Here is a 56,271-nt window from a genome sequence, read left to right as displayed (position 1 = left end):
GTGACGCCCGGATTTGTCCGGCGGGCGCACCGGCACGGGCTGCAGGTGCACGTCTGGACCGTCAACGAACCGGCGGAAATGCACCGTTTGCTCGATCTTGGCGTCGACGGGATCGTCACGGACCGCGCCGACCTGCTCAAGACGGTCCTCACGGAGCGCGGGACCTGGGCCTAAACACCGCGTCCTGTCAGCGTGCCGGGCCCTCCGGACTGGCAGGATAGTGCCATGCGTATCCTCATCGCCCCGGACAAGTTCAAGGGCTCTCTGACCGCCGCCGAAGCCGCTTCCGCCATCGCTGAAGGCGCCCTGCGCGTCTATCCCGACGCCGAAGCCATCCAGTTTCCGGTGGCCGACGGCGGCGAAGGGACCCTGGAGGCGGCCGTCGCGGCAGGCTACGAGGAAAGGCTCAACGCCGTCGTGGGCCCGATCCTGGCTCCGATCGGTGCCGCGTGGGCTATCCGCAAGGACGCCTTCGGCGGGGCCACTGCGGTGATTGAAACGGCGCAGGCATCCGGCCTGGCGCACATGGAACCGACGCCGGCCAACGCCCTGCGGGCCCACAGCTACGGCTGCGGCCAGCTAATCGCCGCCGCCCTGGACGCAGGGGCCACGGAAATCGTGCTGGGCGTGGGCGGTTCGGCCATGAGCGACGGCGGCAGCGGCGCACTCCGGGCGCTCGGCCTCAAGCCGCTGGACGCCGCCGGCAACGTGGTACCCCTCGGCGGCGGGTCGCTTGCCGACGTCGTGACGGTGGATGTCAGCGGGCTGGATCCGCGGCTGTCCGCCGTGAAGTTCAGGATCGCCGTCGACGTGCGGAACCCGCTGTTCGGCAGCGACGGTGCCGCGCACGTGTTCGGCCCGCAAAAGGGCGCCGACGCGGATGCGGTGGAGCTGCTCGACGCTGGCCTGCGCAACTGGGCCTCGGTCCTGCGCGAGTCCACCGGCCGGGACGTCAACGTCCCCGGAGCCGGTGCGGCCGGCGGCTTCCCGGCGTCGTTCCTGGCCTTCAGCAACGCCGCCCTGGAGGGCGGATTCGAGCTCGTGGCCGGCCTCACCGGGCTGGCCGGAAAACTCGCGGTGGCCGATCTGGTCATCACCGGGGAAGGCTCCATGGACAGCCAGTCGCTGACCGGCAAAGCGCCCATCGCGCTGGCCGATGCCGCCCAAGCCCGCGGCATACCGGTGATCGTGGTGGCCGGCCGGATTCTCGTCACCCCGGAGGACCTTGCCCGGCACGGCGTGGTGGCCGCGGCCCAGCTTCTGGATGTCGCCGCGAGCCCCGACGACGCTGTCGCCAACGCCGCAAAATACCTTGCCTGGGCCACCAGCCAGGTCCTCGAAGGGGCCTGACGGCGGCTCCGACAGCAGGGGCGCCGAAAGCAGCAGCGGAGAAAGCGCCGAACGCCGGGTCCGCAACCCGCTGACCGATGGCCGCGGGGGTCAGGCGCCCGTCTCGTAGTGGGGTTCGGCCACCGGCTTGGACTCGGGGGATCCCTTCTCCCGCAGATAGACCGACGCGCCCACCAGTACGGCGACCGCCAGGAATTCGCTCTGCCAGTTCTGGAACGACTCAAACCAGAATCGGCTCGTGGCGAGGTAGCCCAGCACCGTGACCGTCGGCTGGCCGTGGGCTTGCTGATCGTCGTTGTAATCGGCGCTGCCGCCGACTGCGTGCAGAACAAACGACATCAGGAAGAGCAGCAGGAACATGATCGACAGGGAGTGTTCGTAAAGTTTCAGGACCCACCCGCCGCGCCGGACGGGCCAGGGCGTGGACGGCCTGAACTTGGCCGGCCGGGGATCCTCGTCCTGCGGGGCGGCGCGGCCCATGGGCTTGGACTCCGAGGACCCTTTCTGGAACAGGAAGACTGTCAGCAGGACATACATGCCCATTTGCAGGAATTCCGACTCCCAGTTCTCAAACGTCGCCTCTACGAAGGCCCCCGTGCCCAGGTACTGCAGGACGCTCACCGCCGGCTGGCCGTGGGCCAGTTGGTCCTCGCTGTAACTGGCTGCCCCGCTGAGGACCATGCCGCCGAAGAAGGCGATGAATAGCGCAGCGTTGGCCAGCAGCAGCCCGCGTTCCTTGACCCACTTGCCCATGGTTCCTCCCGTGCCTGCGGCGCGCCGCGCCTGTGAAACGTCTGTCATTGTGGCTTCTCTTCCAGGCCCCTCCGGCGGAGTGCGGCAGGGACAAAGACCATCAGCAGCAGTAGGACAGCCAGCAGGCCGACGCCGGCCATGACGCCGGCCGCCCGGCCCAACGTGAGATCGAAAATGAGGGACGTGGTTCCCACGCTCAGCAGCATGACGCCGCCCAATGACACCTTCGCGATGGTGTCGGCGCTGGCCACGAGGGTAGCCTTCAGCCCTTGCCGGAAGAGCCGGCGGTGCAGGCTCACCGGTAACAGGATCGAGGCCGTGGTGAGAGCGGCCACGATGACGTTGGCGAGGTACAGCCCGGTTTGGTATCCATCCAGCGTCTCGAAACGAGCCTGGAACGGCAGCGTCAGGAGGAAGCCGGCGAGAATCTGGACCCCGGTCTGGAGTACCCGCAGTTCCTGCAGCAGTTCCACCCAATTGCGGTCCATCCGCTCAGCCGGAGATTCGTCCCTGCCGTCATCCTGCGGCGCCGCCGGGCCTGTCATGACTGTTCCTCCGCGCAAACTGAAATCCCTGGACTCCCCAGGAACGCTGAAATCCTTGTCAACGGGGCGCGGCGTGCGCCCCACCCTCAACCTAGGCTTGAGAGTTGCCAAAAACAAGTTGGTAGTAAGTTTGCTGACTACTTTGCGGTTAGGGTAGAAACTGCGTACTTCGCCGGGATAGTTTCCAAGCGGCCGGTCAGCGCCGGTCCGAGGAGCTTCCCTGGAAAACCGACACGTTGGGTAGGTGGACTATGAGTGACTCAAGCAGCGCCGCACAGAAACAGCAGGACCAGCCGAAGGACCCCCGCACCGGCTACTACTCCGGGTCCTTCCCGGAGCAGGTGCAAGAACAGCCAGGCCTCACGGCGCCCATGGAGCCGAAGCCGGACCACGGCGAGGAAAGCTACCGCGGCAGCGACGCGCTCAGTGGCAAGGCTGCCCTGATCACGGGCGGCGACTCCGGGATCGGCAAGGCAGTTGCGATCGCCTTCGCCCGGGAGGGCGCCGACGTCGCCATCTCGTACCTGCCGGAAGAGGAAGAAGACGCGCAGGACACCGCCGCGTGGATACGGAAGGCCGGCCGGAAGGCCGTGCTGCTGCCAGGCGACGGCCGCAGCGAGGACTTCGCGGCGAAGATCGTGAACGACACGCTGACCGAATTCGGCCGGCTGGACGTGCTGGTGCTGAACGCGGCCTACCAGAAGAACCGGGACAGCTTCGAGTCGCTGCCCACAGAGGAGTTCGACCGCGTGTTCAAGACCAATCTGTACTCGCTGATCTGGACGGCCCGCGCCGCCGTCCCGCACCTCAACGCCGGCGCCTCGATCATCACGACGGCCTCCATCCAGGCATTCAAGCCTTCGCCGGAACTCATCGACTACGCCATGACCAAGGCCGCTCAGGTGGCCTTCACCAAGGCGCTGGCGCAGGAACTCGGGCCGAGGGGGATCAGGGTCAACGCCGTGGCCCCGGGGCCTATCTGGACGCCGCTCATCCCTGCGACCGCATGGCCGGACAAGCTCTCGTCGTTCGGCCAGGACACACCCCTGCAGCGCGCAGGCCAGCCCGCGGAACTCGCGCCTGCCTATGTGCTGCTCGCCTCGGACCACGGCTCCTACATTTCCGGCGCCGTCCTGCCCGTCACCGGTGGCAAGGGCCTCTGAGCTGTACCCCGACGGCGGGACGCATCAGGCCGGAGCGCCGGGCCTGAGCCAGTTCGGCGCAGAAGACCAAGACAAGTGCAAGACAAGTGCAAGAGAGTCCGGAGCAGGACGCTCCGGCGGAGCGGAGGAACACGTGAGTTCAGAAAACACCACTGCCGAGCCCGGATCCGGTGCCAGGAGCGGCGACGCCGCGGTCCCCTCGGCTGACGCCGAAATGGATGCCTCCAACACCGAAAAGCCCGACGCCGGGCGGCCCTTCTCCTCGGAGTCCGGCCAGGATGCGGCCGGGCTGCCCGATGGTTCCGGCACGGACCTGCCGAAGGAGAAGTCGCCGGAGAAGGGCAGCGACGACGAGGAACCGTTCGACGCCGGCTAAACCGGCCGCCGCCACAACCAGCCGGGCCGGGCCCGGGCCACCACACGGTGGCCCGGCCCCGGCCTGTTGGCTTTGGCGGGGCGGGCGGTAACGGGGGATGCCGCTAGCGGCGCTTCTTCGGTGCGCGCTTCGCAGCGGCCTTCACCGCCGCCGTCGCAACGGACGCCGGATCCTCCGTTTCCGGCTCCGCCACCGTGCCGCGTGCCTTCGCGATCGCCTTCATGCCGTGGTAGATCACCAGCGCGGCGGCCGAGCCGAGCGCGATGCCGTTGAACGTCAGGTCGCCGACGGTCCACGTGTAGTTCGCGATGCCGATGATCAGCGCCACGGCGGCCGTGGTCAGGTTGATCGAGTTGGAGAAGTTCACCTTGTTCTGGACCCAGATCTTGACGCCCAGCACGCCGATCATGCCGTACAGCATTGTGGCTGCGCCGCCCAGGACGCCGGCGGGGACAGTGGCGATGAGTTCGCCAAACTTCGGTGAGAAGCTCAGCACCACGGCGAAGATGCCCGCCACCCAGTACGCCGCGGTGGAGTACACCTTGGTGGCAGCCATGACGCCGATGTTCTCGGCGTAGGTGGTGGTGCCGGACCCGCCGCCAAACCCGGCCAGCATGGTGGCGGCGCCGTCGGCCAGCAGTGCCCGGCCGGACACGCCGTCGAGGTTCTGGCCCGTCATGGCGGACACGGACTTCACATGACCGATGTTCTCCGCCACCAGCACCAGCACGACGGGCACGAAGAGGCCCACGACGCCGAAGTGGAATTCCGGGGTCTGGAAGTGCGGCAGGCCAACCCACGTGGCGCCGTCCACCTTGGCGAAGTCGACTTCGCCCCGGATCATCGCGACGAGGTAGCCCACCACGACGCCCACCAGGATGCTCAGCCGGCCCAGGATGCCGCGGAACAGCACGCTGACCACAATGATGACGGCCAGCGTGATGAAGGCGGTGACGGGGGCTTTGTCGAAGTTGCTCTTCGCGGCTGGCGCCAGGTTCAGGCCGATCAGGGCGACGATCGCGCCGGTCACGATCGGCGGCATGAGCCGGTTGATCCAGCCGGCGCCGAACTTCTGCACCACGGCACCGACGACGGCGAGGGCCGCACCGGCCAGCACGACGCCGCCCAGCGCCCCGGGGATGCCGAACTGCTGCTGCGAGGCCAGGATTGGTGCGATGAACGCGAAGCTTGACCCGAGGTAGCTCGGAACGCGTCCCTGGGTGATGACCAGGAACAGCAGGGTGCCGATGCCGGAGAAGAACAAGGTGGTGGCCGGCGGCATGCCCGTGAGGATCGGGACCAGGAAGGTGGCGCCGAACATGGCCACTACGTGCTGCATGCCGATCCCGATGGTCAGCGGCCAGGTGAGCCGCTCATCCGGCCTGACGACCTCACCGGGGCGGACGGACTTGCCGGTGCCGTGGAGCTTCCATTTGGTGCCGAGCATGCTCATTGCCGGGAGCCTTTCAGAGAATTTGGGGCCGGAGCGGAAGGAATCTTCCAGGCAACTTTACCGCGCAGGCCGGGCGCGTCCGGCGCCGCGACAGGTCCGGGCGCGGATATGGGGAGCGGCCGTCGGCGACCGTTGCGTTTTCCGGGAAGTCCGGCCATACTCCGGGGAAGACCGGGGAAGACCGGAGTCGGCGAGCTTTACCGGCAGGTTCCCGCGCAGCACGCGACATCCGTCAGCATTGGCCACGTCCAGGACGTCGGCCGGTTCAACATCATCGGGCAGACTGTCACCCTGTTCGGAACCATACGCTGCACTGTCGACGCCGACATGGGTGTAGTCCAGCAGGGGATGCGCCGGCTGGCCAGGCACCAAGCGGAGGCCTTCGGCTGCACGGCCGATGTTGAGTTCCTGCAATCTGTTCCGGGAGTCATCAACCAGAGGGAGTGGATTGATGCAATCCTGCCCGCCCTTGGCAGGATTGTCGGCCGGGAGAGGATCGTCGAGGTGCCCGTGACGCTTGGCTATGACGATGTGTCGGAGTTCGTCAACGCCTACGGCGGCGCGTACCTCAGCTACGGGGTCCAGGACATACGGATCGATGGCGACCAGCTAAGGCCGGTGGAGGGTGGCCGCGGGCTGTTCCGAACCACAGCCCCGGGTTTTATGCGGACGACGATTGCCTGGTTGATGCAGTCCGGGTGCACGCGGGCCTCGCTGTCGGCCATCTCGCCGGAGAGATCACCGCTCGTTAAAGAGGGCGTGTCAGGCTCCTGTCTGCCTTGATAGGCCTTGCAACGGGGCTGCGCACCCTGCATTGCTGTGCCGGACATCACAGGGCGCAGCGGGAAGCAAGCGCTGCTAGTTGAAGTTGCAACTATGGACAGCAGGAGACGCCAGCAGCCTGACGGTGCGCCGGCCCAGCGAAAGGGACGCGAATGACGATCGCCCATGAAGAAGCAGTAATCGACGCCGCAGCGGTGGACGCCATCTTTGCCGAGGCCCGCACGGCGAACGCCTTCACCGGCGACGTTACCGACGATCAGGCCCGTGCCATCTACGAACTGACGAAGTTCGGCCCCACCGCCTTCAATTCACAGCCGCTGCGCGTCACGTACGTGCGCTCGGATGATGCCCGGGCCACGCTTGTGGACGCACTTTCCGCCGGAAACCGCGCCAAGACGGCATCGGCGCCCCTCGTCGCAGTCCTGAGCTACGACACCGCCTGGCAGGACCAGTGGGACAACTTCCTCCCCGGCTACAACGCCCCCAAAGCCATGTACGACGCCGCGCCTGACCTTGCCGCAGCCACCGGCAACAACAACGCCCACCTGCAGGCCGGCTACTTCATCCTCGCGGTCCGCTCCATGGGCCTCGCCGCCGGTCCCATGACGGGCGCGGATTTCGCCGCCATCGACGCCGCATTCTTCCCCGACGGCAGCCAGAAGAGTTTCCTGGTGGTCAACATCGGCCAGCCCGGTGCGGACGCCTGGGGTGCGGCCAAGCCGAAGTTCGCCTACGAGGACGTCGTCCGCACCGTCTAAGGACTGTCTAAGCACCACCGGCACTGTCCCGCGGAGGTGCCTCCGGCACTGTTTTCCCGCGGAGGTGCCTCCGGCACTGTTTTCCCGCGGAGGTGCCTCCGGCACTGTTCTTCCGCGGAGGTGCCTCCGGCACCATGGGGGACAGGCCGGAGGCACACGGGACGCATTTCTGCGGTTCAGCGCATGGCCTGCATCCGGGGCCACTTCCTATTTTAGTCCGCACCGCAGCCTCCGGCACGGGGCGTTCGCGACGTCGCCGACCCCGGTCAGGACCCGGGCGCCGCTCCGACCGCCGGGCGTGGCACACTTTTCCCATGCGGAACCTGATCGCGGTGGCTTTTGTGGAACCGGTTGTCGAGGGACTCGAGTTTCCCCGTAACGACTGGCCGCTGCACATCACCCTGGTGAAGTTCGACGTCGTCGAACTCCAGGCAGCGGCCGGCGCACAAATCGAGACGCCACCCGGCTCCGGCGATCCGCTCGCCGCGAAGATCTCCGCGCTCATGGCGGACCCCGTGGCCGCGGCCCTGGGCTGCCGGGTGAGGGTAGGCGGGGAAGCGCGGTTCGGGCGGGCAGGGTCCATCCCGGTCAACCTGATCGAACCCAACGAGCACCTGCAGGCCCTGCACAATGCCCTGGTCGGGATCGTGGAGCAGCTGCCCGGCAGGATCCCTACGCCCGCCTATACCCTGGCAGGGTACCGCCCGCATGTCTCCCACCACGGCGACAAACGGCTTCGCGAGGGCGACGCCGTCGCGCTGGACCGGATAGCACTCGTGGACATGGCGCCCGGCGGCGGGCACTCCACCCGGCGGATCCTCACGCTGTGGACCGACGGCCCGGCATAAGCCCCGGGACGGCGGCAACAAGAATCCGCACGTCATATCGTGGCCACCACGAGGCTTTCCCGACGACGGGTGCCATACTTGGGTCAACTTCGGCGGTTATTCGACGGTGAAGTGACGCATTGCGGGCAAATTACAGCGGACCGGGGGGCCACTAGATGATGCTTGACACCGCCACACTGCGGGTTGCCTTGGCGCTAGTCGACCTCACGCTGCTCATGCTCTTCTACTTCATTACCTTCCGGCGCACCCGCTCCGCCTACAGCGGCTGGTGGTGCATGGCCCTCCTGCTGTTCCTGGTCGGCAACGCCGCGTACCTGCTGGACGGGACGGTGTACCAGGCCTGGTCCAACCCCGCCGGCAACGTCCTGCTGGTCGCCGGCGCGGCCAGCATCTGGGCTGGCGCCCGCTCGCTGCGGGCACCCTCACCCCGGCCCTGGCAGCTCGCGGCCGGTCCCGGCGTCGTCGGCGTCGTGTCGGTGTTCGACCACCCGGCCACAAACATCTGGGCGGGAGGCCCGATGTACCTGGCCTTGATGGCCGTGCTGATCGGCATGGGATCCCGGGAGCTGTTCCTGCTTGAGCGCGACTACTCGCGCGTGCACCGGCCCCTCGCCGTGGGCGCCGGCATCCTGGCCGTCTTCTACCTGGGCCGCCTCATCGCCTTTTTGACGGACGGGCCGGGCGGGGCGGTCTTCACATCGTTCTTCGGTTCCGCGCCCATGACCGTGTTCTCGACGGTCACGCTGGTGGTGGCCTCGTTCACGATGGCCGAGCTGAGCTATGAACAACAGACCCGCGACCTCCGGGCACGCGCCACCGTGGACGGCCTCACCGGCCTGCTGAACCGCTCAGCGTTCCTCGACCTCGCGGGCAACGAACTGCGCCGGTTGCGGCGCACCGGAACCACGGCCTCGCTGATCCTCGCGGACCTGGATCACTTCAAGACGATCAACGACCAGTTCGGCCACTCGGCCGGGGACTCCGCCCTGCAGGCGTTCGCCGGAGCCTGCGCCGGCACCGTCCGCTCCACCGATCTCGTGGGCCGCTACGGCGGCGAGGAATTCATCCTCCTGCTCCCAGGCGTCACGCCGGAACAGGCCCGGGAAATCACCTCCGACATCAGCCTCCGGCTTCAGGAATCCGGCTCGGAAGTCATTCCCCGGCTGCCGACAGTGAGCTACGGCATTGCATCCACCGATGCCGGACCGGGCGGCCTCGACGCTGTAGTGGCCTCGGCCGACGCGGCCCTCTACCAGGCAAAGACGCTTGGCAGGGACCGCGCCGTGGTGGCCGCGGTCGGCGGAACTACGAAATAACCCCGTCCACCAGGGCCTTCGCCTCGGCCTGGACCTGCTTGAGGTGCTCGGCGCCCTTGAAGGATTCGGCGTAAATCTTGTACACGTCCTCCGTACCGGAGGGCCGCGCCGCGAACCAGGCGTTTTCGGTGACCACCTTCAGGCCGCCGATCGCCGCGCCGTTGCCCGGCGCCTCGGTCAGTTTGGCGGTGATCGTTTCGCCGGCGAGTTCGGTGGCGGTGACGTCCGACGACGACAGCTTGCCCAGTGCGGCCTTCTGTTCGCGCGTGGCGGCGGCATCGATCCGGGCATAGACGGGGTCGCCGAACTGGTCCGTGAGGCCCTTGTAGAGCTGCGACGGCGACTTGCCGGTGACGGCCGTGATCTCCGAGGCCAGCAGGGCCAGCAGGATTCCGTCCTTGTCGGTGGTCCAAACACTGCCGTCCATCTTATTGAAGGACGCGCCCGCGGATTCCTCGCCGCCGAAGGCCCCTTCGCCGGACAGCAGGCCCGGGACGAACCACTTGAAGCCCACGGGAACCTCCACGAGCTTGCGGCCCAGGCTCGCGGCCACGCGGTCGATCATCGAGGAGGACACCAGGGTCTTGCCGATCACGGACTGCGGGTTCCAGCCGGTGCGGTGCCGGTACAGGTAGTCGATGGCGACGGCGAGGTAGTGGTTCGGATTCATCAGCCCGCCCTGACCGTCAACAAAAGGTGTGACGATGCCATGGCGGTCGGCGTCGGCGTCGTTGCCGGTGGCGACGTCGAACTTCGCCCCGTCGGACATCCGGCCGATCAGCGACGCCATCGCGAACGGCGAGGAGCAGTCCATCCGGATCTTCTCGTCCCAGTCCAGGGTCATGAAGGCCCACTGCGGGTCAACGGTCGGGTTCACCACCGTGAGGTTCAGGTGGTGGCGTTCGGCGATCTCGCCCCAGTAGTCCACCGACGCCCCGCCCATGGGGTCCGCGCCGATCCGGACGCCGGCCTCACGGATGGCGTTGAGGTCCAGGACGGAGGGGAGGTCATCCACGTAGCTGCTGAGGAAGTCGAACTTTCCGGTGGTCCCGGCGGCAAGGGCGTCGGCTACGGGGATCCGCTTGACGCCGCGCAGGCCGTTTTCCAGGAGCTCGTTGGCGCGGTTGGCGATCCAGCCGGTGGCGTCGGTGTCCGCAGGGCCGCCGTGCGGGGGGTTGTACTTGAATCCCCCGTCGCCGGGAGGGTTGTGGCTGGGGGTCACCACAATCCCGTCGGCCTGCGGTGCGCCCGGGCCGGCCTTGCGGTTGTGCGTGAGGATGGCGTGGCTCAGTGCAGGGGTGGGTGTGTAGCCGTGGCGGGCGTCGATGAGGACGTGCACGCCGTTGGCGGCCAGCACCTCGAGGGCGGAGTTTTGGGCCGGTTCGCTCAGGCCGTGGGTGTCCTTCGCCATGTAGAGGGGCCCGGTAATTCCCTGGCCCGCACGGTATTCCACGATCGCCTGCGTGATGGCGAGGATATGGGGTTCGTTGAAGGACGCCTTCAAGCTCGAACCACGGTGCCCGGAGGTGCCGAAGGCCACCCGCTGGCCCGGGTCCGTGAGATCCGGCGAAATGTCGTAGTACGCATCCAAAAGCGCAGTGAGGTCAACAAGGTCTTGGGGTTGGGCAACTGTGCCCGCGCGGCTAGCCATGGCACCAGCATGCCAGACGACGGCGGGGTGCAACACGCTTTCGCGCCAAACCCGCTCCTGTGACGCAAGAAAGCCGCAGACCGGGCCGGCCCCAACGCAATCCTCCGGCGGTAGTCTGGATCCAGGGACTTCTTGAGGGGACGCGCCATGACTGAACAGCCACAACAGGGTAAAGACGAGAGCAAAGACGGGCAAGGCAAAGACGGGATGCCCGAGGGCTACCAGCCCACGCTGCGTCTTCCGGAGCACCAGCCGGACGTTCCGCCGCAGCAGGCAGCCCCCGTCAGCCAGGACTCCGGCCAGGCGGCCGGCCAGGAGGCCGGCCAACCGGCGACGCACCAGTTCGCGCAGCCCGAGCCGCCGCAACAGCCGGACTACCCGCAAGAGCCCTCCGCAGGCCGGCAGCCGGGGCAGGAGCACTACGGCCAGCCGGCACAGGATCAAGGCCAGTTCTCCAGCCCGTACCCCCCGATCTACGGCCAGTCCTACACGACGCCGTCTGCGCCCGGCCAGGGGGCTTACGGTCAGCCGGCCCAGCAGTACGGCCAGCAGTCGCCGTACGCCCAGCCGGGCAGCGCGAACGCCTACGGCCAGCCCGCCTACTACAGCGTGCCGGCAGCGCCGAAAGGCCTGAGCATTGCCAGCATGTGCTGCGGCATCGCCGCACTGGTGGGATTCGGGTTCTTCCTGCTCCCGCAGCTGGCTGCGGTCATCCTGGGACACCTGGCCCTGCGGCGCGAACCGGCCGGCCGGGGCATGGCGATCGCCGGTCTCGTGATGGGGTATGTGGCGATCGCCGTCACGGTGCTGGTGATGGTCATCTTCGGACTGGTCATCGGCAGTGCGCGCAGTCGCGGCTACGGAGTCTAAGGACGGCGTCCCGCGCCGGTTGCGCCGTACCCGGGCCGACGGCCGCGGCTGCCGCCGGAGGCTCAGAGTGTCAGCGCGGCCACCAGCGGGCGGGCATTGGCCTCAAGCCAGCCCCGCCGTCGATTGATGAGCCCGCCCACGCCGTCCTGCCACATCCGGGCCCAGCCGCCGCCCAGCGTCGCGGCGTTGTGCCGCATCCGTTCGTAGCTCAGCTCCGCGGCGTCGATCCCGGCACCTGGCACCCGGCGTCGTTCCTCCTCGGACCAGCCGTAGGCGTCGGCGAAGAGGCGCAGCCGGCGGAACGGATCCTGGTCCTCCCAGCCCGGCCATGCGTCGGACGGGTCGCGGAGCGGCACCCAGTGCATGGCGGTGTTGAGCGAATCGTGGAAGGCCGTGGACGGTCCGGCGAGGTCGAAATCCACCAAACCGGCGGCCAGGCCGTCCCGGACCACCACGTTCTGCGGCGTTACGTCCAGATGGCAGATGAGCCCGGAAGCCTCAGTGGGGTCCGGCCGGAGCGGACTGCGCGGAAACGGATGGTCCCGCGGCACGTAGCCCGCCGACGCCGTGTGGAGCCGCCGCACCAGGCGGCCCACCGAGGCCAGAAGGTCCGCGGACTGTGCCCAGGCTTCCGGCAGGGCCCCGGCGCATTGTCCGGGCACGAAGGTCAAGACGTCCCGGCCCTGATCATCCTGGCCCAGGAATCGGGGAGAGCCCTCAAAGCCGGCGTCTTCCAGCCAATCGAGGTACCCGGCCACGGCCAGGGACTGCGGCTGGTGCGGGCGGCGGATGGTTCCGCCAACCCGCACCACACCGTCGGTGACATCGCCCGCCGGCATGAGTTCGACGTCAGACGCCTCGCCTGGGGCGGGGACGTAGACGCGCGCTGCAACCGGGACGCGATGCGCGGAGCTCATCGGGTCAGCGTACGCCGCCCATGAGCTTCTTGATGGCCGGCGAGGCGGCTGCCATGCCGACGGCCAGCAGGATGGCGGTCCCGCCCACACCGATGAAGTACGGCAGCTCGTCATTCGGGTTGTACAGGCCGGACAGGATGCCGGCCAGCGTGGTGCCCAGGGACACGGACAGGAAGAACAGCGCCACCATCTGGGTGTGGAAGGCCTTCGGCGCCAGCTTGGTCGTGACGGACAGCCCGATGGGGGACAGGAACAATTCCGCCAGCGTGAACAGCAGCAGGATTCCCGCCAGAGCCAGCAGCGGAGTCTTGCCGTCGCCGGAGAGCGGAATGAAGGCCAGGAAGGCCAGCCCCATCACGAACAGGCCGATGGAGAACTTCAGCGCCGATCCCGGCTGCTTGCGGCCGAGCCGTGTCCACAGGGCCGCCATGACGCCGGCGAAGATGATGATGAACACCGGGTTGATGGACTGGACCCAGGCGGCAGGCATTTCCCAGCCGAAGAAGTTGCGGTCCAGCTTCTCCTCCGAGTACACCGCGATGAAGGTGAACTGCTGCTGGAAGAGGGCCCAGAACGCGGCCGAGGCGATGTACAGCGGGATGAACGCTGCCACCCGTCCGCGTTCGGTGGCGGTGACCTTATTGCTCCGGAAGATCAGGGTGAAGTAGACCACCGACGCGCCGATGGCGGCGTACGCCATGGACGTGGCCAGGTTCTCGGCGTTCACGGTGCCCGAGATGAACAGCGCGGCGATGACCGCGGCGATGCCGACGAAGATCAGTCCGTACTGCTTGCGCTGCGCGGCAGGGAGGGGATGCGCAACCCGCTGGGTCTGCGCGGGGAGCTTGTTGCGTCCCAGCGCGTAGACGGTCAGGCCCACAGCCATACCGACGGCGGCAGCGCCGAAGCCCCAGTGGAAGCCTTGGCTTTCCTGTAGCCAGCCGGTGACGAGGGGGCCGATCAGCGCGCCGGCGTTGATGCCCATGTAGAAGATGGAGAACCCGGCATCGCGGCGTTCGTCCTTCTCGCCGTACAGGCTGCCGACAAGGGCGGTGGCATTGGCCTTGAGCCCGCCAGAACCGACGCCCACCAGCACCAGGCCGGCGATCAGGCCGGGGACGCCGGGCACGAGGGCCAGCGCGATGTGGCCGCCCATGATCATGATGGCCGAGCCGAACAACACCTTCTCGGAGCCGAACAGCCGGTCAGCGAGCCACGCGCCCAGGATCGTGGAGAGGTAGACGCCGCCGCCGTACGCGCCGACGAGGCTGGCGGCCAGGCCCTGCTCAATCCCGAGGCCGCCCTTCTCGACCGAGAAGTACATGTAGTAGAGCAGGATTCCCTGCATGCCGTAGAAGGAGAAGCGCTCCCACATTTCTACGGAGAAGAGGCTGGCCAGCATCTTTGGGTGGCCAAAAAACGAGGTATCGCCCGGCGTTGTAGCGGGGCGAGTTTCTAAATGAGTTGTGCTCATTTACTTAATGCTGACATTATGACGCGCGATTGTCACATTCGCGGCGCCCGGGGGCAAGTAACCCCGACGGTGTTTCGCCCCTATTTTCCCGCTGTTCGGTCGTGTGGACGCCGCCCCACCCCCCTCCGGTCAGGGCTCCGGCTTGGCCCGGAGCCGGCCGTCAGGCGGGACCGCCGGCGTCGAACATGATGATCTGCCGGATGGCGTGCCCGTCTGCCAGCTGGTCCATGGCCCGGTTGATATCGGCCAGAGCGATGCGGTCCGAGATCAGTTCCTCGACCGGCAGCTTCCCGTCCCGCCACAGCTGGGCGTATTTCGGTATGTCCCGTGACGGGACGGCGGAGCCAAGGTAGCTCCCCACGATCGTCCTTGCCTCTGCGGTGATTGTCAGAGGCGGCAGCTGGGCGCGGGCGTCGGGGGAGGGCAGCCCGGCCGTCACGGTGGTGCCGCCGGGGGAGGTGGCGGCGAAGGCGGTTTCGAAGGCGCGCGGATTGCCGGCGCACTCGATCACGAATCTGGCTTTAACCCCGCCGTCGAGGACCTGCTGCGGCGTGTACGTTTCGTGGGCGCCGAGGCGGCGGGCGTGGTCGAGTTTCTGCTCCAGCGTGTCCACGGCGATGATCCGCGAGATTCCTTGGGAGACGGCGGTGATGAGGGCCGCCATGCCCACCCCGCCCAGGCCGACGATCATGATGCTGTCCTCCGGCCGGGGCCGGGCCGCGTTGAGCACGGCGCCGCCGCCGGTCAGCACGGCGCAGCCCAGGACCGCCGCAATGTCTGCCGGGATGTCGTCGTCCACCGGCACGGCCGAAGCGCGGTCCACCACGGCGTATGTAGCGAATCCCGAGACGCCCAGGTGGTGGTGGACGGGCTCCCCGCCTCGGCTCAAGTGCCGGGACCCGTGCAGCAGGGTTCCGTCGTTGTTGCTCTTCGAGCCGGCCGTGCAGGGCAGCCGGCCGTCCTCGGCGCAGTTCGCGCAGCTCTCGCACCGGGGCAGGAAGGACATGACTACGCGCTGACCGGGCTGCAGATCCCCGACGCCGGACCCCACCTCGACGATCCGGCCCGCCGCCTCGTGGCCCAGCAGCATGGGCACCGGCCGGACCCGGTTGCCATCGACAACGCTCAGGTCCGAGTGGCAGATCCCGGCGGCCTCCAGCCGGACGAGGATCTCGGTGGGCCCGGGAGCGGCCAGATCCAGCTCGCAGATGCTGATCGGCCTGGATTCCGTGAAGGGGCGCGGGCGGCCGATTTCCTCAAGTACTGCACCGGTGATCTTCATCGATCCTCTTTCGCGGCCTCGTCGGTTTTGAGTGAACGATAGCCGCCGGCCGGAGCCAGCGTCCATTTGGCGGGGGGGCAAGAAAACCCCAAGGTGGCTCGGCAAGAGTGTGGTCCATGGCTGGTTGGGGCAAGCTTTGTCGTCCCCCGAACGCGGCGCGGCCGCCGGTGCGGACATTACCTTCCTCAACGGCGGCCTCTGGGCTACGGCAGCCCCGGCACCCGGGCGGCAGGCCCCCGACGCGGCCCACGGCCCGGAGCCTCCACCGTGTCCTGATCGGTCTCGCGGTCTTCGCCCTGATGGCGGCGGGCGTCGTGCCGGCGCGGGCTGCAACGGCCATTACTACTCTGCACGTGTTTCTCGCGGTCGGGCAGTCGAACATGTCCGGGCGAGGTCTTCCTATCGATGGCGCGACAGACGTCGAAGACCCGCGCATCTTCCAGTTCGGAGCTAAGACCCGCACCTTCCGGGCCGCCTCGGTCCCGCTGGACATGCACGACGCCCCCAGCGGCCTTTCCCCCGCCACAACGATGGCCAGGGAATACCTGAAGACCCAGCCCGCCGACGTCGGGGTCCTCATCATCCCGGCGGCGCACGGCGACACCGGATTCACCAGCGCGCCGGGGACACTGACCTGGTCCGTCGGTGCGGCTTCGGCCCCGGACTACGATCTGCCGACACTGGCCGTTAAGCAGACGTTGAGCGGCCTCGCGGCGGCGAAGGCGGCCGGCTATGCGGTGGAGCTCAAGGGCATTCTCTGGCATCAGGGCGAGAGCAATTCCTCCACAAGCACTTCGGCCTACAGCGCCAAGCTGGACCAGCTCATTGCGTTCTTCCGGGACCGGCTGTCGGCCCCGAAGCTGCCGTTCGTCCTCGGGCGCATGTCGCCGGAGGGCATCGCGGCCACGCCGGGCAGGGCCAATGTGGACGCGAGTCACTACCAAACGCCGGGCCGCGTCGCCTACACCGGCTTCGCGCCCTCGCTGGCCTGTGCCCTAAATTCGGGGGACACGACCCATTTCTCCCGGGTGGGTATCGAATATCTGGGACGGGCATACCTGGCCGCGTACCGGCAGGCGGCCGCGAACACCCAGGCGTCCGCGGTCGCCACCCCCGCGCTCACTGTGCCGAACTGTGCGGGTCGGGCCATAGCGATGGACCCGACGCGATTCCTCGATACCAGGATCTGGCCGGGGCGCGTGGCCGCGGGCGGGTCGGTTTCCTTCCGGGTAGCCGGCGTAAGGGGTGTGCCGACCAGCGTGTCCGCGGTTGTCATCAACCTGACTGCGACGTCGCCGACGTCGCACGGGGTCATCACCGCCTATGCCTCGGGGACGGCCAAACCCGGGACCTCGAATCTGAACTACGTTGCCGGGCAGACCGTCTCGAACCTCGCTACGGTGCCCGTCGGCACGGACGGCCGGCTTACGCTCACCAACTCCTCGTCAGGCTCCGTGCATCTGATTGTGAGTGTGTCCGCGTATTTCCATGCCGGCACGCCGTCGTCGCCCGGGACGTTCAGTGCCGTGGCGCCCGCCCGGCTGCTGGACACGCGGAAGTCTTCCGGGGCCGTTTCCGGCGGAAGCTCGGTGTCCTTCATGGCTGGCGGGAAGTCGGGGATCCCCACGAATGCCTCGGCGGTGGTCCTGAACCTCACGGCGACCGAGACAAAGTCGTACGGCTTCCTGACCGCATACGCCGCGGGGTCCTCGAAACCGAGCTCGTCCACTCTGAACTACTCGGCGGGGCAGACCGTGTCCAACCTCGTCGTGGTCCCGCTCGGGACCGACGGGAAGGTAACAGTCTCGAACACGTCGTCCGGGTCGGCGCAGGTCATTGCCGACGTCGAGGGGTATTACCTGTCCGGCAAACCGGTCCAGGCCGGCGCCTTCGGAGCCCTGGCGCCCACCCGGTTCCTGGACACGCGGCTCTCTTCAGGAGCTGTCCCGGCGGGAGGGTCGGTCACTTTCCATGTGCGCGGCGTCAAGGGGATACCCACCACCGTGGCCGCCGTGGTGGTCAACGTGACGGCTACAGCGGGCAAGTCCTACGGACTCCTCACCGCATTCGCCTCGGGGTCCTCCACCCCGAAAGTCTCAAGCCTGTTCTATTTGCCAGGACAGATCGTCGCTGACCTCGCCGTGGTTCCCGTTGGGCCGGACGGCAACATCAAAATTGCGAATACGTCGAGCGGCTCGGTGCAGATCATCGCCGACGTCGCGGGCTACTTCCGCGGGTAGCGGTAGCGGGTGTGGGTGCGGCAGTTCGCGGAACCGGGGAACTGAAGATCAGGCAGGCGCGGAGCCGCGGATCTGCTGAGCCGGGGATTTGCTGAACCGCGGATCTGCTGAACGGCCCGTGGGGGGACATGCCCATTCCTGGCACCCGCGCGTGGACATGATGGCATTGTGCCCAAGTCTCGCCGCGATGGAGGAGCATGTCCCCGGGCCGGCGCCGGACATGTCCCACGCATGGCGTGAACGAGGAGCATGTCCCCGGACCGGCGCCGGACATGTCCAACGCCCCTCACCACGGCCGGACATGTCCACAGGCGCCTGGAGAAGTGCCGGACGCCGCTGTGCTGCCCGTGTGCTGCCGGGGAACTCCTCAGGCCCATCGACCCGGGCCCGGCTGGTCGATCCCCTGGGGCAACAAGTGTGAAATAATCTGCGTATGGATGCAGATAAGCAGATATGCGGGCGCGAGCCGGACAGCCAGTATGTCGAACTCGCCGTTGAGATTTTTGCCATGCTCGCCGACGCCACGCGTGTCCGGATTATTCTTGCCCTGCGCGAGGGCGAACTGCCGGTCAACCAGCTGGCCGAGATTGTCCACAAATCTCCGGCGGCCGTTTCCCAGCACCTGGCAAAGATGCGCCTCGCGCGCCTGGTGACCACCAGGCAAGACGGAACACGCGTCTTCTACCGCCTGGAGAATGAGCACGCCCGCCAGCTCGTTACCGACGCCATCTTCCAGGCCGAACACTCACTGGGGGGAACCCCCCGCCACCACCACCCCGAAAGCGCGGACCTATCGTGACCGAATCCCATGACCTCCACCGTCCCGGGGCAACCGCGCCCGTCCACGCACAGCCGGACGCTGGCAGCCATGATCACGGGTCCGAGGACCACGGCCACGATGATCATGACCATGGGCACGACGGCCATGACCACGACCATGCCCACCACAGCCACAACCACAGCCACGGGCACGACGGCCACGATGATCATGACCATGGGCACGGCCATTCCCATGAGCATCCGACGGGGATCAAAGGCTTCCTGTACGGATTGTTCGTCCCGCACACCCACGACGCCGCGGACTCTGTCGACGACGCCCTTGAGGCGAGTGAACACGGCGTCAGGGCGGTGAAGATCAGCCTCTTCATGCTTCTTGGCACGACTGTCCTTCAATTCATCGTGGTGCTGATGAGCGGTTCGGTGGCACTCCTCGCGGACACGATCCATAACTTCTCCGACGCCATGACGGCTGTGCCGCTGTGGATCGCGTTCCTGCTGGCCCGCCGGCCGGCGACCCGCCGTTATACCTACGGCTTCGGGCGTGCCGAGGACCTGGCCGGGCTCTTCATCGTTGTGGTCGTCGCGCTCTCCGCCGTCGTCGCCGCATGGCAGTCGATCGACCGGCTGTTGAATCCCCAGCCGCTGCAGAACCTGTGGTGGGTTGCGGCAGCGGGGCTGGTGGGCTTCGCCGGCAACGAAGCCGTGGCCATCTACCGGATCCGGATCGGCCGGAAGATCGGCTCCGCCGCGCTGGTGGCCGACGGTGTCCACGCCCGGATGGACGGTTTCACGTCGCTTGCCGTGGTGCTGGGCGTGATCGGCGTGTGGGCCGGGTTCCCGCTGGCCGACCCGATCGTTGGGCTGCTGATCGCGGCAGCCATTGTCATCCTGTTGTGGGGAACGGTCCGCAGCATCGGCCGGCGCCTGATGGACGGCATCGAACCGGACCTTGTTGACAGGGCACGGTCGGCCCTGGCCTCCACCCCCGGCGTGGACGCCGTCCCGGCGCTGCAACTGCGTTGGATCGGCCACCGCCTCCAGGGCAACGCCAGCATCCAGGTCGCAGACATGCCGGTCTCCGCAGCCGAACAGATCGCCGCGGATGCCAGGCACCGCCTCGGCCACGCTCTGCCGAACCTGGACGGCATCGCGATCCGGACCACCACCGGGTCGGTACACGACGGCGGGGACCTGGCGCGGTCAGCGTCCTCGCACGGACACGACTAACCCCGGCCTAGAAACCCAGCTGGGCGGCCACCTGCAGCAGCAGCCCCTCGGAGCCCATCGGCCCGATCAGCTGAATGCCCATCGGCAGGCCGGAACCCGGAGCGCCGCCGGTCCAGTGCATCGGGATCGTGATGGCCGGCAGGCCGCAGACGTTCACCATGGAGGACCACGGCGCGTATTCGCATTGCTTGCGGTAGTCGCCGTCGGCGTCGCCCGCCCATTCAGCGGCCGGCCAGTAGCCGACGCCGTGGGCCGCGCCGGTGAACCAGCCCACCGGCCGGGGCGTCTGCGCCAGGGCCGGGGTCACGATGAGGTCCCAGCGGGCATACTGGGCGATCGTGTCCCGCTGGAATTGCCGCAGGAACCCGAGGCATTCATTGAGCTTGGACGTACTGCGCTGCTGCGCGCGCCGCCGGAATGTTCTGGTGAGCGGGGTCAGGAGTGCCTCGCGCTGGGGTGCTATTCGCGCGCTGCCGACGCCGGCGGTCCAGGCAGTGGTGAAGGCATCCGGGTAGCGGTTGTCATAGCGGATCGCCGCCTCCGAGGTCTCGTGGCCGGACGCCTCCAGCCGTGCGACGCCGTCGGCCAGCGCATCGAGCGCCTCGCGGTCCGGAGTGAATGGGAAAATCGTCTGCCACGGGCTGTCCAGACTGACGCCGATCCGCAGCCGGTCCGGCTCCCGGGCGGTCAATTCGAGGTAGCTGGCATCCGCCGGGCCGGGCATCAGGGCATCGAGCATCAGGGCGGCATCGGCGGCGGAGCGGGCGAGCGGGCCGGCAACCACAAGCTGGGCCGCATCGCCTGAGCTTTCCCCGGCCGGCACGAGCCCGCGGCCGGGCTTCAACCCGATGAGTCCGCAGGCGGCGGCCGGAATCCGCACGGAGCCGCCGCCGTCGGTTCCGGGGGCAAACGGCAGCAGCCCCGCGGCCACCGCGGCAGCGCTGCCGCCCGAGGATCCGCCTGAACTGCGGCTGAGGGCATACGGATTGCGCGACGGCGGGGCGATCCGGTTCTCGCTGTAGGCTGTCAGGCCGAATTCCGGGACCTGCGTTTTGCCCAGCGACACCACCCCCGCGGTCTTGAGCACGGCGGGGAGTGCGCCGTCCGTCAGCGCCGGTTTGTGCTCCAGAGCGGCGCTCCCATGCGTGGTGATCACCCCAGCCACATCTGTCAGGTCCTTGAATGCGAGCGGCATGCCGTGCAGCGGCGGCAGGCCGCCGTCGCTCGGGTCCTGGCTTCGGAGGGCATGGAGCTGGTCTGCTGCTGCGGCATCCTTCCGGGCCTGGTCGGCGGTGACGGTGATGAAGGCCCCGAGGTGCGCGTTTTGGGCTTCGATGCGGTACAGGAAATGATCCGTGGCCTGCCGGGCGGAGAGCTCCCCGGAACGGAGTGCATCCCGTAGTTGAACGGCAGAGAGCTCGTGGATTTCAGCCAAGGAAACGGGGCTCCAGGCCGTCCCGGAACCGTTCGGCAGGCATGGTGTGCCCTGCGGCCGCTCCGACGAGGGGAGGACATGTCCATTGTTGGGGACTGCGTACGGGCACTGTGGCATCATGCCCAACCCTGGCGGCGTGGGGAGGGCATGTCCTTTGGGAGGGAAGGACGGGACTGGGGAGATGGCCAGCCGTCATGACGAGGGGAGGGCATGTCCGTTGTTGGGGACTGCGTACGGGCACTGGGGCATCATGCCCAACCCTGGCGGCGAGGGGAGGGCGTGTCCCGTGGCGGGAACCGCGGACAGGCCGCGCCGCGGGGTGTTTGGCAGCCATGAGGTCTCCTTTGCGCTCTCCAGAAGCGTAACGTGCCGACTGCGGGGGCGCTCGGCCAGCGGCGGGGGATACGCTGGGAACGGACCTTGAAATCTGCGGAAAGGGCGAACATGAGCGACTTCCACACCGTCAGCGTGTCTGGCATCCCCGACGGCGCCAAGATCCTTGATGTCCGCGAGGACTACGAATGGGTCGCGGGCCACGCCGAGGGCGCCCTGCACATTCCCCTGGACCAGCTGCCGGCCCGGCTCGAGGAGCTCGACCCGGACGAGGACGTCTATGTCATTTGCCGTACAGGCGGCCGCTCCCACCGGGCCGCCCAGTGGCTCGTCGGCATGGGATATTCCGCGCTGAACGTGGCCGGCGGCATGGACCAGTGGGTAGAGACCGGCATGCCGCTCGTGTCCGACAACGGCCTCAAGCCAGTCATCCTGTAACCGAAGAAGGAAAAGCCGATGCCCGCACCAACCGTCACGTACACATTCCTCGGCCCTGAGGGGACCTTCACCGAGGCGGCCCTGATGCAGGTTCCGGACGCGGCGCACGCCATCCGCATTCCGTCCTCGAATGTCAACACGGCGCTGGACAAAGTGCGGGATGGCTCCGCCGATGCGGCCATGGTGCCGATCGAGAACTCCGTCGAGGGCGGCGTCACTGCGACCCTCGACGCCATCGCCACCGGCCAGGAACTCAGGATCCTCCGGGAGGCCCTGGTGCCCATCAGCTTCGTCCTAGTGGCCAGGCCGGGCGTGGAGATCGGGGACATCCGGCGCGTCTCCACCCACGGCCATGCCTGGGCCCAGTGCAGGCTCTGGGTGGACGCCAATATTCCCAATGCGGAATACATTCCGGGGTCCTCCACCGCCGCGGCCGCCATGGGCCTGCTGGACGCCGACGGCGTCCACTACGATGCCGCGATCTGCGCCCCGATCGTGGCCCAGGAACAGCCGGGCCTGTCCGTTCTTGCCGAAAACATCGGCGACAACCCCGGCGCCGTCACCCGGTTCGTGCTGGTGGGCCGCCCGGGCGAACTGCCCGCCCGCACGGGAGCGGACAAGACCACGGTGGTGGTCCCACTGCCCGAGGACCGGCCCGGTGCGCTGATGGAGATCCTGGACCAGTTCGCCACACGCGGTGTCAACCTGAGCCGGATCGAATCCCGCCCTACCGGGCAGTATCTGGGCCATTACTTCTTCAGCATTGATGCCGACGGCCACGTGGCCGACGCCCGGGTGGCGGACGCGCTCGCGGGTCTCCACCGGATCAGCCCGGCCACTCGCTTCCTAGGCTCTTACCAGCGTGCGGACGGCCACCGCAGCATCGTGGCGCCGCATACCTCCGACCAAGCATTCCGGGCCGCGCATGCATGGGTCAGAGACATACTGAGTGGCGCATCTGCCGTGGCGGAATATACCCCGGGGGCTTCGCCCAGAGCGTAGGCAAATGCCTTCCGGTGCACTTCCACCGCTTCCCAACTGTGCGTATGCTTGCCTGATCCATATTGGGGAAGTCCTCTACCGGAGGGAGCGGGTCATGTCAGGAACCAGCACAGACAATGACGGCCAGGGAATGATTGTCAATCCCAAGCCGACAGCTGACAACCAGGACTGGGACGGCGACGACGCCGACCGCGCGGACCGACTGCGCTTTGAAGAAGAGCAGGCAATGATCCGCGAGCAGTCCGAGGCCAGGGCCGCCAAAGCTGCAGCAGATGCGAAGAAGGCCGCAGACGCCAAGAAGGCCGCCAGCGCCTAGTCCCCCTCAGAGGAGCCGCCGTCAGACTAACCGGCGCGGGCCTAGTCGCCTCCCGCCCCGTCCTTGACCCGGACCAGCAGGGATCCCGGGGCCACCTGTACGGTGACCGTCGTGGCCTCGCCGGAAGGATCGCCGTCGATCTGGGTAGGCATGGGTTCGGAGCACCGGATGGTGATCTTGCCGGAACGGTAATACGTCATGACCGGCAGATCCTTCTTGTGCTTCAGCACGATCTTTGTGTACATCGCCAGCCAGCCGATTGCACTGCGCGGGCTCATCACCACGACGTCGAGCATCCCGTCATCGATCATGGCCTGCGGGATAAAGTCGATTCCCCCGGGAATCAGGCCACAGTTCGCGAACAACACACTGCGGATCTTCCGCGACTGCTCAGGCTGGTCATCCAGCCCAATCGAGACCTTCTTGCGGCGCCCCGGGAGGTGCCGCACCCCGGCTTCCGTATACGCCAGCCAGCCCACGGCCTTCTTCAAACCGTCATTGGTATCACTGACCACCTCGGCGTCCATGCCCATGCCCGCGATCACCAGGAAAGTGTGCTCCGCTGACTCCCCGGTCCGTGCATTCTCAACGGTCATCCGCGCCGTATCGATGAACCGCTGGTGACCGAACAGGGCCGCCTGCACGTTGCCCTGGAGGTCGTTGACCTCCAGATGCACGTTGCGGGCCAGGAGGTTGCCGGTGCCGAGCGGAATCAGGCCCATGGCGGTGTCCGTCCCGGCAAGGACCTCGGCCACGACGCGCACCGTCCCGTCCCCGCCGCAGGCCAGGACGACGTCGGCCCCGCTGGCCACCGCCGCCCGCGCCTGCGAGAATCCGGGGTCCTCGGCGGTGGTTTCAAAGATGCCGGGCGGCTCCCAGCCGGCCTCGGCGCACGCCGCTTTAATGAGTGCCCGCGCCTCTGCCGAACGGGCCTTGATGGGATTCAGGACCACGGCAACCTTCTGCCGCCCCAGGTCCGGGCTGTGGGTTTGCTCCCACACGGCACTGCGGGTGTGCTTGGCCCTCAGCCGGCGCACCCCCCACCAACTGGAGGCGGCAAACGCCAGAACCCCAGCGATGACGAGGTAGAGCAGCCAGTCGCGCATTGTGATCCAACAGTATCCCGCCAGCGCCCCGTGACCTGCTTGCCCGGTAACGCCGGCCGGATTGGATACTCTTGTCTGGTGATCGACGTAAAAGACCTCAGCGAAAACCCGGACAAGTTCCGTGCCAGCCAGCGCGCCCGCGGCGCCGACGAATCCGCGGTGGACGCGATCATCGCCGCGGATTCGGCCAGGCGCGCGGCGCTGATCCGGTTCGAGAACCTGCGGGCCGAACAGAACGTGTTCGGCAAGAAGGTTGCGCAGGCCAAGGGCGAGGAAAAGCAGGCCCTTCTCGCCGAGGTCAAGGTCCTTGCCGCCTCCGTCAAGGCCGCATCGGCCGAGGCCGATGTCGCCCAGGCCGCCCAGGAGGAGCTGCTCCGCACCATCCCCAACCTGATCGAGGACGGCGTCCCGGCCGGCGGCGAGGACGACTACATCGTTGTCAAGACCGTCGGCACGCCACGCGAATTCCCCGACTTCGAGCCCCGGGACCACTTGGAGATCGGCGAGCTGATTGGGGCCATCGACATGGAACGCGGGGCGAAGGTGTCCGGTTCACGCTTCTACTTCCTGCGCGGCGTCGGCGCCCGGCTGGAAATGGCGCTGCTCCAGATGGCCATGGACCAGGCGATCGAGGCCGGGTTCGTCCCCATGATCACGCCCACCCTGGTCCGCCCGGAAACCATGCAGGGCACGGGCTTTGACGTCAAGCACGACGCCGAGATCTACCGTCTCGCCGAAGACGACCTCTACCTTGTGGGCACCTCCGAAGTGGCCCTCGCCGGCTACCACGCCGACGAGATCCTGGACCTGTCGGACGGTCCCATCCGCTACGCGGGCCAGAGCTCGTGCTACCGCCGCGAGGCTGGCTCGCACGGCAAGGACACCCGCGGCATCATCCGGGTCCACCAGTTCAACAAGGTCGAAATGTTCATCTACACCACTGTCGAAGAGGCGGCTGCCGAGCACGCCCGCCTCCTGGCGTGGGAAGAGGAAATGCTGGCCAAGTGCGAGCTCCCGTACCGCGTGATTGACACCGCTGCCGGGGACTTGGGCAATTCCGCGGCCCGGAAGTACGACTGCGAAGCCTGGGTCCCCACCCAGGGCGCGTACCGGGAACTGACCTCGACGTCCAACTGCACCACCTTCCAGGCCCGCCGACTGAACATCCGCGAGCGTGTCCTGAACGAGGACGGTGCGCCCAAGGGCACCCGGGCCGTGGCCACGCTCAACGGAACCCTGGCCACCACGCGCTGGATCGTCGCCATCCTGGAGCACCACCAGAACCCCGACGGCTCTGTCAACGTCCCCGCCGCCCTGCAGAAGTACCTCGGCGGCATGACGGTCTTCCCCGTTCTCTAACCACCGACCACTAACTACCAGCCGGGCCTCCGCCCGCCGCCGGGTAAACATTCACACTGTGGACAGGCTGTGGGTGTTTACCGCAAATTCACGCCCTGCTGTGGCCTGAGTCCTAGCGGCAGTCGGGGCTCTCTGCTCTACTTGTGAGATGACAACCATGACTGAATCCTCAGTCGCCGGCAACGATGACCGGCGCACCACACACGAGAACAACATGCAGAACACCGAGGCCCGGATAAACACGGCCCCGAAGAGCCCCGGCGACAAGATGATGGTCGCCTTGGACGTCGACGGCACCCTGGTGGATCACGACGGCCACATGTCGGTCCCGGTCCGCGAGGCCGCCCAGGCCGTCGTGGCCGCGGGCCACCACGTCACGATCGCCACGGGCCGCTCGCTCAACGCCACGCTGCCGGTCATCGAGCACATCGGAATCGAGAACGGTTACGCGGTCTGCTCCAACGGCGGCGTGATCCTGCGCGTCGACTCCGGACTGTCCGACGGCTACGAGGTAATCCACAAGGCAACCTTCGACCCCGGTCCGGCCCTCCGCGCCCTGCGCAAGCGGCTGCCCTCGGCCAAGTACGCCCTCGAGGACGAATCCGGCAACTTCCTGTCCACCGAGCGCTTCCAGGACGCCAGCTTCGGCGTCGAGGCGGTCGGCGTCGACTTCCAGACCATGCTGGAGGCAACCGCCGTCCGCGTGGTGGTCTTCAGCTCGGAGAACACCCCGGAGGAGTTCAACGCCGCGATCCGCCACATCGGGCTTGCCGGCGTGACCTATTCGGTGGGCTGGACGGCGTGGCTGGACATTGCCGCCGCCGGCGTCACGAAGGCCAGCGCGCTGGAACACCTCCGCGGCCGGCTCAGCATCGAAGCACACCGCACAATCGCCGTCGGCGACGGCCGCAACGACATCGAGATGCTGACCTGGGCGCGCCGCGGCGTGGCCATGGGGCAGGCCCCGGTGGAAGTGATTGCCGCGGCCGATGAGGTGACGAAGTCGGTTTACGACGACGGCGCCGCGCACGTGCTGCGCAGCCTCCTTTAGACGCCCGGCCGGGCGGTCCGGGAGCCCGGCCCGCCGCGGCCAGCGCGGGCTAGCGGACGTCGAGGATGAGGCCCAGGAGCCGGGCCGCCGCCGGACGTGCCGCGTGTTCTTCGTTCCACTGGGACCGGGCCACGGCCTTGCTGACGGCCTGCGTGGTGATCCCGAGTTCCTCGGCGACGGCCTTCTGCTGGCCGCGGACTCCCGGAGTGAGCAGATCCAGGACCCGCCATTCGGCGTGGCTGCGGTCGTGCACAATGTGGCCCAGGAGGCGCAGCACGGCCTCGGCTTCCGCGGCGAGGTCCGCCAGCGGGCCCTCCACGGCCACCCGGATGCGGTCCTTGCCGTTCCGCAGGCGGTCCACGGCGCGCCGGGCATAGATCAGCCCGTGGCCGGAGGCGTCTTTGATCTGGTTCGGCAGGGGTTCGTTCACCGGGCCCACCCCGATGCCCACATACCAGCTGCCGCTGCGCAGGGCGATCATGGCCGCCTCCACCGCCTGATGCGGACAGTCCACGATGCCCTGGACCTCGTCCTCCACGGAGCGGTCGAAATCAAGGCGCGCGGGGATGTGCCGCAGGTCCTTCAGGAGCTGCGGCACGCGGTCGCCGTCGCGCCGGCTGTCGGTTTGATTGATGGTCAGCGTGAACATTCTGGATCACACACTACCCGGTGGCAGTTCGGGGGCAAGTTGCCGGCCAAGCCGCCGTACCGGGGCCGTAACAGAGGCGGCTAGCCGCCCGCGAGCCCGGAAAGATGCCCGGACGGCAGGTGGATCCAGCCCTCGCTCAGGGCTGCCGCGGCATCGCCGGGCCCGGGGCGCTGTGTTTGCCCCCGGCGGACGGCCCGTGCCGTCAGCGAGGCGATGACGGCATCAAACATGTCATCGGAGGCGGCAAGGTCATCCCGGTACCCCGCCAGGTCCAGCCACGGGGCTTTCAGGGTCAGATCCGCCAGCGCCGAGGACAGCTTCTCCGCTTCCGGGGCCCCGCGTCCCTTGTAGCCGCGGGCCTGGATCTCCCAGAGTTTCAGGGATGCCGCGGGATAGACCTCGGCGAGGCGGCCGGAGCCGTCCCGGGCCTGCGGCCCCGCGTCCCGGGCGATCTTGGCCTGGATCACGGCGCACCGCATGGCCGGGTGGGCCAATCGGTCGGCGGACACGCTGAGCGGAATCAGCCCGGTTCTGGCCGTGACGAACCGGTCGGTGTCCCGGTAGGCGAGCAGGCGGCGGCCCTCGATCCCGTCGTAGCCGAGCACCGGCCCGGCGTCGAAAGCCAGGTGCCCCGCAAGGAAGGGAAGGAAGGCGTCCGGCCAGCCCAGGGGGCAGTCAACCCCGGTCATATCGCTGCTGCCGAAGAGCCTGACGATCTCTTCGTCGCCGACGTCCAGGGACAGATGCGCCAGGTGTGCGGCGCCGTCGGCCCATTCGATGACGGCCACGGCCGTCTTCTTGGCAGCCGCCGCGAGGTCGACGCCGAGGGTCCTCACCGGCGTGCCCGCACGCCACGAAAAAACGCGGGGTCACGCACCGCCCGTTCCGGAGCTCCGGAACGGCAGTATGTGACCCCGCGTTGCAGTGCGGAAACGACTAGTGTCCGGCAGCCGGAACGTAGCGCTTGATGGAGGCCTCGAGCTCGGCCTCGGCGGCGGCGCGGTCGCCCCAGCCCTCGGCCTTGACCCACTTGCCCGGCTCCAGGTCCTTGTAGCGGGTGAAGAAGTGCTCGATTTCCCTGATCAGGAACTCGCTGACGTCGCTGATTTCCTTGATGTGGTCAAAGCGCGCATCGGTCGGCACGCAGAGGACCTTGGCGTCGCCGCCGCCGTCGTCGGTCATGTTGAAGACGCCGATCGGGCGGGACTCGACGATCACGCCGGGGTAGAGGTCGAAGTCCTGCAGGAGCACCAGCGCATCCAGCGGATCTCCGTCCTCGCCCAGGGTGTTCTCGAAGAAACCGTAGTGGGTGGGGTACTGCATCGACGTGAAAAGGACGCGGTCCAGGCGGACGCGGCCGGTCTCGTGGTCGACTTCGTACTTGACGCGCGATCCCTTGGGGATCTCGATAGTCACGTCATGCTTCATGGAATGCTCCTTGACGACTTCAGGGGGTGCGCGGCACGTGCATAAAGGCTGTCGGTGCCGCCGACTACTATTGAGGATATAGCGAGAGGCGCTGGTTTCAGGAACTAGTGGGGACATTTCAGGACTATAAGGACCAGCAGCAGCATGAAACCGAGAACCAGCCCCGAGGGCACCAGGCCGGTGCCCGGCAGGCGTCGGGGGATCCTCGTACTGCTGCTCCAGAGCCTCCTGGTGGCGGCCGTGGCACTGCCGGCCGGCATCGCCGTCGCCCCGGCTTTCCTCGGCCCGGACCGGTCCCCGGACGCATCCCGGGCAGCCCCGCCCTGGCAGCAGGTCCCCGCCACACTGAGCGATTCCAACGGATCAGACGGGATCGGTCCCCTCACTGATACCGCACCCGTTCCCGCCCGCGCCGCCCTCTCGGACCGGCTCAACGAGACCCTGAAGACCGACGGCGGCGGCACCTTCACCGGGATCGTCCAGGACGCCGCCAGCGGGCAGGTCCTCTTTGACCGGTCCGCCGACGAGGCCCGCATTCCGGCGTCGAATATGAAGCTCCTCACAGCCAGCGCGGCCCTGCGCGTCATGGGCCCCGACCACCGCTTCAGTACCCGGGTTTTGGCAGGGCCCACGCCCGGGTCGGTGGTGCTGGCCGGCGGCGGAGACGTACTCCTGGGGGCGGGCGAATCCGATCCCGGGGCGGTCCTCGGCCGTGCCGGGCTGGCCACGCTCGCCCAGGCCACCGTCCGGGCACTCCAGGACGGTGCCGCCGGCAGCGGCGACGGCGGCGGCGCAGCCACCGGCACCGTGCGCGTCCTGCTCGATGACTCCCTCTTCACCGGCCCGCCGCTCCGACAGGCCTGGAGTCCCGAGGACGTCGCCGCCGGCGAAATGGCCCCGGTGTATCCGCTGGCACTGAACTCGGCCCGGTTCGATCCCGCCAAAACCACCGGACCCCGCCCGAAGGACGCCGCCATGACCGCCGCCGAGGCCTTCGCCGCCCGGCTCACGGCGGCCGCCGCGTCCGCGGGGCTGACCGTGGCACCGGGCGTCGCCCGCGTTCAGGCCGGTGCCACGCCGGACAGCGCCCACGCGAAAGTCCTGGCCGAGGTCCAGTCCGCCACGGTGGGGCAGCAGGTGGACCTCATGCTGCAGACCTCGGACAACTACCTCGCCGAGGTGATGGGACGGATGACCGCCCTCGGCGCCGGCCGGCCCGGCAGCGGCGACGACGCCATCGCCGCCGTGCTGCAGCAGGTCAAGGACCTGGGCGTTTCCACGGATGCCCTCCGGGCCGCGGATGTCTCCGGCCTGGCCCCGGCCGACCAGGTCTCGGCCCGGCAACTCACGGACGTGGTCCGGGCCATGACCTCCGGCACGGACACCAGGCTGCGCGCCGCCCTCGCAGGCTTCCCGGTCGCCGGGCTCACCGGCACCCTGGGGGGCCGGTACACGGACGCCGCGACGGCCGCCGGGGCCGGGCTGGTGCGCGCCAAAACAGGCACGTTGAACACGGTCATCGCGCTCAGCGGGTACGTCGTGGACGCCGACGGCCGGCTGCTGGTCTTCTCCTTCGTGGGCAACGGGCTGACCCCCGGCGCCGCGAACAAGGCCGCCCTGGACCGCTCCGCCTCCGTCCTGGCCGGCTGCGGCTGCCGCTGACCGGCGGAGTGCCGCCCTGAACCTGCGCCCGGCCGGTTCAACTGCCGGGTTCGCCGGCCGGTTCGCCGGTCAGCGAAAATTAAGGCGGATTGTCGGGACCCTGTGATCTGATGGACCCCATGGAGTCCTCTGCGAGCGAGACATCAGGCAAGACAAACTCAGGCACGACAAACACAGGCACGACAAACAGCAAGCCGCACAGCCAGACCTCAGGCGGCACACCGGTGCAGGCCCAGGATCTGATCAACTGGGAGCTTGCCGCCTCGACGGCCGCGCGGCTGACACCGGCCGGTCCCGTCCTGAGCCCTGCCGAGATCGGCGCCGCCGTTGAGAACCTGCGGCTCATGGCGGACATTTCCGTGCCGCACGTCCACGACATCACCGGCCTCGATGCCGCCCGGGACCTGCGCGATTCCGAGGTCCTGGTGGTGGACCGCGCCTCCTGGGCCAAAGCCAACACGCAGAGCTTCGCCGTCATGCTCGGGCCGGCCATGGAAAAGATGCTCGAGGGCCGCGGAACCCTCAACCCCGGGGCCGCGAGCGTCAGCGGCGCCATCACCGGCAGCCAGCTCGGGGCTATCCTTGCGTTTCTCTCCAGCAAGGTCCTGGGCCAGTACGACCCCTTCTCCGCGCTCGCCGAGAGCTCCACGGCCCCCGCTGCCGGCCGCCTGCTGCTCGTGGCGCCGAACATCATCTCCGTGGAACGTGAACTGAACGTCACCCCCGCCGACTTCCGGCTCTGGGTCTGCCTCCACGAACAGACCCACCGGGTGCAGTTCGCCGCCGCCCCGTGGCTCCGGCACCACATGCTCGACGAGATCGAAAACCTCAGCGGCCAGCTGCTCGGCAACGTCGATTCCCTGATGGAACGGGCCTCCGCGGCCGCGAAGTCATTGAAGGACCGCGCCGCACCCGGCGCGGCCCCCGGCCGGGGCGCCATCCTGGACCTGCTCCAGAACCCGGAGGAACAGGCCGCCCTGTCCCGCCTGACCGCGCTCATGAGCCTGCTCGAGGGCCACGCCAACGTGGTCATGGACGCCGTGGACGCCAGCATCGTGCCCTCGGTGAAGACCATCCGGCAGCGCTTCAACGCCCGCGGCAAGGATCGCGGCATGATCGAGAAGTTCATCCGCAGCCTGCTCGGCCTCGACGCGAAGATGCGCCAGTACAGTGACGGCTCCAAATTCGTCCGGGAAGTAGTGGACGCCGTCGGCATGGAAGGCTTCAACAGAGTCTGGGAGTCCGCTGACCGGCTCCCCACCGAAGCCGAGATCCACGACTCCAAGCTCTGGCTCAACCGGATGGGCCTCTAGCGGTCATGACAGCCCGTAATCCCGCCGGTTCGTCGTCGGTGTCCAGCGGACGACGCCGGCCCGGCCGCCTTGCGCCGGTGGTCGGCACCGCGCGGAAAATGCTGCAGGACGCGCTTGCCGCCGCCGGCTACCCGGAGCGTGTCCTGGTCGCCTGCAGCGGAGGTCCTGACTCGCTGGCCCTCGCGGCCGTCGCCGCCTATTTCGGCCGCCGGGGCCATGTGGATGGCCACCCCGTGTCCGTGGGCGCCGTCGTGGTGGACCACCAGCTTCAGCCCGGCTCCGCCGCGGTCGCCGCAACCACCGCCCGGACCCTCGAGGACCTCGGGCTCTCTCCCGTGCAGATCCGCACAGTCGACGTCGCCGCCACCGGCATGGGCCCGGAGGCGGCCGCCCGGGACGCCCGCCACGCGGCCCTGGACGCCGCAGCGGACGAGGCCGGCGCCGGCGTGATCCTGCTCGGCCACACCCTCGATGACCAGGCCGAGCAAGTGCTGCTTGGCCTGGCGCGCGGCTCCGGCACCCGGTCGCTCGCCGGGATGCGGCCCTCCCGGGGCCGGCTCCTGCGCCCCTTCCTGGGCCTGCGGCGCGCGGACACCCTGGAGATCTGCCAGGCGGAGGGCCTGGAACCCTGGCACGACCCGTCCAACACGGATCCCGCGTACGCCCGCTCCCGGACCCGGGTTGAGGTGCTGCCCCTGCTGGAAGACAAGCTCGGCCCCGGCGTCGCCGAATCCCTCGCCCGCACGGCCGCGATCCTGCAGCTCGACGCCGACTATCTGGAGGACGTGGCGAACGACACCTTTGACCGGCTGCGGGAGCAGGACGGGCAGGAAATCAGCCTTCCGGAGGCGGCACTGCGGGACCTGGCCCCGGCCGTGAGGTTCCGGGTGATCGCCAAGGCCGCCGCCGCCGTCGGCGGTCAACAGCCCAGCTACCAGCGACTGCTTGCCGCCGAAGCGCTGCTGCGCCGGCAGGGATCGGCCGGCCCGGTGGAGCTTCCCGGTTCGGTCAGCGTCTTCCGGCTCTCGCTCTCGCAGCTCCTGGCGGAGCAGCCGTCCGCCGCCGGCGGCGTTCCCCGCGAAGCCGCCCGCTGTGGGAAGCTTGTATTCCGGCCTCAACAGCCGCCCCGAAAATAGTCGCACCCCGCATCTACACAGGAGCCATTGGTGGATTCAAACGACGTCCAGGCAGACCTCAAGCACGTTCTCTACACCAAGGAACAGATCCAGCAACGGATCACCGAACTCGCGGCGCAGATCGACAAGGACTACGAGGGCCGCGATCTGCTGATCGTCGGCGTGCTCAAGGGCGCCGTGATGGTCATGGCAGACCTCGCCCGCGCACTGCACAGCCACGTCTCCATGGACTGGATGGCCGTGTCCTCGTACGGCTCCGGCACCCAGTCCTCCGGCGTGGTCCGCATCCTGAAGGACCTCGACACCGACCTCATGGGCAAAGACGTCCTGATTGTCGAGGACATCATCGACTCCGGCCTCACGCTCTCCTGGCTCAAGACCAACCTGGAATCCCGCGGCACCGCTTCGGTGGAAATCTGCACCGCGTTCCGCAAGCCGACGGCCGCGAAGGTCAAGATCGACGTCAAGTACGTCGGCTATGACATTCCCAACGAGTTCGTCGTCGGATATGGCCTGGACTACGCCGAGAAGTACCGCAACCTGGACTTCGTCGGCACCCTGGCGCCGCACGTATACGAATAGATCGTTCACGCGGAGACGCCCCCGCCCGGGACCGGGCGGCAGGACGCCGCGTCCCGCTACGCCCACAGGGAACTTTTGCACTTCACCGTGCGTGAGTTAGTGCGACGGTGTATAGCTAGAACCTGACGCAGCACCACACGCGCGCAGAACGGTCGCCGTGCAGCACTACCAGGAGGGACGGGGCCAGCCCCGAACAGATGAAAGCTAAGAGTTTCTTCAAGGGCCCGGGGATCTGGATTGTCGTCGTGGTGGCCATGCTGCTGCTTGCCTTCGCCACCCTGGCGCCGGGCGGCGCAAGCCGGATTGACACCGACAAGGGCCTTGAACTGCTGAATTCCGCCGGCAAGGTTGAACAGGCCAAGATTTTCGACGCCGAGAACCGCGTGGACTTGGTCCTGAAGGACAACCTGCAGGTCGACGGCCAGGACAAGGGTAAGAACGTCCAGTTCTACTTCGTCAACGCCCGCGCCCAGGACGTCGTCAAGGCGGTCACTGATGCAAAGCCGTCGGGCGGTTTCACGGACCAGCCGATCGAGAACAACTGGTTCTCGGGGCTCTTCTCCCTGCTGGTGCCCGTGCTGCTCCTTGGTGTCCTGTTCTGGTTCCTGCTTTCCCGGATGCAGGGCGGCGGGTCCAAAGTCATGCAGTTCGGCAAGTCCAAGGCGAAGCTCGTCAACAAGGACATGCCCCAGGTGACCTTCAGCGATGTCGCCGGCGCCGATGAGGCCGTCGAGGAACTTGAGGAGATCAAGGAATTCCTGCAGGAGCCGGCCAAGTTCCAGGCCGTCGGCGCCAAGATCCCCAAGGGCGTGCTGCTCTACGGCCCTCCGGGCACCGGCAAGACCCTCCTGGCCCGCGCCGTCGCCGGCGAGGCCGGCGTGCCCTTCTTCTCCATCTCCGGTTCCGATTTCGTGGAAATGTTCGTCGGCGTGGGCGCCTCCCGCGTCCGCGACCTGTTCGAACAGGCCAAGTCCAACGCGCCGGCCATCATCTTCGTCGATGAGATCGACGCCGTCGGCCGGCACCGCGGTGCCGGAATCGGCGGCGGCAACGACGAGCGCGAGCAGACCCTCAACCAGCTGCTGGTTGAAATGGACGGCTTCGACGTCAAGACCAACGTCATCCTGATTGCCGCCACCAACCGGCCCGACGTCCTGGACCCCGCCCTGCTGCGTCCGGGCCGCTTCGACCGGCAGATCTCGGTCGAGGCCCCCGACCTGATCGGCCGCGACCAGATCCTGCAGGTGCACGCCAAGGGCAAGCCGATGGCTCCCGGCGTCGACCTCAAGGCCGTCGCCAAGAAGACCCCGGGTTACACGGGCGCGGACCTGGCCAACGTCCTCAACGAGGCCGCGCTGCTGACGGCGCGCTCCAACGCCAACCTGATCGATGACCGCGCGCTGGACGAGGCGATTGACCGCGTCATGGCAGGCCCGCAGAAGCGCAGCCGGGTCATGAAGGAACACGAGCGCAAAGTCACGGCCTACCACGAAGGCGGCCACGCCCTCGTCGCAGCGGCCCTGCGGAACTCCGCCCCGGTCACCAAGATCACCATCCTGCCCCGCGGCCGTGCCCTGGGCTACACCATGGTGGTCCCGGAAAACGACAAGTACTCCATCACCCGCAATGAGCTGCTCGACCAGATGGCCTACGCCATGGGCGGCCGTGTGGCCGAGGAACTCGTCTTCCACGACCCGTCCACCGGCGCGTCCAACGACATCGAGAAGGCCACCGGGATCGCCCGCAAGATGGTCACCGAGTTCGGCATGAGCGAACGCGTCGGCGCGGTGCGCCTCGGCCAGGGCGGCGGCGAGCCCTTCCTGGGCCGCGACGCCGGCCACGAGCGCAACTACTCGGACCAGATCGCCTACATCGTCGACGAGGAGGTCCGCCGCCTCATCGAGGGCGCCCACGACGAGGCCTACGCGATCCTCACCGAAAACCGGGACGTACTGGACCAGTTGGCGCTGGAACTGCTGGAACGCGAAACCTTGAACCAGGCCGAAATCGCCCAGGTCTTCACCCACATCCGCAAGCGCGATTTCCGCGAGGTCTGGCTCTCCAAGGAGACCCGTCCGATCCTGTCCGCCGGCCCGGTGGAATCCCGCCGGGAGAAGGCCGAACGCGAAGCGCAGGAGGAAGCAACCCAGGCCCGGCTCGAAGAGCCGCTGGACGCCCTGCCGCCGCACGCCCAGGGTGTCCCGGGACAGGAGTCCTTCGAAGGAGGAGCCGGCGGCGTTACCGATATCGGGACTGACGGCCTTCCCAGCTAGGCTTCTTCTGTGACTTCTAACTTCGACGACGACGTTCCCGCCCCCGCTGACCCTTCGGCGGGGGACGGGGAAGCCCAGCATCCAAGCACCAAAGTGGACCGCCCGAGGATCGAGGCGGCCGTGCGGGAAATCCTGCTGGCCATCGGCGAGGACCCGGACCGCGGCGGACTCCTGGACACCCCGAAGCGGGTGGCCAAGGCCTATGCCGAAATGTTCGCCGGCCTGCACCACGACCCCGCGGAGATCCTGGCCACCACGTTCGACCTCGACCACGAGGAACTCGTGCTGGTCAAGGACATCCCGTTCTACTCCACGTGCGAGCACCACCTGGTGCCGTTCCACGGGGTGGCGCATGTGGGCTACATCCCCTCGCACGACGGCAAGGTCACGGGACTGAGCAAGCTGGCCCGCGTGGTGGACATGTTCGCCCGGCGCCCCCAGGTCCAGGAACGCCTGACCACCCAGATCGTTGAAGCCCTCGTCACCCACCTCAAACCGCGCGGCGCGATCGTCGTCGTCGAATGCGAGCACCTGTGCATGTCCATGCGGGGCATCCGCAAGCCCGGTGCCAAGACCGTCACCAGCGCAGTGCGCGGGCAACTGCACGACCCGGCCACCCGCGCCGAAGCCATGAGCCTCATACTCGGAAGGTAAGTAAACAGACTATGGACTCCCTAGCTGCAGCCCCAGGGACCGGCCCCGCAACCTCGCCCCTGCCCATCCTGCGCAAGCCGCGCCCGGCGGCGAAGTTCCAGGACCTGCCCACGGACCGGACACTCGTCATGGGAATCCTGAACGTCACCCCCGATTCCTTCAGCGACGGCGGCGACTACGCGACGCCGGACACCGCGATCGCGGCGGGCCTGCGGATGTTCTACGCCGGGGCGGACATCATCGACGTCGGCGGCGAATCCACCCGTCCGGGCGCCACGGCGGTCGGCGTGGACGAGGAACAGCGCCGCGTGCTGCCGGTTATCGAGGCCCTCGTCAAGGCCGGCGCCCTGGTCAGCATCGACACCACCCACGCCGCGACGGCGGCCGCCGCCCTGAAAGCCGGCGCCGCGATCATCAACGACGTCTCCGGCCTGACCCTCGAACCGGAAATGGCTGAACTGGCCGCCCGGACCAAGGCGCCCTATATCCTGACGCACCGCCGCGGCGACGCCAGCACCATGAATGACCTCACCGACTACGATGACGTCGCCCGGGACGTCGTCGCCGAACTCGCCGGCGTCCGCGACAAGCTCTACGCCGCAGGCGTCAGCCCGGAACAGATCATCGTGGACCCGGGGCTGGGCTTCGCCAAGAACGACGTCCAGAACTGGGAACTGCTGCAGCGCCTGGACGTCCTGCAGGCCATGGGCCACAAGGTCCTCGTGGCCGGCTCCCGCAAACGCTTCCTCGGCAGCCTCCTGACCGTGGCCGGCAAGGCCGCCCAGCCGGTTGAACGCGATGCCGCCACCGCCGCCGTGACCGCCATCAGCGCCTTCCGCGGCGCCTGGGCGGTGCGGGTGCACGACGTCGGCCCGAGCCTGGACGCCGTCAAGGTCGCCGCCCGCATGGCACCCCCGGCGCACTCCGCACCGGCCGCCGCCGGCACCAACTGATCCGGCCGGCGTCATGGACCAGATCACGCTGCGCGGCGTCACCGCCGTCGGCCATCATGGAGTGTTCGACTTCGAGCGCCGCGACGGCCAGCCGTTCGTCGTTGACGCGGTGCTGCACCTTGACTTCAGCAAGGCTGCAGCGTCGGACGACGTCCTGGACACAGCACATTACGGCGAAGTCGCCGGCTGCATCCGGGACTGGATCACGGGAGAGCCGCTGAACCTGATCGAGGCACTGGCCGTGCGGATTGCCGACGACGTCCTGCAGAAGTTCCGCGTGGCCGCCGTGGACATCACCGTGCACAAGCCGAAGGCCCCGATCGAGGTCGAGTTCGGCGATGTCTCCGTCAGCGTGCACCGGAGACGCACATGAGCCCGCTCTACACCCGCGCGGTGATCGCGCTCGGCAGCAACCTGGGTGAGCGCAGCGACACGCTGTCCGCCGCCGTCGCCGATCTCGTCGACCCGCCGGAAGTACGCCTCCTGGCCATCTCGCCGATCGTCCAGACGAAGGCCGTGGGCGGCCCGGCGGATCAGCCCGACTTCCTGAACATGGTGATTGCGGTCGAGACGTCCCTGCCGCCTCGAGAACTGCTGCGGCACTGCCACGCCGTGGAACAGAAGCACCTGCGGGTGCGTGAGGTCCGGTGGGGACCGCGGACCCTGGACGTGGACATCATCACCTACGGTGACCTGGTGAGTTCCGACCCCGAGCTCACCCTGCCACACCCCCGGGCCGCGGAACGGGCGTTCGTGCTCTACCCGTGGTCACTGATCGATCCCGCGGCTGAGCTCAACGGCCAACGCGTGGGCGAGCTCGCCGCCAAAGCCGACGATTTCGCCGACCTCGCACCGTTTGACGGCTTCCGGCCCCCGGCCCCCGCGGACGTCACAGGCGCAGACGCCGCCGGCGTCCCCGGTAGGGTGGACCGGCCGTGAAGCTGACCAACCCCCTGCTCCTGCTGGCCATTGCTGTTGTCCTGGCCGTGGCGGGCTGGTTCGCCACCGTGATGGCCGGCCGCTACAGCCTGGCCACCCCCGTCCTGCCGCTCACCGGGCTACTGACCATGGGCGTGATCGTGGTGCTCACCCTCGTGCTGGGCATCCGCGTGCTGCGCTGGCGCAACGGCAAGAAGAAGAAAATCCTCAACCCCATCCTCGCGGCGTGGACCCTGGTCCTGGCCCAGGCCTGCGCCTACACCGGCACGGTCCTGCTGGGCTGGCACGCGGGAATCGTGATCGAGCAGCTGCGGCTGTGGAACCTGCGCAGCAACCAGGACATCACCTGGCAGGCCCTTGCGATGGCCGGCGGCGGGCTGATCATGGTGGTCGTGGGGCTGGTCGTCGAGCGGTTCTGCCGGATTCCGCCCGAGGACGGCGACGCCGAATCCGGGCACGAGGTGCAGGGAAAGCGCAACAAGCCCTCCGCAGAAGGCGAATATGCCTACCGAAGCGATTGACCCGCCGGGCATCGACTGGCTCAGGGTGTCACCGAAGTACGTCACCGTGCGCCTCGCGGAGTGGGCGCTGGGCAACCTGATCGCAGTGGTCCTGCTGTCGCTTCCCCTGGTGCTGGTACTCAACGGCGCCTGGACGTGGCCGCCGCTTTGGCTGGCCGTTGCCGTTCCCGCCGTCTGGCTGCTTCTGGCGGTCTGGCGGCTCGTCCTGATTCCCCGGCAGGTGCGCTCGATCGGCTACGCCGAGCGTGACGATGACCTCCTGGTCCGCCGTGGCATCTTCTTCCAACGAACCCTTGTGGTCCCCTATGGGCGGATGCAGTATGTGGACATCGCGGTGGGACCCGTCGAACGCCCACTGGGCCTGTGCACCCTGAAGCTGCACACGGCGTCCGCCGGGACCAACGCTGAGATCCCCGGACTGCCCGCCGGCGAGGGAGCCCGGCTCCGCGAACAGCTGTCCGCCCGCGGCGAAGCCCGTCTGGCCGGGCTGTGACGGGAAGGCCATGACGGCATGGCGCTGACACCGGAGGGTCTCCCGGCGGCGCGGGAGCCGGGAACCGGCCCCGGTTCGGGAGACACCGGTGCCGCGGGGGAAACCGGCCCCGGTTCGGGAGACACCCGTACCGCCGACGCCGGCTGGCTGCGTGTCCACCCGGGATCGCCGTTCGTCCGCGGCTGGGTGGCAGTGGCCGCGCTGTTCTTCTTCTTCGGAAGGGACTCCTTCGAACGGCTGCTCCAGGGCGGCCCGGTCTTTGACGAGCGGTTCGCCGGCCGTGCGCCGTGGTTGTTGCTCGGCGGCGGCACCCTCCTGCTGCTGACCGTGCTCGGCTTCGTCCTGAGCTGGTACTTCACCCGCTACCAGGTGGCGGACGGGTACGTCCGGGTCAACACCGGGTTCCTGTTCAGGCAGCAGCGCCAGGCCCGGCTGGACCGGGTGCAGGCCATCGACGTCGTGCAGCCCCTGCTGGCCCGGATTTTCGGCCTGGCGGAACTCAGGTTCGAAGTCGCCGACGCCGGAGAATCCGCTGTGCACCTGGCCTACCTGCGTGCGGACGAGGCCCGCCAGCTCCGCGCGACAATCCTCGCCGGTGCCTCCGGTGCCTCCGGTGCCTCCGGTGCCTCCGGTGGGACGCTGTCGCCGTCGCAGGCGACGGAACCGGGGCAACCGGGGGCCGCCGCTGTTGAGGCACCGGAACGGACCGTCCTGACCGTGCCGCCGGCGCGCCTGATGGGCTCAGTGCTCCTGAGTGAACAAGGCCTGGCCATCGTGGCCGGCGGCGTCGCCTCCGTGCTGCTGTCCGCCATCACCGAAAACCGCAGCTTCACGGTTTTCCTGATCCCCGCCGTGATCGGACTCGCCGCCTCCTACTGGTCCTCGTTCAACAAGGGCTACAACTTCACCGCCGCCGTTTCCCCGGACGGCATCCGGCTGCGCTACGGCCTGCTGGACACCCAGGCGCAGACCGTGCCGCCGGGCAGGATCCAGGCCTTGAAGATCAGCCAGCCGCCGCTGTGGCGGTTGTTCGGCTGGTACCGGATCCAGATCAATGTGGCCGGCTACGGCCTGGCCGGAAGCGCCCGGGAAGGCTCCCACCGGACCACCCTGCTGCCGGTGGGATCCCTCACCGACGTCCTGAAACTCCTCTCCCTGGTGCTCCCGGACCCCGGAACCGCGGACCCGGCGGGCGTCTTCACGGCAGGAATCAACGGACTCGCGGACCCAACCGGAACACGGGACGCCGGAGCACAGGAAACAGCGGCCCGGCAGGACGCCGACGGCGGCTTCGTCACCACGCCGCGCCGGGCCCGGCTTCTGGCACCGCTGGGCTGGCGGCGGAACGGCTTCACCGCAACGGAGACCGCACTGCTGCTGAGATCCGGACGGTGGTGGCGGAACCTCGTTGTGGTGCCGCACCAGCGCACCCAGTCGATGGCGCTGCAGCAGGGGCCGCTCGCCCGCAGGTTCCGGGTGGCGGACCTGGTCCTGCACACCACCGCGGGCCCGGTCGCCCCGCGGCTCATCCAGGTCGGCCTCGATGAGGCCCGGGCCCTCCTGGATGCCCAGGCCGCCCGCGCCCGCGCCGCACGCAAGCGCCAAACGAGCGAACACTGGATGGAACCAACCACGCAGCCCGCGCAATCACCCGCACCAGACACTCAGGAAGGCCCGCATCATGGCTAAACCAGGACGCCTCGGCGTCGGAATCATCGGTGCAGGGAAGGTCGGTGCCGTCCTGGGGGCGGCGCTGCGCGGAGCCGAGCACGCCGTCATTGGGGTGTCCGCCGTGTCGGACGCCAGCCGCGAACGCGCCGAAACACTCTTGCCGGGCGTGCCCATCCTGGAAGTGCAGGACATCGTGGAGCGCGCCGAACTGGTCCTGCTCGCCGTCCCGGATGACGCCCTCGGCCCCCTCGTGGACGGCCTTGCCAAGCTGGGCGCCTGGCAGCCCGGCCAGCTCGTGGCGCACACCTCCGGACGCTTCGGCGTCGGGATCCTGCACCCGGTCCGCGCCGCCGGCGCCGTGCCGCTCGCCCTGCACCCGGCCATGACGTTCACGGGCATGAGCCTGGACCTCACCCGGCTCCTGGACTGCACCTTCGGCGTCACGGCCGACGCCGCGATGCTGCCGATCGCCCAGGCACTCGTCGTCGAAATGGGTGCCGAACCCGTCGCTATTGCAGAAGCCGACCGCGTCCTGTACCACGCTGCCCTGGCGCATGGCGCGAACCATCTGGTCACGCTCGTGGCGCAGGCCTCGCAGCTGCTCCGCGACGTCGGCGTCGAAGCCCCGGACCGGATGCTGGGCCCGCTGCTCCGCGCCACGCTGGAGAACGCGCTCGCCTCCGGCGAATCGGCCCTGACCGGGCCCGTGGCCCGCGGCGACACCGGCACGGTCGCCGCGCACGCCGGTGCCCTCCGCGAGTACGACGGCGGCTCAGGCGGCGATATTCTGGAGGCGTACCTGGCCATGGCCCGGGCGACAGCCCGCCGGGCAGGGAGCCGCGGGCTCTTGAAGCCGGACCAACTCGACGGCATCGAACAGGCGCTCCGCGGCCCCGACCAGAACGGGACCCGCGCCCCGGAAGGACCCTGACATGGCAATCCAACTCGTCACCACCGCTGCCCAGCTCCGCGCCGCAAGCGCCCGGCTGCTGGCGCAGAAGGGCGGCACATCCCAGGGGCTGGTGCCCACGATGGGCGCCCTGCACGAGGGGCACGCCCAGCTGGCCCGCACCGCCGTCGTCCAGAACGACGTCGTCGTGGCCAGCATCTTCGTCAACCCGCTGCAATTCGGCGAGGCCGCGGACCTGGACCGGTACCCCCGGACGCTGGAGGCCGACCTCGCCCTGCTTGACGCCGAAGGCGTTGACCTGGCGTTCGCGCCGGCGGTGGAGGAGGTCTACCCCGGCGGGGAGCCCCTCGTGCGGATCACGGCAGGGCCCCTGGGTGAAAAGTGGGAGGGTGCGTCCCGGCCCGGACACTTCGACGGCGCGCTGACCGTCGTCGCGAAACTGCTCCACTATGGCCTTCCGGGCGCCGGGCTTCCCGGCGGAGGCCAGCCGGCCTACCGCGCCTACTTTGGCCAGAAGGACGCCCAGCAGCTGGCCCTGGTCCAACGTATGGTGGCGGACCTGAATTTCCCGGTGGAGATCGTACCCGTGCCCATTGTGCGCTCGTCCGACGGACTGGCGCTGTCCAGCCGCAACCGCTTCCTCTCCGAGGACGAGCGCGGGGCCGCCCTGGTCCTCTCCCGGGCGTTGCGGCTCATCGAGGAGCGCGCCAACGCCCATCAGCCCCTCGACGTCGAGTCCGCGCAGGCCCTGGTCCGGTCCCAGCCGCTCGTGGAACTGGACTATTTCGAGGTCGTGGATCCGCGCACCCTCGAACCCCTCGCGGAGAACTGCAAGGAAACCCCGTTCCGCGGCGAAGCGCTGGCAATCATTGCGGCCAAGGTGGGTCCGGTGCGGCTGATCGACAACGTGCCGCTGGACGCCTGACACCAGCGGGACCAGCAAACAGCAACGTGGGGTCAGACACGGTCCATGCCGGGGCCGGATGTGACCCCGCGTTGCTTTTCCGGCGGTGGAATTCTGCTCCGGTGACGGGAATGCGCCCAGGGCTTAGACTGTTGCAACCTGCAGCAGCGCCGACGCTCGCCGGACCCACACCCAACGCCCTGAGGGAATTCCCATGTCAACAGACGTCTCTTCCAACAACGCCGGCGCCCCCGCGCCGGGCGCTGGTCCCGCCAGCCCGGGACCGACGCCGGCCGCGCCCGCCTCAGCTCCCGCGCCGGCCAAGATGTCGCGGGAGTCCGTCACCATCATCGTGACGTTGCTGGTGGCCACGTTCGTCGTGATCCTCAACGAGACGATCATGAACGTGGCCCTGCAGCGGCTGATGGTGGACCTCGGTGCTGACGCCCCCACCGTGCAGTGGCTGTCCACCGGTTTCATGCTCACCATGGCGGTCGTGATTCCCACCACCGGGTTCATCCTGCAGCGGCTGTCCACCCGTGCCGTGTTCCTGCTGGCCATGGGGCTGTTCTCCGGTGGAACTCTGCTGGCCGCCGTCGCCCCGGGCTTCGAAGTCCTGTTGCTGGCCCGCATCGTCCAGGCCGGCGGCACGGCCATCATGCTGCCGCTGCTCATGACCACCATCCTCACGCTCGTGCCGCTGGAACGCCGCGGCGCCGTCATGGGCAACGTCAGCATCGCCATCTCGGTGGCGCCGGCACTCGGCCCCACGGTTTCCGGCCTGATCCTCCAGCACTTTTCCTGGCGGTTCATGTTCGTCTTCGTGCTGCCGATCGCGCTCGCCGCACTTGCCATCGGGGCCAGGTACCTGACCAACATCGGCGAGACGGAGAAAACCCGGCTTGATGCCCTCTCGGTAGTGCTGACGGTCCCGGCGTTCGGCGGCCTCGTGTATGGCCTCAGCCAGATCGGCGGCGGCGACGCCGGATCCCGCACGCCCGCCGTGCTGGCGCTGGCCGCTGGAGTGCTGGCCCTGGCAGCGTTCGTCCTGCGCCAGCTGAAGCTGCAGAAGAGCGACCGGCCCCTGCTGGACCTGCGCGCGTTTACCTTCCGGATGTTCACGGTGTCCGTACTCCTGCTGGTCGTGGCCATGGTCGCATTGTTCGGCGCGGTAATCCTGCTGCCGTTGTACCTGCAGGAAATCCGCGGCCTGAAGTCGCTCGAGACCGGCCTGGTGCTGCTTCCGGGCGGCCTGGCCATGGGCCTGCTGGGGCCCTTCATCGGCCGCGTTTTCGACAAGATCGGCCCCCTGCCGCTGACGGTGACGGGCTCGGTCATGATGGTGCTGTCCCTGTGGCAGTTCTCCATGCTGGACGCCGCGTCACCGGTGGGGTGGATCATTGCCTTGCATGTGACCCTGAGCCTGGGCCTCGCGCTCGTGTTCACCCCGGCCTTCACGACCGGCCTGAACCCGTTGCCCCCGCACCTGTACTCCCACGGCTCGGCCATCATGAGCACCCTGCAGCAAGTGGCCGGCGCCGCCGGCACTGCGCTCCTGGTCTCGATCTATGCGTTCGTGGCCGCAGCCTCGGGCATGGTGGCCGGCATGCATGCGGCGTTCCTGACGGCAGCCGTCATAGCGCTCGGCGCCGTCGTGCTGTCCGCCATGATGCGCAAGACCGCAGGCGTGGCACAGCCCGTCGCGCACTAGCCGCAATTGACAAGCAACGCGGGGTCACCTCGCGGCCATGTCCGGACTTCCGGGACGGGCGCGAAGTGGCCCCGCGTTGCTTCGTGGGTGTTGGTGGCCGGGAGTCAGCCGGCGTAGAACGCGCTGAGTTCGGCGATGAGCTTGTCCGGTGCCTTGTTGACGCCGTCGTGGCCCATGCCCGGCAGGATCGTGTAGCTGGATCCGGAGAGGACGTCGTGGATCTGGGCGCAGGCCACACCGAAGTAGGCAGGGCTCTTTTCGCCGACGATGATCAGCGTCTCAAGCGGCAGTTCCAGGAACGGCTCCGCCGGCATGTCCGCCGCGATGATCGCCTTGATCTCCCGCACACCTGTCTGCATAAGGTCGCGCAGCTGCTTGCCGATCGGGGTGCCCGCCGAAAGCTTGTTCGCCAGCGTCAGCATGGACAACGGCATCCGGGACAGGGCGCTCCCGGTTTCCAAGCCCTTGAGCAGGACGGCAAGGGCGCGGTCGTCGTCGCCGGCCGCCGTCGCCCGCTCGTATTCTGGCGTCCAGTCCGCCGTGACGCTGTGGTTGACCGACACGGCGGGGTCGTAGACCGCCAGGCGTTCCACCGGCAGGGTGCGGGCCGCGTGCAGGGCCACCGCACCGCCGAAGCTGTGGCCGAAGACGTCCGTGCTGGACGTGTGCTTCATGACGGCGTCGAGGTCGTGGATGTCCACGTCCAGGGTGTAGTCCTCCGGCTGCGGGGATGACGAGCCGCGTCCGCGCCGGTTGAAGGTGTGCACCGGCCGGCCCAGCGATGCGCTGAGCTTCTGCGCGAAACGCGTGTAATCGGCGGCCGTCACCATCGAGGCCGGCACGACGACGATGCCCGAGCCCGCCGAGGCAAGCTCGGCGCCCGTGCTGAAAAGCTCGATCGTTCCGCCGTCGGGGGTTCTGATGTTCTCGCGGGTCATGCTCCGAGCCTAGCCGAGCACACGCCGCCATGCAGTAGACGGTGCACTAAGTCCCGGTGCTAGTTGCCCAGCCGGCCGCCGGAGACCTCGAGGTAGCAGGCGCCGCAGAGCGACTCGTACCAGACGTCCTGGCCGTCGATCGCCACCTGGTCGCCGTCGAAAACCACATGGTCCCCGATCCGGCGGGTGTTGAAGATGGCCTTGCGTCCGCAGCGGCAGATGGTCTTGAGCTCTTCGAGGGTGTGCGCAATTTCCAGCAGCCGCAGCGAACCGGGGAAGGCCCGGGTCCGGAAGTCGGTGCGGATGCCGTACGCCAGCACGGGGACGTTGTCCAGGACCGCAATGCGGAAGAGGTCGTCCACCTGCGCCGGTTCCAGGAACTGCGCCTCGTCCACCAGCAGGCAGGCCACGGGCGAGGTCTCCACGTGCTGCAGCAGGGCATCGGGATCGTCCCCATGGGCCTGGGCCGTAAAGAGGTCGCGGGCTGACGCGCCGGCGGGGATCAGGAAGTCCACCGAACGGGTCATGCCAAGGCGGGACACGACGTCGGCGTCGCCCTTGGTGTCCACGTCCGGCTTGGCCAGAAGCACCCGCTGTCCGCGTTCTTCATAGTTGAACGCCGCCTGCAGCAGCCCCGTGGATTTGCCGGAGTTCATGGCGCCGTAGCGGAAATAGAGCTTGGCCAAGGGGGTCCTTTCGAAAGGGTCGCCCCCGATTCTAACGGCAGGCCGCGCTAGCGGCCTGTCAGCGGTCCGGCCCGGGCCGCCGCGTTCGGCCGGGGATCCGCCCGGGGATGCGTCCGTAGATGCCGGGCATGCCGCCAGCCATTGTTCCGGTAATGCTGCCTATCCCTCGGCCCGTAGCCGTGGACGCAGCACCGGGCCCGCCGAGGAGGAACCGCGCTGCCCGCAGGGCCAGCCTGTTGCCGGGCCGGATGGGGCCCTCGTGGAGCTGCCCGGGAACGACGGCGAAGGTCAGCGCGGGGACGGCGGCGGCGAGTTGGCGGCCCGTCTCGGCGAAGTACGCCGGGCTCCAGCCGCCGCTGAGCATCAGCGTGGGGGTGGTGATGGAGGTGAAATCGGCGACCTCGGCGTCGGCATCAAGCACGGCCCGCATCTCGGCGACGGCCGTGGGCAGCAGTTCCCGCATTTCGGCGCCCAGGCTGGTCCTCGCCGAGACGATGCTCAGCATGCGCAGCGCGCCCAGCGGCAGCCGGGACACCGGGCCGGCCGTCTCCAGGCCCTGCACCAAATGGGCCCAGGCCTCGTCAAGCTTGCCGGCAGCCACCGACCGCTCAAGCTCGGGCCGCCAGCGCCGGCTGAGGTTCCCCGAAAGGCTGACGGCCGCGTCATAGGTCACCATCCTGCGGATAGGCAGGCTCCGGGCGGCCTGGAGGGCCACAAACCCGCCATAGCTGTGGGCCACGACGTCGCTGGCGCCGGTCTCGCGCAGCACCGCTGCCAGGTCGGCAATCTCCGTGGCCGCCGAATAGTCTGCCGGCTGGGGGGAGGAACCGGCGCGCCCCCGCCGGTTGTAGCAGTGCACCGGCCGGCCCAGCAGCCGGCTGAGCTTTCGGGCAAAGGGCCGGTAGAGCGCATCGGTCACCAGCGTCCCGTGCACGACGACGACGCCGGATCCAGCGCCGGGTCCAGCGCCGGTTGTGGCCCCCGCGGCGGCCGATCCGCCCGGCCCGGGCGTCTCCGGCCGGAACGTATGCAGCTCGAGGTGCCCCTCGCCGTCGTCAGTCTTCACGGTCCACGTCTCCACAGCCCTGAGTCTATTCCCGCACCCGGACTGCGCAGTCAACGCCCGGCCGAACTTGCCGGGACCTGTCCGGGACCCGACCGGGACCTGACCGGGTGGAAATCGACGGTAAACTTGGGGATTGTGACTTCCCAAAACACCCCTGCCCCGCACAACGCCGCCGAGCCGCACGATGCCAGCGAACAGACGCGCATCCGCATGGAGAAGCGCGCCAAGCTGATCGAACGCGGCGTCGAGGCTTATCCGGTGGGTGTCGAGCGTACGCACTCGCTCACGGAAATCCGCGAGAAATACGCCCACCTGCAGGCCGACGAAACCACCGGCGACGTCGTCGGCGTGACCGGCCGCATTGTCTTCGTCCGCAACACGGGCAAGCTCTGCTTCGCTACCCTCCAGGAGGGCGGCCTGGACGGCAAGGCGGTCCGGCTGCAGGTCATGCTGAGCCTGGCCAACATCGGTGAGGAGGCGCTCGCGGACTGGAAGTCCCTCGTGGACCTCGGCGACCACGTCTTCATCACCGGCGAGGTCATCTCCTCACGCCGCGGCGAGCTGTCCGTCATGGCGGACTCCTGGACCATGGCCTCGAAGGCGCTGCGCCCGCTGCCCGTGCTGCACGCGGGGCTGAACGAGGAAACCCGTGTCCGCCAGCGCTACGTGGACCTCATTGTCCGTGACGAAGCCCGCGAGATGGTTTACACCCGCGCCGCGATCACACGCTCCATCCGCGAAACCCTGCACCGCCAGGGCTACGTCGAGGTGGAAACCCCCATGCTGCAACTGGTTCACGGCGGCGCCACGGCCCGTCCCTTCGAGACGCACATGAACGCCTTCGACCAGAAGATGACCCTGCGCATCGCCACCGAGCTCTACCTCAAGCGCACGGTGGTCGGCGGGATCGACCGCGTCTATGACATGGGCCGGGTCTTCCGCAACGAAGGCGTCGACTCCACCCACAGCCCCGAGTTCACCACCTTGGAATCCTACGAGGCCTGGGCCGACCAGTTCGTCATGGCGGACCGGATCAAGGAGATCATCCTGGACGCCGCCGACGCCGCCGGCGTGGGCCGGGTCCTGCAGACGGAAGCCGGGGAGATCAACCTCGACGGCGACTGGGCCTGGATGGCGGTTTACCCGGGGCTCTCCGAATTCGTCGGCCGGGAAATCACCCCCGACACCACGGTCTCTGAACTGCTGGAACTGGCCGCCAAGCACGAGGTCAAGGTGGACGCCGCCTGGGACGCCGAGAAACTGGTCGTCGAACTCTTCGGCGAGCTGGTGGAGCCCACTCTGCTCAACCCCACGTTCGTCTACGACTATCCGCCGTCCGCCCAGCCGCTGGCCCGCCATCACCGCGAGGACGGCCGCTTGATCGAGGCATGGGACCTCATCATCGGCGGCATGGAGCGCGGCACGGCGTTCTCCGAACTGATCGATCCTGTGATCCAGCGCGAACGGCTCACCGAGCAGTCCCGCCGCTCCGCCGCGGGCGATGTCGAGGCCATGCAGCTGGATGAAGACTTCCTCCGCGCGCTCGAGTACGGCGCGCCGCCCATGGGCGGGATCGGACTGGGCATCGACCGCCTCGTCATGCTCTTCACCGGCGCCGGCATCCGCGAGACCATCCTCTTCCCCCTGTTGAAGCCTGAAGGGCACTGAGCATGGACTACATCGCCGTATTGGTGCCCCCCATCGTGGTGGGCCTGCTTTTCTGGTTTGCCATGAAATCCATATTCAATGCCGATAAATCGGAGCGCCAGGCAGAAGCCCGCGCTCAGGCCGAAGCGGACGCTCGAGCGGAAGCTCAAAACCCGGGACAGGAATCCGGGCCCGCCAGGGGCTAATTCCCCTGAATGGGGCAATAGTCCCTATTGCTGTGAGCGGGTTTCCTTTGACCGGAGTTATACGCTTTGACTCTCTGCTGTAACCCGGAGGATACTTTTTACAGATACATCCTGCTTTTCTAAACGCTCGTCCTTTTGGAAAGAGAGTCATTTATGGCACAGAAAGTGAAAATCATCCTCGTTGATGATCTGGATGGGGGATCCGCGGACGAAACTGTCCGGTTTGGCCTGGACGGCGTGAGCTATGAAATAGACCTGTCGTCCGGCAATGCGTCAGACCTGCGTTCCGCCTTGGAGCGGTTTGTGGGGCATGCACGCAAGACATCAAGCGGCCGCGCCACGCGCACCAAAATTTCAAGCGGACGGAATCAGGACTCTGCCCAGATCCGTCAGTGGGCACGGGACAACGGCTATGCGGTAAACAGCCGCGGACGTATCCAGGCTGAAATTCAGGAAGCCTACCAAAAGGCTAATTCCTAGTCCGAACCTCCGTGCCAGGGCCAGTATCAATGGCCCTATCAAGTCTGCGCATCAAATGCTAATGCCCCCGTTATCTGACGGGGGCATTGCTATGCCGACGGCGGTATGTGCGGAACGGCGGCCCGGGCGCTCCCGGCGGGGCGGCCGGCGCCGCTGCGAGGGTGCCGCCGGACTGTTTCCCGGGTCCCGCGCCTGCGCTCGTCCGAACGGCCGCAGGCGGGATCCGTGTGGCATCCGGACAGCGTCCGGGCCGGGGAGCGCAACCCTTCGGTTTCCCCTGTGGCGAACAAGCCCCAAATCTGGAACCCGGGCACGTAGCATCAAAGTACGTCGTAGCTAGGAGTGTGGCGAAATGTTTGAGCGATTTACGGACCGTGCCCGTCGCGTAGTTGTGCTTGCCCAAGAAGAGGCACGCATGCTGAACCACAATTACATTGGTACCGAACACATCCTCTTGGGTCTGATCCATGAGGGTGAAGGTGTTGCTGCCAAAGCCCTTGAATCCTTGAGCATTTCGCTCGACGGTGTCCGCGAGCAGGTGCAGGAGATCATCGGCCAGGGCCAGCAGGCCCCGTCCGGACACATCCCCTTCACCCCGCGCGCCAAGAAGGTCCTGGAGCTCTCGCTGCGCGAGGCCCTGCAGCTGGGCCATAACTACATCGGAACCGAGCACATCCTCCTCGGCCTCATCCGCGAGGGTGAAGGTGTGGCCGCCCAGGTGCTCGTCAAGCTCGGCGCCGACCTCAACCGGGTCCGCCAGCAGGTCATCCAGCTGCTGTCCGGCTACCAGGGCAAAGAGTCCACCGGAGCCGGCGTCGGTTCCAGCCAGGCCGAAGGCACCCCCGCGGGCTCCGTCGTCCTGGACCAGTTCGGGCGCAACCTGACCCAGGCGGCGCGCGAGAACAAGCTGGACCCGGTGATCGGCCGCGAGCAGGAAATGGAACGCGTCATGCAGGTCCTTTCCCGCCGCACCAAGAACAACCCGGTGCTGATCGGCGAGCCCGGCGTCGGCAAGACCGCCGTCGTCGAAGGCCTCGCCCAGGCGATCGTCCGTGGCGATGTCCCGGAGACCATCAAGGACAAGCAGCTGTACACCCTGGACCTCGGGTCCCTCGTGGCCGGCTCCCGCTACCGCGGTGACTTCGAAGAGCGCCTCAAGAAGGTTCTCAAGGAGATCCGCACCCGCGGCGACATCATCCTGTTCATCGATGAGATCCACACCCTAGTGGGTGCCGGTGCCGCCGAAGGCGCCATCGATGCGGCCTCGATCCTGAAGCCCATGCTGGCCCGCGGCGAGCTCCAGACCATCGGTGCCACCACGCTGGACGAATACCGCAAGCACATCGAAAAAGATGCAGCGCTGGAGCGCCGCTTCCAGCCGATCCAGGTCAAGGAACCCTCCGTTGCACACGCGATCGAGATCCTCAAGGGCCTCCGCGACCGGTACGAGGCGCACCACCGCGTCACCATTACCGACGGCGCCCTCGCCTCGGCCGCGGCCCTGTCCGAGCGCTACATCTCGGACCGCTTCCTGCCGGACAAGGCGATCGACCTGATCGACGAGGCCGGTGCGCGGCTGCGCATCCGACGCATGACCGCTCCGCCGGAGCTCAAAGTCATGGACGAGAAGATCGCCGCCATGAAGCTGGAGAAGGAATCCGCCATTGACGCGCAGGACTTCGAAGGTGCCGCGTCGCTGCGTGACAAGGAGCAGAAGCTCATTGCCGAACGCGCCGAGAAGGAACGCCAGTGGAAGACCGGCGGCATGGACGACATCTCCGAGGTTGATGAGGATCTCATCGCCGAGGTGCTTGCGAACTCCACCGGCATCCCGGTCTTCAAGCTGACCGAGGAAGAGTCCTCGCGCCTGCTGAAGATGGAGGACGAGCTGCACAAGCGTGTGGTCGGCCAGAACGAGGCCATCAAGGCCCTGTCCCAGGCGATCCGGCGCACCCGTGCAGGCCTGAAGGACCCCAAGCGTCCGGGCGGTTCGTTCATCTTCGCCGGACCCACCGGCGTCGGCAAGACCGAGCTCGCCAAGGCCCTCGCGGAGTTCCTCTTCGGCGAGGAAGACGCGCTGATCACGCTGGACATGTCCGAGTACTCGGAGAAGCACACCGTGTCGCGGCTCTTCGGCGCCCCTCCGGGCTACGTGGGCTACGAAGAGGGAGGGCAGCTGACCGAGAAGGTCCGCCGTCGTCCGTTCTCCGTGGTCCTGTTCGACGAAGTGGAGAAGGCACACGCCGATCTCTTCAACTCGCTGCTGCAGATCCTGGAAGACGGCCGACTGACCGACTCGCAGGGCCGAGTGGTGGACTTCAAGAACACCGTGATCATCATGACCACCAACCTCGGCACCCGGGACATCTCCAAGAGCGTTGCCACCGGCTTCCAGTCGGGCACGGACACGCAGACCGGCTACAACCGGATGCGCGCCCGCGTCACCGAGGAGCTCAAGCAGCACTTCCGCCCCGAGTTCCTCAACCGTGTTGACGACGTTGTGGTCTTCCCGCAGCTGACCCAGGACGAGATCATCGAAATCGTAGACATGTTCGTGGCCCGGCTCGAGAAGCGCCTCAAGGACAAGGACATGGGCATCGAGCTCACGCCCGCGGCCAAGATCCTGCTCGCGACCCGCGGCTACGATCCCGCGATGGGTGCCCGGCCGCTGCGCCGCACCATCCAGCGCGAGATCGAGGACCAGCTCTCCGAGAAGATCCTCTTCGGCGAGCTGCACGCCGGAGACATCGTGGTGGTGGACGTCGAAGGCGAAGGCGACGACGCGAAGTTCACGTTCGCGGGCAACGCCAAGCCGCGCATCCCGGAGATCGCTCCGAGCGTCTAAGCAGCAATTCCAAAGGCGCGATAACTCAACGCCACACAGCAAGAGGCCCCGTCCGCTCCCGAAAGAGAGTGGGCGGGGCCTCTTGCTGTGTGATGCCAGCCGGGCGCCAACACGCGCCCTGCGGTTGCCGTCAGGCGGTGACGGTGATCCAGTCCCCGTCGATGGCGGCGGTCAGGGGCGCGAGGGGGCTGCGCGCCGGACCCGTTATGACACTTCCGTCCGCGCCCTTGAAGGCGGAGCCGTGGCACGGGCATTCGAAATTCTGGCCGGACGGGGCCACCGGGCAGCCGGCGTGGGTGCACGTCGCGTCATAGGCCAGGACCTTCTGATCCGCGGACCGGAAAATGACGACTGTCTTTCCGTTGGCGGTCCCGGTGGCAGTGGCGCCCACTTTAACCTCGCTGAGCTTGCCGACCCGGACAGGCGTGCCCGCAGGCGCCGATGCGTCGGCGGCCGTCGAGGGGGCCGCGCTGTCCGAGGGTTGGGCGGCGCATGCGGAAAGGGCCAGGCCGCCACCAACCGTGGCGGCCGCACCGAGCAACATGGAGCGTCTGGGCAGGGACTTTTCAGGGTTCATGGACCCATCATGCCAAGCCCCCCTGAAAGGACGCTGCGATTCCGGCGGCAGGCCGACCCGGCCGACGTGCCCCGGAAGGACCCGGGCACTCTGAAGCGGCCGGTTCACTCTCAGTGAACTTTTTGTGATCGACGCCACAGGAGGTGTTGAATCGGTGCATGGCTGCCAAGGACTCAGTGACCCTGAGCGAACAACCCGAGACCCCTTTCCATGACCTGGACCATTACCTCGCAATTCCCCGAGTGAGCGGTCTGGCACTGAGCCCCGACGGCGGGCGGCTGGTTACCACGGTGGCCACGCTTAACGCCAAGGGCACCGAATACTGCGCCGCGCTGTGGGAAGTTGACCCGAATGGGTCCAGGCAGGCCCGCCGGATCACGCGCAGCGCCAAGGGGGAAGCGGGCGCGGTGTTTGCAGCCAACGGGGACCTCTACTTCACCTCCGCCCGTCCCGATCCGGAGAGCCCCGAGGCCGACCCCGTCAATGCCCTCTGGATGCTCCCGTCCGGCGGCGGCGAAGCCCGGGTGGCCTTTTCCCGCGCCGGCGGGATCAGCAGCGTCCTGGCAGCCGCGGATGCGGACACCCTGGCGGTCGCGGCCCCGGTCCTCGCCGGCTCCACCGACGAGGACAACGACGAGGAACGCCGCAAGGCCCGCAAGGACAACAAGGTCGCGGCGATCCTGCACAGCGGCTACCCCGTCCGCTACTGGGACGCCGACCTCGGCCCGGCGCAGCCGCGGCTGTTCGCCGTCGAACCCGGAGAGCCACTGGAGTCCGGAAAGCCGACGACGGTCGACGCCGCGCCGCCGCTGAAGCTCCGCAACCTGACGCCCGACGCCGGCAACAGGCTCAGGGACGCCCAGACGGTGATCAGCCCGGACGGCAGGACCATTTACAGCAGCTTCACGAAGCCGCTGGCGAACGCCGATTCGCGCTCCGTGCTGGTGGCGATCGACGTCGCCACCGGCACCCGGACGGTGCTGCTGGACACGGACGGGATGCACTATTACCCGGGACCTGTCAGCCCGGACAACCGGAGCCTCGTGGTGGTCAGTGAAAGCGATACCACCCCGTTTGCGGCCCCGCAGATCAAGCTCCACCTTCTCGACGTCGCCGTACCGGCAGGCGGGGGCGCGCTGACGCCCCTTGCCCACGACTGGGACCGCTGGGCCCGCCCCGCCGCCTGGCTGCCGGACGGATCGGCCTTGCTGGTCACCGCGGACGAGGACGGCGCCGCGCCGGTCTTCCGGATCCCGGTCGCAGGGGGACCGGGCCAGGCCTCCCAGGTGTCCCGCCTGACAGCCGACGACGCCGCGTACACCGACGTCGTGGTCGCACCGGACGGGCACAGCGCCTACGCCCTGCGCAGCTCCTACGAATTTCCCGCCGAACCCGTGCGGATCGACCTCGCCTCCGGCGGCGTCGTCCGCTTGCCGGCGCCGGCCGAGCGACCGCAGTTCAAGGGGACGCTCGAACGAGTGGAGACGACGGCGGCCGACGGCGCCCGGGTGCCCGCGTACCTGGCCCTTCCGGAGGGCGCGTCCGCCGCAAACCCGGCCCCGCTGCTGCTCTGGATCCACGGCGGCCCGCTGGGATCCTGGAACGCCTGGACCTGGCGCTGGAACCCCTGGCTGCTGGTAGCCCGCGGCTACGCGGTGCTGTTGCCGGACCCGGCCCTCTCCACCGGCTACGGCCAGGACCACATCCAACGCGGCTGGGGCGAATGGGGCAAGGCACCGTACACGGACCTGATGGCCGTGACCGACGCCGTCGTGCAGCGCCCCGACATCGACCAGGAGCGCACGGCCGCCATGGGCGGGTCCTTCGGCGGCTACATGGCCAACTGGGTAGCCGGGCACACGGACCGTTTCAAGGCCATCATCACGCACGCCAGCCTCTGGGCCCTGGACCAGTTCGGGCCCACCACGGACGCTGCGCAGTACTGGCTCAAGGAAATGACGGCCGAGATGGCGATGGAGAACTCCCCGCATCTGCACGTCGACAACATCCGGACTCCCATGCTGGTCATCCACGGCGACAAGGACTACCGCGTGCCGATCGGCGAGGGGCTCCGGCTCTGGTACGAACTGCTGGCCAAGTCACAGCTCGCGGCCGACGCGAACGGCGAAACCGACCACCGCTTCCTGTACTTCCCGGACGAGAACCACTGGATCCTGCAGCCGCAGCACGCCAAGGTCTGGTACGGCGTCGTGGAGCACTTCCTCGCCCGCCACCTGCTGGACAAGGACCTCCCCGTCCCTGACGAACTGGGTCTCTGACGCCGCGGACCCGGGGGCCGGCCGCGGGCCGGCCCCCGGGGCACCCGTAAGATTGGGCTGTGACTGAGACGATCCGTATCCGCCCTGCCCGCACCGGCGACGTCGCCGCCATCAAGACCTTGGTTGCGCCGCTGGCCGAACAGCGGATCCTCATGGCTAAGGAAACCGTGGCCTACTACGAAAGCCTGCAGGAATTCCGGATTGCCGAGTCGGACGACGGCGAGGTGATCGGCTGCGGGGCGCTGCACGTAATGTGGGAGGACCTCGCCGAGGTGCGCACCCTCGCGGCCTCCGATGCCTGGCGCGGCAAGGGCGTGGGGCACGCGCTCGTGGAGCGCCTGCTGGAGGACGCCCGGGACCTGGGCGTGTCGCGCGTCTTCTGCCTGACGTTTGAAGTGGATTTCTTCAAGAAGCACGGCTTTGAAGTCATGGCTGACCAGACCGCCGTCGACCCTGTGGTGTATTCCGAGCTCCTGCGCTCCCATGACGAAGGCGTCGCCGAGTTCCTGGACCTGGCGCGGGTCAAGCCGAACACGCTGGGCAACACCCGGATGATCAAGGAGCTGTAGGGCGCGCCCAAAATGCCTGATTTGTAGATCTTCCGATATATCCACTCGATCTATAAACTTCTAAGAGCTCGCTGGGGAGCGATCCGCCTAGCTGAAAGTACCCCATGCGCCCTCACGCCTCCGCTCACGAAAGGACCTCCCTCCAACTGCGCGTCCGCGGACTCGTCTACCTCCCCGGAGACTCCGCCTATGACCAGGAAACCGCGGCCTTCAACCTCGCCACCCGCCACACCCCCGACCTGGTCCTCGCCGCTGCCGACGCCGACGACGTCGCAGCAGCCGTCCGCTGGGCCGCCGAACGCGGCATGTCGATTTCGGTCCAAGCCACGGGGCACGGTGCCGCCAACGCCATC

Annotated in this window: 55 protein-coding genes (2 of these 55 only partly in view); 39 read left to right on the top strand and 16 right to left on the bottom strand. The window is 68.0% G+C overall.

Annotated features, from left to right (window positions below):
* Positions 1-174 carry the 3' end of a glycerophosphodiester phosphodiesterase family protein gene (locus ABD243_RS02255; protein WP_425547108.1) on the top strand. The gene continues 678 nt to the left of window position 1, outside the view, so the window shows 174 of its 852 coding nt (coding positions 679-852); its start codon lies beyond the left edge, outside the window; its stop codon occupies positions 172-174.
* Between the two features lie 51 nt (positions 175-225).
* The gene (locus ABD243_RS02250) at positions 226-1,350 is read left to right on the top strand and encodes a glycerate kinase (RefSeq protein WP_344361574.1); all 1,125 of its coding nucleotides are present in this window, start codon (positions 226-228) and stop codon (positions 1,348-1,350) included.
* 90 nt (positions 1,351-1,440) lie between these two features.
* On the opposite strand, the gene ABD243_RS02245 is transcribed toward ABD243_RS02250, so the two are convergent.
* Both ABD243_RS02245 and ABD243_RS02240 read right to left on the bottom strand, forming a co-directional pair.
* Positions 1,441-2,151: a DUF6766 family protein gene (locus tag ABD243_RS02245; protein WP_344361572.1), complete on the bottom strand. Its 711-nt coding sequence runs from the start codon at positions 2,149-2,151 to the stop codon at positions 1,441-1,443.
* On the bottom strand, positions 2,148-2,648 hold the full coding sequence (locus ABD243_RS02240) for a DUF6328 family protein (RefSeq protein WP_344361569.1): 501 nt from the start codon (positions 2,646-2,648) through the stop codon (positions 2,148-2,150). The genes ABD243_RS02245 and ABD243_RS02240 overlap by 4 nt, the downstream gene beginning before the upstream one ends.
* Positions 2,649-2,899: 251 nt before the next feature.
* On the opposite strand from ABD243_RS02240, the gene ABD243_RS02235 reads away from it, so the two are divergent.
* Positions 2,900-3,811, top strand: a complete 912-nt coding sequence (locus ABD243_RS02235; protein WP_344361566.1) for an SDR family oxidoreductase — start codon at positions 2,900-2,902, stop codon at positions 3,809-3,811.
* A 133-nt stretch (positions 3,812-3,944) separates the two neighbouring features.
* On the top strand, positions 3,945-4,187 hold the full coding sequence (locus ABD243_RS02230; protein ID WP_344361564.1) for a hypothetical protein: 243 nt from the start codon (positions 3,945-3,947) through the stop codon (positions 4,185-4,187).
* A 103-nt stretch (positions 4,188-4,290) separates the two neighbouring features.
* Here the strand turns inward: ABD243_RS02230 and ABD243_RS02225 are convergent, their stop codons facing one another.
* Positions 4,291-5,640 (bottom strand): uracil-xanthine permease family protein, encoded by a 1,350-nt coding sequence (locus ABD243_RS02225; RefSeq protein ID WP_344361562.1) that lies wholly within the window; start codon positions 5,638-5,640, stop codon positions 4,291-4,293.
* A 108-nt stretch (positions 5,641-5,748) separates the two neighbouring features.
* Here ABD243_RS02225 and ABD243_RS02220 point away from each other — a divergent pair, with 108 nt between their 5' ends.
* The 4 genes from ABD243_RS02220 (at position 5,749) to ABD243_RS02205 (ending at position 9,345) form a co-directional block, all read left to right on the top strand.
* Positions 5,749-6,423 carry a hypothetical protein gene (locus tag ABD243_RS02220; RefSeq protein ID WP_344361559.1) on the top strand — a complete coding sequence of 225 codons (675 nt, stop codon included), beginning with the start codon at positions 5,749-5,751 and terminating at the stop codon, positions 6,421-6,423.
* Positions 6,424-6,575: 152 nt separating this feature from the next.
* Positions 6,576-7,181: a malonic semialdehyde reductase gene (locus ABD243_RS02215; protein WP_344361556.1), complete on the top strand. Its 606-nt coding sequence runs from the start codon at positions 6,576-6,578 to the stop codon at positions 7,179-7,181.
* Positions 7,182-7,495: 314 nt separating this feature from the next.
* A complete protein-coding gene (locus tag ABD243_RS02210) occupies positions 7,496-8,029 on the top strand; it encodes a 2'-5' RNA ligase family protein (RefSeq protein WP_344361554.1) in 534 nt (177 codons plus the stop codon).
* 155 nt (positions 8,030-8,184) lie between these two features.
* Positions 8,185-9,345, top strand: coding sequence for a GGDEF domain-containing protein (locus ABD243_RS02205; protein ID WP_344361551.1), 1,161 nt, complete (start codon positions 8,185-8,187; stop codon positions 9,343-9,345).
* Here the strand turns inward: ABD243_RS02205 and pgm are convergent.
* Complete coding sequence (pgm, locus tag ABD243_RS02200; protein WP_344361548.1) at positions 9,335-10,996, bottom strand: phosphoglucomutase (alpha-D-glucose-1,6-bisphosphate-dependent); 1,662 nt, start codon at positions 10,994-10,996, stop codon at positions 9,335-9,337. The two genes, ABD243_RS02205 and pgm, sit on opposite strands and share 11 nt — an antisense overlap.
* A gap of 147 nt (positions 10,997-11,143) precedes the next feature.
* Here pgm and ABD243_RS02195 point away from each other — a divergent pair, with 147 nt between their 5' ends.
* The gene (locus ABD243_RS02195; RefSeq protein WP_344361545.1) at positions 11,144-11,866 is read left to right on the top strand and encodes a DUF4190 domain-containing protein; all 723 of its coding nucleotides are present in this window, start codon (positions 11,144-11,146) and stop codon (positions 11,864-11,866) included.
* Between the two features lie 62 nt (positions 11,867-11,928).
* On the opposite strand, the gene ABD243_RS02190 is transcribed toward ABD243_RS02195, so the two are convergent.
* From ABD243_RS02190 to ABD243_RS02180, 3 genes are all read right to left on the bottom strand, one after another.
* Positions 11,929-12,783 (bottom strand): phosphotransferase, encoded by an 855-nt coding sequence (locus tag ABD243_RS02190; RefSeq protein WP_344361543.1) that lies wholly within the window; start codon positions 12,781-12,783, stop codon positions 11,929-11,931.
* A 4-nt stretch (positions 12,784-12,787) separates the two neighbouring features.
* A complete protein-coding gene (locus tag ABD243_RS02185) occupies positions 12,788-14,257 on the bottom strand; it encodes a peptide MFS transporter (RefSeq protein WP_344361540.1) in 1,470 nt (489 codons plus the stop codon).
* Positions 14,258-14,417: 160 nt separating this feature from the next.
* Positions 14,418-15,539 (bottom strand): alcohol dehydrogenase catalytic domain-containing protein, encoded by a 1,122-nt coding sequence (locus tag ABD243_RS02180; protein WP_344361537.1) that lies wholly within the window; start codon positions 15,537-15,539, stop codon positions 14,418-14,420.
* A 353-nt stretch (positions 15,540-15,892) separates the two neighbouring features.
* On the opposite strand from ABD243_RS02180, the gene ABD243_RS02175 reads away from it, so the two are divergent.
* The 3 genes from ABD243_RS02175 to ABD243_RS02165 all read left to right on the top strand — a co-directional run bounded on the left by ABD243_RS02175 (position 15,893) and on the right by ABD243_RS02165 (position 19,786).
* A complete protein-coding gene (locus tag ABD243_RS02175; protein WP_344361534.1) occupies positions 15,893-17,779 on the top strand; it encodes a sialate O-acetylesterase in 1,887 nt (628 codons plus the stop codon).
* Between the two features lie 433 nt (positions 17,780-18,212).
* Positions 18,213-18,578: an ArsR/SmtB family transcription factor gene (locus ABD243_RS02170; protein ID WP_091255538.1), complete on the top strand. Its 366-nt coding sequence runs from the start codon at positions 18,213-18,215 to the stop codon at positions 18,576-18,578.
* Positions 18,575-19,786, top strand: coding sequence for a cation diffusion facilitator family transporter (locus ABD243_RS02165; RefSeq protein WP_344361530.1), 1,212 nt, complete (start codon positions 18,575-18,577; stop codon positions 19,784-19,786). The genes ABD243_RS02170 and ABD243_RS02165 overlap by 4 nt, the downstream gene beginning before the upstream one ends.
* A gap of 7 nt (positions 19,787-19,793) precedes the next feature.
* Here the strand turns inward: ABD243_RS02165 and ABD243_RS02160 are convergent, their stop codons facing one another.
* Complete coding sequence (locus ABD243_RS02160; RefSeq protein ID WP_344361527.1) at positions 19,794-21,221, bottom strand: amidase; 1,428 nt, start codon at positions 21,219-21,221, stop codon at positions 19,794-19,796.
* Between the two features lie 444 nt (positions 21,222-21,665).
* Here ABD243_RS02160 and ABD243_RS02155 point away from each other — a divergent pair, with 444 nt between their 5' ends.
* From ABD243_RS02155 to ABD243_RS02145, 3 genes are all read left to right on the top strand, one after another.
* Positions 21,666-21,992: a rhodanese-like domain-containing protein gene (locus ABD243_RS02155; protein WP_116765432.1), complete on the top strand. Its 327-nt coding sequence runs from the start codon at positions 21,666-21,668 to the stop codon at positions 21,990-21,992.
* 18 nt (positions 21,993-22,010) lie between these two features.
* A complete protein-coding gene (gene pheA, locus ABD243_RS02150) occupies positions 22,011-22,994 on the top strand; it encodes a prephenate dehydratase (RefSeq protein WP_344361524.1) in 984 nt (327 codons plus the stop codon).
* 94 nt (positions 22,995-23,088) lie between these two features.
* Positions 23,089-23,310 carry a hypothetical protein gene (locus ABD243_RS02145; protein ID WP_091255530.1) on the top strand — a complete coding sequence of 74 codons (222 nt, stop codon included), beginning with the start codon at positions 23,089-23,091 and terminating at the stop codon, positions 23,308-23,310.
* Between the two features lie 41 nt (positions 23,311-23,351).
* Here ABD243_RS02145 and ABD243_RS02140 read toward each other — a convergent pair whose 3' ends face one another.
* Complete coding sequence (locus ABD243_RS02140; RefSeq protein ID WP_344361521.1) at positions 23,352-24,416, bottom strand: diacylglycerol/lipid kinase family protein; 1,065 nt, start codon at positions 24,414-24,416, stop codon at positions 23,352-23,354.
* 78 nt (positions 24,417-24,494) lie between these two features.
* Between ABD243_RS02140 and serS the strand changes: the two genes are divergently transcribed.
* Both serS and ABD243_RS02130 read left to right on the top strand, forming a co-directional pair.
* On the top strand, positions 24,495-25,775 hold the full coding sequence (gene serS / locus ABD243_RS02135) for a serine--tRNA ligase (protein ID WP_344361519.1): 1,281 nt from the start codon (positions 24,495-24,497) through the stop codon (positions 25,773-25,775).
* Between the two features lie 148 nt (positions 25,776-25,923).
* The gene (locus tag ABD243_RS02130) at positions 25,924-26,826 is read left to right on the top strand and encodes an HAD family hydrolase (RefSeq protein ID WP_344361517.1); all 903 of its coding nucleotides are present in this window, start codon (positions 25,924-25,926) and stop codon (positions 26,824-26,826) included.
* A gap of 49 nt (positions 26,827-26,875) precedes the next feature.
* Here the strand turns inward: ABD243_RS02130 and ABD243_RS02125 are convergent, their stop codons facing one another.
* The 3 genes from ABD243_RS02125 to ABD243_RS02115 all read right to left on the bottom strand — a co-directional run bounded on the left by ABD243_RS02125 (position 26,876) and on the right by ABD243_RS02115 (position 28,903).
* Positions 26,876-27,475 (bottom strand): MarR family transcriptional regulator, encoded by a 600-nt coding sequence (locus ABD243_RS02125; protein WP_116765436.1) that lies wholly within the window; start codon positions 27,473-27,475, stop codon positions 26,876-26,878.
* Positions 27,476-27,555: 80 nt separating this feature from the next.
* The gene (locus ABD243_RS02120) at positions 27,556-28,311 is read right to left on the bottom strand and encodes a DUF429 domain-containing protein (protein WP_344361514.1); all 756 of its coding nucleotides are present in this window, start codon (positions 28,309-28,311) and stop codon (positions 27,556-27,558) included.
* Between the two features lie 100 nt (positions 28,312-28,411).
* Complete coding sequence (locus ABD243_RS02115) at positions 28,412-28,903, bottom strand: inorganic diphosphatase (RefSeq protein ID WP_091255519.1); 492 nt, start codon at positions 28,901-28,903, stop codon at positions 28,412-28,414.
* A gap of 144 nt (positions 28,904-29,047) precedes the next feature.
* Here ABD243_RS02115 and dacB point away from each other — a divergent pair, with 144 nt between their 5' ends.
* From dacB to ABD243_RS02040, 15 genes are all read left to right on the top strand, one after another.
* Complete coding sequence (dacB, locus tag ABD243_RS02110; protein WP_344361509.1) at positions 29,048-30,565, top strand: D-alanyl-D-alanine carboxypeptidase/D-alanyl-D-alanine endopeptidase; 1,518 nt, start codon at positions 29,048-29,050, stop codon at positions 30,563-30,565.
* Positions 30,566-30,675: 110 nt separating this feature from the next.
* A complete protein-coding gene (locus tag ABD243_RS02105; RefSeq protein ID WP_344361506.1) occupies positions 30,676-31,878 on the top strand; it encodes a zinc-dependent metalloprotease in 1,203 nt (400 codons plus the stop codon).
* Between the two features lie 98 nt (positions 31,879-31,976).
* Positions 31,977-33,014, top strand: a complete 1,038-nt coding sequence (gene tilS, locus ABD243_RS02100) for a tRNA lysidine(34) synthetase TilS (protein WP_344361741.1) — start codon at positions 31,977-31,979, stop codon at positions 33,012-33,014.
* A 30-nt stretch (positions 33,015-33,044) separates the two neighbouring features.
* Positions 33,045-33,596: a hypoxanthine phosphoribosyltransferase gene (gene hpt / locus ABD243_RS02095; RefSeq protein WP_091255514.1), complete on the top strand. Its 552-nt coding sequence runs from the start codon at positions 33,045-33,047 to the stop codon at positions 33,594-33,596.
* A 197-nt stretch (positions 33,597-33,793) separates the two neighbouring features.
* The gene (gene ftsH / locus ABD243_RS02090; RefSeq protein ID WP_344361503.1) at positions 33,794-35,869 is read left to right on the top strand and encodes an ATP-dependent zinc metalloprotease FtsH; all 2,076 of its coding nucleotides are present in this window, start codon (positions 33,794-33,796) and stop codon (positions 35,867-35,869) included.
* 9 nt (positions 35,870-35,878) lie between these two features.
* Positions 35,879-36,523, top strand: a complete 645-nt coding sequence (gene folE / locus ABD243_RS02085) for a GTP cyclohydrolase I FolE (RefSeq protein ID WP_425547107.1) — start codon at positions 35,879-35,881, stop codon at positions 36,521-36,523.
* Positions 36,524-36,534: 11 nt separating this feature from the next.
* Positions 36,535-37,476, top strand: coding sequence for a dihydropteroate synthase (gene folP, locus ABD243_RS02080; RefSeq protein WP_116765442.1), 942 nt, complete (start codon positions 36,535-36,537; stop codon positions 37,474-37,476).
* Between the two features lie 13 nt (positions 37,477-37,489).
* Complete coding sequence (gene folB, locus ABD243_RS02075; protein WP_116765443.1) at positions 37,490-37,849, top strand: dihydroneopterin aldolase; 360 nt, start codon at positions 37,490-37,492, stop codon at positions 37,847-37,849.
* Positions 37,846-38,415, top strand: a complete 570-nt coding sequence (folK, locus tag ABD243_RS02070; protein WP_344361499.1) for a 2-amino-4-hydroxy-6-hydroxymethyldihydropteridine diphosphokinase — start codon at positions 37,846-37,848, stop codon at positions 38,413-38,415. Before folB ends, folK begins: the two co-directional genes overlap by 4 nt.
* Positions 38,412-38,936, top strand: coding sequence for a DUF3180 domain-containing protein (locus ABD243_RS02065; protein ID WP_116765445.1), 525 nt, complete (start codon positions 38,412-38,414; stop codon positions 38,934-38,936). Before folK ends, ABD243_RS02065 begins: the two co-directional genes overlap by 4 nt.
* The gene (locus ABD243_RS02060) at positions 38,917-39,429 is read left to right on the top strand and encodes a PH domain-containing protein (protein ID WP_344361496.1); all 513 of its coding nucleotides are present in this window, start codon (positions 38,917-38,919) and stop codon (positions 39,427-39,429) included. The genes ABD243_RS02065 and ABD243_RS02060 overlap by 20 nt, the downstream gene beginning before the upstream one ends.
* Positions 39,430-39,447: 18 nt before the next feature.
* Positions 39,448-41,118, top strand: a complete 1,671-nt coding sequence (locus ABD243_RS02055) for a PH domain-containing protein (protein WP_344361493.1) — start codon at positions 39,448-39,450, stop codon at positions 41,116-41,118.
* Positions 41,111-42,031: a Rossmann-like and DUF2520 domain-containing protein gene (locus ABD243_RS02050; protein ID WP_344361491.1), complete on the top strand. Its 921-nt coding sequence runs from the start codon at positions 41,111-41,113 to the stop codon at positions 42,029-42,031. Before ABD243_RS02055 ends, ABD243_RS02050 begins: the two co-directional genes overlap by 8 nt.
* Position 42,032: 1 nt before the next feature.
* Complete coding sequence (panC, locus tag ABD243_RS02045; RefSeq protein WP_344361488.1) at positions 42,033-42,935, top strand: pantoate--beta-alanine ligase; 903 nt, start codon at positions 42,033-42,035, stop codon at positions 42,933-42,935.
* Positions 42,936-43,128: 193 nt separating this feature from the next.
* The gene (locus ABD243_RS02040; RefSeq protein ID WP_344361486.1) at positions 43,129-44,625 is read left to right on the top strand and encodes an MDR family MFS transporter; all 1,497 of its coding nucleotides are present in this window, start codon (positions 43,129-43,131) and stop codon (positions 44,623-44,625) included.
* A 104-nt stretch (positions 44,626-44,729) separates the two neighbouring features.
* Here ABD243_RS02040 and ABD243_RS02035 read toward each other — a convergent pair whose 3' ends face one another.
* Genes ABD243_RS02035 through ABD243_RS02025 form a run of 3 tightly spaced genes read right to left on the bottom strand, consistent with a single transcriptional unit; the run spans position 44,730 to position 47,330 of the window.
* Positions 44,730-45,563, bottom strand: a complete 834-nt coding sequence (locus tag ABD243_RS02035; protein WP_091255496.1) for an alpha/beta fold hydrolase — start codon at positions 45,561-45,563, stop codon at positions 44,730-44,732.
* Positions 45,564-45,622: 59 nt separating this feature from the next.
* On the bottom strand, positions 45,623-46,249 hold the full coding sequence (locus ABD243_RS02030; protein ID WP_116765451.1) for a thymidine kinase: 627 nt from the start codon (positions 46,247-46,249) through the stop codon (positions 45,623-45,625).
* Between the two features lie 58 nt (positions 46,250-46,307).
* Positions 46,308-47,330 (bottom strand): alpha/beta fold hydrolase, encoded by a 1,023-nt coding sequence (locus tag ABD243_RS02025; protein ID WP_344361481.1) that lies wholly within the window; start codon positions 47,328-47,330, stop codon positions 46,308-46,310.
* A gap of 120 nt (positions 47,331-47,450) precedes the next feature.
* Here ABD243_RS02025 and lysS point away from each other — a divergent pair, with 120 nt between their 5' ends.
* From lysS to ABD243_RS02005, 4 genes are all read left to right on the top strand, one after another.
* A complete protein-coding gene (gene lysS / locus ABD243_RS02020) occupies positions 47,451-48,983 on the top strand; it encodes a lysine--tRNA ligase (RefSeq protein ID WP_344361478.1) in 1,533 nt (510 codons plus the stop codon).
* Between the two features lie 2 nt (positions 48,984-48,985).
* A complete protein-coding gene (locus ABD243_RS02015; protein WP_344361475.1) occupies positions 48,986-49,168 on the top strand; it encodes a hypothetical protein in 183 nt (60 codons plus the stop codon).
* A gap of 153 nt (positions 49,169-49,321) precedes the next feature.
* Complete coding sequence (locus ABD243_RS02010) at positions 49,322-49,648, top strand: histone-like nucleoid-structuring protein Lsr2 (protein WP_091255487.1); 327 nt, start codon at positions 49,322-49,324, stop codon at positions 49,646-49,648.
* A gap of 352 nt (positions 49,649-50,000) precedes the next feature.
* Positions 50,001-52,493, top strand: a complete 2,493-nt coding sequence (locus ABD243_RS02005) for an ATP-dependent Clp protease ATP-binding subunit (protein WP_116765455.1) — start codon at positions 50,001-50,003, stop codon at positions 52,491-52,493.
* Positions 52,494-52,623: 130 nt separating this feature from the next.
* Here ABD243_RS02005 and ABD243_RS02000 read toward each other — a convergent pair whose 3' ends face one another.
* Positions 52,624-53,070, bottom strand: a complete 447-nt coding sequence (locus tag ABD243_RS02000; protein WP_161958189.1) for a QcrA and Rieske domain-containing protein — start codon at positions 53,068-53,070, stop codon at positions 52,624-52,626.
* A 158-nt stretch (positions 53,071-53,228) separates the two neighbouring features.
* Between ABD243_RS02000 and ABD243_RS01995 the strand changes: the two genes are divergently transcribed.
* The 3 genes from ABD243_RS01995 to ABD243_RS01985 all read left to right on the top strand — a co-directional run.
* Positions 53,229-55,349, top strand: a complete 2,121-nt coding sequence (locus ABD243_RS01995; RefSeq protein ID WP_344361470.1) for a S9 family peptidase — start codon at positions 53,229-53,231, stop codon at positions 55,347-55,349.
* Positions 55,350-55,408: 59 nt separating this feature from the next.
* Complete coding sequence (locus tag ABD243_RS01990; RefSeq protein WP_344361467.1) at positions 55,409-55,918, top strand: amino-acid N-acetyltransferase; 510 nt, start codon at positions 55,409-55,411, stop codon at positions 55,916-55,918.
* 104 nt (positions 55,919-56,022) lie between these two features.
* Positions 56,023-56,271: the start of an FAD-binding oxidoreductase gene (locus ABD243_RS01985; protein WP_344361465.1), read on the top strand. 1,167 nt of this gene lie beyond the right edge of the window; only the first 249 of its 1,416 coding nucleotides appear in the window; it begins with the start codon at positions 56,023-56,025; its stop codon lies beyond the right edge, outside the window.

Source organism: Arthrobacter humicola (genome assembly GCF_039531445.1).
GTDB lineage: Bacteria > Actinomycetota > Actinomycetes > Actinomycetales > Micrococcaceae > Arthrobacter > Arthrobacter humicola.
This window is presented reverse-complemented; position numbering and strand designations above follow the sequence as displayed.

Excerpts from the sequence above, each read along its gene's own strand:
- ABD243_RS02250 (WP_344361574.1), top strand. The coding sequence starts at position 226 with ATGCGTATCCTCATCGCCCCGGACAAGTTCAAGGGCTCTCTGACCGCC.
- ABD243_RS02245 (WP_344361572.1), bottom strand. The coding sequence starts at position 2,151 with ATGACAGACGTTTCACAGGCGCGGCGCGCCGCAGGCACGGGAGGAACC.
- ABD243_RS02240 (WP_344361569.1), bottom strand. The coding sequence starts at position 2,648 with ATGACAGGCCCGGCGGCGCCGCAGGATGACGGCAGGGACGAATCTCCG.
- ABD243_RS02235 (WP_344361566.1), top strand. The coding sequence starts at position 2,900 with ATGAGTGACTCAAGCAGCGCCGCACAGAAACAGCAGGACCAGCCGAAG.
- ABD243_RS02225 (WP_344361562.1), bottom strand. The coding sequence starts at position 5,640 with ATGAGCATGCTCGGCACCAAATGGAAGCTCCACGGCACCGGCAAGTCC.
- ABD243_RS02220 (WP_344361559.1), top strand. The coding sequence starts at position 5,749 with ATGGGGAGCGGCCGTCGGCGACCGTTGCGTTTTCCGGGAAGTCCGGCC.
- ABD243_RS02215 (WP_344361556.1), top strand. The coding sequence starts at position 6,576 with ATGACGATCGCCCATGAAGAAGCAGTAATCGACGCCGCAGCGGTGGAC.
- ABD243_RS02210 (WP_344361554.1), top strand. The coding sequence starts at position 7,496 with ATGCGGAACCTGATCGCGGTGGCTTTTGTGGAACCGGTTGTCGAGGGA.
- ABD243_RS02205 (WP_344361551.1), top strand. The coding sequence starts at position 8,185 with ATGATGCTTGACACCGCCACACTGCGGGTTGCCTTGGCGCTAGTCGAC.
- pgm (WP_344361548.1), bottom strand. The coding sequence starts at position 10,996 with ATGGCTAGCCGCGCGGGCACAGTTGCCCAACCCCAAGACCTTGTTGAC.
- ABD243_RS02195 (WP_344361545.1), top strand. The coding sequence starts at position 11,144 with ATGACTGAACAGCCACAACAGGGTAAAGACGAGAGCAAAGACGGGCAA.
- ABD243_RS02190 (WP_344361543.1), bottom strand. The coding sequence starts at position 12,783 with ATGAGCTCCGCGCATCGCGTCCCGGTTGCAGCGCGCGTCTACGTCCCC.
- ABD243_RS02185 (WP_344361540.1), bottom strand. The coding sequence starts at position 14,257 with ATGAGCACAACTCATTTAGAAACTCGCCCCGCTACAACGCCGGGCGAT.
- ABD243_RS02180 (WP_344361537.1), bottom strand. The coding sequence starts at position 15,539 with ATGAAGATCACCGGTGCAGTACTTGAGGAAATCGGCCGCCCGCGCCCC.
- ABD243_RS02170 (WP_091255538.1), top strand. The coding sequence starts at position 18,213 with ATGGATGCAGATAAGCAGATATGCGGGCGCGAGCCGGACAGCCAGTAT.
- ABD243_RS02155 (WP_116765432.1), top strand. The coding sequence starts at position 21,666 with ATGAGCGACTTCCACACCGTCAGCGTGTCTGGCATCCCCGACGGCGCC.
- pheA (WP_344361524.1), top strand. The coding sequence starts at position 22,011 with ATGCCCGCACCAACCGTCACGTACACATTCCTCGGCCCTGAGGGGACC.
- ABD243_RS02145 (WP_091255530.1), top strand. The coding sequence starts at position 23,089 with ATGTCAGGAACCAGCACAGACAATGACGGCCAGGGAATGATTGTCAAT.
- ABD243_RS02140 (WP_344361521.1), bottom strand. The coding sequence starts at position 24,416 with ATGCGCGACTGGCTGCTCTACCTCGTCATCGCTGGGGTTCTGGCGTTT.
- ABD243_RS02130 (WP_344361517.1), top strand. The coding sequence starts at position 25,924 with ATGACAACCATGACTGAATCCTCAGTCGCCGGCAACGATGACCGGCGC.
- ABD243_RS02125 (WP_116765436.1), bottom strand. The coding sequence starts at position 27,475 with ATGTTCACGCTGACCATCAATCAAACCGACAGCCGGCGCGACGGCGAC.
- ABD243_RS02115 (WP_091255519.1), bottom strand. The coding sequence starts at position 28,903 with ATGAAGCATGACGTGACTATCGAGATCCCCAAGGGATCGCGCGTCAAG.
- dacB (WP_344361509.1), top strand. The coding sequence starts at position 29,048 with ATGAAACCGAGAACCAGCCCCGAGGGCACCAGGCCGGTGCCCGGCAGG.
- ABD243_RS02105 (WP_344361506.1), top strand. The coding sequence starts at position 30,676 with ATGGACCCCATGGAGTCCTCTGCGAGCGAGACATCAGGCAAGACAAAC.
- tilS (WP_344361741.1), top strand. The coding sequence starts at position 31,977 with ATGCTGCAGGACGCGCTTGCCGCCGCCGGCTACCCGGAGCGTGTCCTG.
- ftsH (WP_344361503.1), top strand. The coding sequence starts at position 33,794 with ATGAAAGCTAAGAGTTTCTTCAAGGGCCCGGGGATCTGGATTGTCGTC.
- folP (WP_116765442.1), top strand. The coding sequence starts at position 36,535 with ATGGACTCCCTAGCTGCAGCCCCAGGGACCGGCCCCGCAACCTCGCCC.
- folB (WP_116765443.1), top strand. The coding sequence starts at position 37,490 with ATGGACCAGATCACGCTGCGCGGCGTCACCGCCGTCGGCCATCATGGA.
- folK (WP_344361499.1), top strand. The coding sequence starts at position 37,846 with ATGAGCCCGCTCTACACCCGCGCGGTGATCGCGCTCGGCAGCAACCTG.
- ABD243_RS02060 (WP_344361496.1), top strand. The coding sequence starts at position 38,917 with ATGCCTACCGAAGCGATTGACCCGCCGGGCATCGACTGGCTCAGGGTG.
- ABD243_RS02055 (WP_344361493.1), top strand. The coding sequence starts at position 39,448 with ATGGCGCTGACACCGGAGGGTCTCCCGGCGGCGCGGGAGCCGGGAACC.
- ABD243_RS02050 (WP_344361491.1), top strand. The coding sequence starts at position 41,111 with ATGGCTAAACCAGGACGCCTCGGCGTCGGAATCATCGGTGCAGGGAAG.
- panC (WP_344361488.1), top strand. The coding sequence starts at position 42,033 with ATGGCAATCCAACTCGTCACCACCGCTGCCCAGCTCCGCGCCGCAAGC.
- ABD243_RS02040 (WP_344361486.1), top strand. The coding sequence starts at position 43,129 with ATGTCAACAGACGTCTCTTCCAACAACGCCGGCGCCCCCGCGCCGGGC.
- ABD243_RS02035 (WP_091255496.1), bottom strand. The coding sequence starts at position 45,563 with ATGACCCGCGAGAACATCAGAACCCCCGACGGCGGAACGATCGAGCTT.
- ABD243_RS02015 (WP_344361475.1), top strand. The coding sequence starts at position 48,986 with ATGGACTACATCGCCGTATTGGTGCCCCCCATCGTGGTGGGCCTGCTT.
- ABD243_RS02010 (WP_091255487.1), top strand. The coding sequence starts at position 49,322 with ATGGCACAGAAAGTGAAAATCATCCTCGTTGATGATCTGGATGGGGGA.
- ABD243_RS02005 (WP_116765455.1), top strand. The coding sequence starts at position 50,001 with ATGTTTGAGCGATTTACGGACCGTGCCCGTCGCGTAGTTGTGCTTGCC.
- ABD243_RS02000 (WP_161958189.1), bottom strand. The coding sequence starts at position 53,070 with ATGAACCCTGAAAAGTCCCTGCCCAGACGCTCCATGTTGCTCGGTGCG.
- ABD243_RS01995 (WP_344361470.1), top strand. The coding sequence starts at position 53,229 with ATGGCTGCCAAGGACTCAGTGACCCTGAGCGAACAACCCGAGACCCCT.